Raw genomic sequence first — 55454 nt, 5'->3', positions numbered from 1 at the left:
CCGCCAGAAGACCGGCCGTGCAGGCCGCGCTGATCAGCGTCCAGCGCCTGGCGTCGCCATGCAGATTGTCCTTGGTCTTCAGCATCAGCCAGGTCGCACCCAAGAGCGCATAACCGGCCACGATCCCGGCCGAGACCAGCAGCGTATAGGGGGTGAACCAGTCGAACGGCCCGCCGGCGAACTGTTCGTTCTCCACGGTGACGCCCTGGATGAAGCCGCCCAGAATCAGCCCTTGCGCCGCCGCCGTCAGGATCGAGCCGCCCGCGAACATCTGGGTCCAGAATTTGCGACCGCGCTTTCTGGCCCGGAACCGGAACTCGAAAGCCACGCCGCGCAGGATCAGGCCCGCCAGCATCAGCAGCACCGGCAGATACAGCGCCGGCATCAGGATGGAATAGGCCAGCGGAAACGCCGCCAGCAGCCCCCCGCCCCCCAGCACCAGCCAGGTTTCGTTCCCGTCCCACACGGGCGCGATGGTATTCATCATCACATCCCGCTCGCCCGGCGACCGGGCGAAGGGAAACAGGATGCCGACCCCCAGGTCGAACCCGTCCAGCATGACGTACAAAAGCACGGCAGTGGCGATCACCCCGGCCCAGATCAGTGGCAGGTCCATCAGTCCTCGTCTCCCGGAATCCCACCCTCTGCATCGGCGGGTGCCCTGGCCAAGGGCGACCCCGGGGCCCGGTCCTGACGCGGATCGGGCTCGGCCAGCGCCGCCTTGGGGCCCTCGGCCATCAGCCGCAGGATGAACAGGGCGCCGGCTGTGAACACCAGGGCATAGACCAGCACATAGACCGTCAGGCTGGTCGCCACCTCGGCGGCCGTGACGGGCGAGACGGCGTCGCGCGTCTTCAACACGCCATAGACGACCCAGGGCTGGCGTCCGACCTCCGTGACCATCCAGCCGGCCAGCACTGCAATGAACCCGCTCGGCCCCATGGCCACGCAGAACTTCAGGAACCACCGGCTCTCGAACAGCCGCTTGCGCCAGATCAGAATGGCTCCGACCCCGCCCAGGGCGATCATCAGCAGGCCCAGGCCCACCATGATGCGAAAGCCGAAGAACGGAATGAAGGGCGGCGGCTGATCCTCGCGCGGCCAGGCATCCAAACCCTGTATGACCTCATCCTTGGGCACATTCTGGATCATGTTGCCGATGCCCGGGATCGAGACCTCGAAATGGTTTTTCTGCGCCTCGCGGTCCGGAATGCCGAACAGGTGCAGCGGCTGGTTGGAACGTGTTTCCCAATAGCCCTCGATGGCCGCGGTCTTGGACGGCTGATACTTGTGCGCCACTTCACCCGACCAGTGGCCGACGACCAGTTGCAACGGCGCGACCACGGCCACCAGACCGATGGCCATGACCAAGGCGATCCGGCTTTCGGTCCAGGTCGTGCTGCCGCGCTTTTCCTTCAGAATCCGCCAGGCCGAGGCTGCGCCCACGACCAGCGCCGTGGTCATGAAAGCCGCCAGCAGCATGTGCACCAGCCGCGACGGAAAGCTGGGGTTGAACACCACCTGCCAGAAGTCCGTAGCCTGAAACCGGCCGTCCGCCATGATCTCGAAGCCTTGCGGCGTCTGCATCCAGCTGTTGGCCGACAAAATCCAGAAGGCGGAGATGGTCGTCCCGATCGCCACCAGCACGGTCGCTGTAAAGTGCAGCCTGGGTCCGACCTTCTTCCAGCCGAACAGCATGACGCCCAGGAAGGACGCCTCCAGGAAGAAGGCCGTCAGCACCTCGAACGCCAGCAGAGGCCCGATCACTCCGCCGGTCAGGCGGATGAACTCCGACCAGTTGGTACCGAACTGATAGCTCAGCACCACGCCCGACACCACGCCCATGCCAAAGCTGAGAGCGAAGATCTTCACCCAGAACAGATACAGGGTCTTGAAAGCCTCGCGCTTGGTCCAGAGCCACAGCCCTTCCAGCACCGCCAGGAAGGCCGCCAGCCCGATCGTGAAGGCGGGAAACAGGATGTGGAACGCGATGGTGAAGGCGAACTGCATCCGCGACAGCAGAAGCGCGTCGAATTCCACGGCAATCGCCTTTCGAATAACCCTACGACAAGTGCGGCTTTAAACCTGTCGAGCCGCAAAGTCCATGAGCGTTCGGTCGCGCGGCGGAAGGTCGCAAAGCTTGGCTGTTAATTATCAGGCGGCGGGCAATTCGATCCAGAAGGTCGCGCCCTCACCCGGCTGCGACACCACGCCGATACTGCCGCCCTGCAGCTCGACCAGCCGCTTGGCCAGAGCCAGGCCGATGCCATGCCCCTCGATGGTCGACCGGTCGAGGCCCAGGCGATTGAAGGGCTCGAACAGCTGAGCCTGTTTTTCCGGCGACAAGCCCGGTCCCTGATCGATCACCTCGATCCGAACCGCGTCGTGCACCCGGCTGGCGCGGAAGGTGACGATGCCACCGCTGGCTCCATACTTCACGGCATTGCTGGCCAGGTTGGTGACCACCTGATTGAGCCGCTGCGAATCCGCCAGGGCCACTAGGCCGTCGCCCTCGGTGACGACTTCCAGTTTCAAGGCACCCGCTTCGGGCCGCAGCGCGGTCGCACGGCGCACATCCTCCAGCACGCCGGGCACATCGGTGGGTCGCAGCTCCACGCTGACCTCACCGGATTCTGCGCGGGCCACGTCCAGCAGGTCGTGGGCCAGACTTTCCACCTGCCGTGCCGTCTTCACCAGCATGGCGGCCATCTCGGTCTGGGTCTCGTTGACCGGTCCCAGCTGCCCGCCCTGCCACAGGTCGCCGATGCCGATGATGCCCCCCACCGGGCTCTTGATCTCGTGCGCCACATTGGCGAGCAGGCGCGACTTGGCGGCCGAGGCCTTCTCGGCCCGCACCTGCCCCAGTTTTGCACGGTCCGACAGACGGTCCCGCTCTTCCAGCAAGGCGGCGACCAGCATGACCGGCAGATACCCCAGCATGACCAGCAACTGCCCCATCAGGGCCTGGTCTGCGCGGCTGAAGTCACCAGTAAAGGGGCCATGACCGGTCATGCTGCCGCCGACCGCCAGAATGGTCACAATCAACAGCGCCGCCGTCACGCCCAGCATGCGCAGCCGCACGGCGATCAGCAGCAGGATCGGCAGGATCAGGAACGACAGCTGGACATCCAGATGCACGAACACGACCCAGCCCCCGACTGTCAGCAGGGCCATCAGCACTGCGGCCTCCAGCGCAACGGCCGGCGCACGCAGTCGGGCCAGCTCCCGCTTCGTCAGCGACAGGCCGAAGCTGCCGATGATGGCGATGCTCAGCGCATGGCCGAACCACCAGGTCTGGGCGCTCAGCAAGGGGTTGGTGCCATCCATCCAGTACAGCATGGCACTGGCAAACATGGCCGAAGGGATTGGCGCGATGAGGGCCGCACCCAGCAGGAAGCGCGTGGCTCCCGTGACAGTCGCCAGATTCAATGTCGGCGCGAAGCGACGTGCCATCAGCACAGCCACGACGATGTCCAGCATATTGGCCAGGGTGAACATCAGCGTGTGCAGCGTATCGTTGCCCACCAGGAAGTTCCCGGCGGCCAGACCCACGGCGATCATGGCCCCGAAGCTGTAATCGTACATCCGGCCCGATGACGTCCTGAGCCAGACGACTACGGCCAGACCGGCGGCACCCCACAGCGGCGCGACAAGTCCGACAGAACGGGCGAAACTTATGGAAATGACGACCATCACGGTCACGGCCAAGGCCGTAAAGACCGGGGTCAGGGCCTGCCTCCGCCGACGCAGGTTCGCCGCCTGACGCGCCTTGGCCGTCGCCGCCGCCGGTCCGGGCACATCGACGGGCAGGCTGTCGGTCGAAGAGAGCGCGCGGCTCTGGGGCATGAACGCGGGTCCGGCAAGCGACTAAGAACTGCCTTGCTTACCGCGCACCCCCTAACATCCCCTGAAGGTCAGGCTTCGGCGAGCAGCGCCGCATTGAAATCGCGCACGGCCTCCGCCGCACCGTCGGCGTGGTCCCATACCGCCCCGCTGACCGCGACAAAGTCCGCACCCGCTCGCGCCAGCGCTCCTGCCGTCTCAATGGTGATGCCACCTATGGCGACGCATGGTACCTCCACCGTCTCCTGCCAGATCGTCAGGATTTCGGGATCGGGGCGGTGCGTCGTCGCCTTAGTCGTCGTGGGATAGAAGGCCCCGAAGGCGACGTAGTCGGCCCCCGCCTCAGCCGCATCCATGGCTAGTTCGCGGCTGTCGTGGCATGTGACGCCGATCATCGCATCAGGGCCCATGATGCGCCGGGCCTCGGCCAGCGGCATGTCGGACTGTCCCAGATGCACACCGTCGCAGCCCGACCGCTTCGCCAGGTCGGGCCGGTCGTTCAGCATTACCGCAACCCCGCGCGCCTGCGCCACGGGCCGGACCGCCTCCACCGCCGCCAGCACACCGGCGTCGTCCAGATCCTTCAGCCTGATCTGCAGCGCTGCGACGTCTCCGGCGTCCAAGGCCTCGGTCAGTGTCGCAACAAACGCCGCCATGTCCGGGATCGCCGGCGGCGTGATCAGATACAGCCGACAGGGCGGGCGTTCGAGGATCAGGGATTGCTTGGCCATGCCCGGCAAGTGCGTCGCCCTCCGGTCCGCGTCAAGCCGCCACTCCTGCGAACGCCTTGCATTCGCCTTAACGAGCCTGCTATAGCGAACCATTCGCATTACCAGCCGGATCGAGCCTGCCGTGTACGTCTGCAACTGCAATGGTCTTCGCAAGCGTGACGTGGCCCTCGCCATCGAGGCGGGTGCGTGCCGGCCGCGCGACATCTTCACCCGTAACCAGTGCCAGGCCCAGTGCGCCAAATGCGTCTGCGAGATGCGCGAGATGATCCAGGAAACCCGTCAGGCCTTCGCTATGGCGGCAGAATAGCCGACGCGATGCGGCTTCGCTTTGCGCGGAAAAATCATTCGCAATATCAATGTACTGATAAGTGATCGCAAAAGATCACAGCCTTCTTTCCTGTGATACAAAACGGGCCAGGACGGGGTGTGTCCGGGGCCGTCGGTCCCTCACCCGCCATTGAAAGAGACCAGGCCATGAAGGGCGATCCCGCGATCATCCGCACCCTCAATGCGGTGCTGACCAATGAACTCACTGCGGTGAACCAGTATTTCCTGCATGCCCGCATGTTCGAAAGCTGGGGCCTGAAACACCTCGGCAACATCATCTACGAGGAATCGATCGGCGAGATGAAGCATGCCGACATGCTCATCAAACGCATCCTCTTCCTGGACGGCCTGCCCAATCTGCAGGACCTGCACAAGCTGAAGATCGGCGAGGAAGCGGTCGAATGCCTGGGGGCCGACCTCCAGCTGGAGATTGACAGCCGCGCCACGACCGCCGCCGCCGTCGCACAGTGCGAGGCCGCCGGCGACTTTGTCAGCCGCGACCTTCTGATGCGGATCCTTAGCGACACTGAAGAGCACATCGACTTCCTGGAAAACCAGCACCACCTGATCCGCCAGCTGGGCGTACAGAACTATTTGCAGTCCGCCATGACCGAGATTAGCCCCGACAAATCCGCCACCGGCAACTGATCGGCGGAACCGCCAAGCCGTCCCGCCCATTGTTCGCGCGAGAACATTGGAGAGGCCAAACATGACCGACATCGGCGATTTCGTGGAAGACGCACGCGACGCGGCGCTCGATCTCGTCAATGCGGACAAGGACGATATGGGCCATGTCCTGCTGGGCGTCGCGGTCACCGCCGGGTTTGCTCTGGCGGCGACCTTCCTGGCCAACAAGGCACTTCAGCCACGCCTGTCGGCCGCCGATATCCGCAGCGGTGCCCGGCCCGTCACTGAGCGTCCACGCGGCGCGATGAGCATGATCGTTCCGGCGGTGTTTTCCGCCACCAGCCTGTCCGCCGTCCGCGTCTGGAATGGCCCCAAGAGCCGACATCGGGCCGGCACCCTGGCCCTGTGGGCCGCGACCCAGGTGGTCAACGCCATCTGGCTGGCGGCACGTCCGGCGGGTCGAGGTTTCCAGATCGCTGCAGCCATGGCCTCGGCCGGCATGGCCGCCGCCTTCGCGCATGAGGCCCGCAAGCTGGATCCGGCGGCCGGAAAGCTGGCCTCCCCCATTGGCGGCGCGACCCGGCTAATGAACAAGGTCGAGGACAAGCTTTCAGACGACCCTCGCACCGTCCACTGACGGACAGCGCCTTGCCGTAACGCCCGGCATCCTTTACGGACTGCGCCCGCTCGTGCGCGCCACAAGGGCTGCGCCAAACCTTTCGAGACACCGATGAAGATCAACGGCAACACCATCAAGCCCGGCATGGTTCTGCAGCACAACGGCGGCCTGTGGGTCGTGACCAAGGCCAGCCACGTTAAGCCCGGCAAGGGCGGTGCCTTCGCCAACGTCGAGGCCAAGAACCTGGAAACCGGCAACAAGCTGAACGAGCGGTTCCGCTCCGAAGACAAGGTCGAGCGCGTCACGCTGGAGCAGAAGGACTATTCCTATCTGTTCGACAACGGCGACAGCCTGGTGTTCATGAACGACGAGAATTACGAGCAGATCGAACTGCAGAAGGACTGGGTCGGCGAAGAGCGAATCCCCTATCTGCAGGAAGGCATGAAGGTCGTCATCGAGAGCCATGAGGACCGGCCCATCGGTCTGGAACTGCCCGATCAGGTCACCCTGGAAGTGGCCGAGACCGAGCCGACGGTGAAGGGACAGACGGCGTCCTCGTCCTACAAGCCCGCCATCGCCTCGAACGGCGTGCGCATTATGATCCCGCCCTATATGTCGGCGGGCGAGCGGATCGTCGTAGACACGACGACCGGCGAATACGTCCGCCGCGCGGACTGACACAACTGACCCTGCGGCTCCATCCGGAGCCGTTGAACTTCTCCGCATCTCCGGGCCCCATCTCAGTCAAGAATGGGCCTTTTCAGGACATGCGGACCAGGAGATCTCGACCATGGCCCTCGCCTCCGCCCTGCTTCAAGTGATGATGGACGCCGTTCGCAAGACGGCACGCCCCATGCTGCGCGACTTCGGTGAGGTCGCCCAGTTGCAGGTCTCTCGCAAGGGGCCCGGCGACTTCGTCACCGCCGCCGACATCAAGGCGGAAGACACGCTTTATGAGCTGCTGATGAAGGCCCGCCCCGGCTATGGCTTTCTGGGCGAGGAACGGGGTCTGATCGAGGGGACGGACAAGTCCCACACCTGGATCGTCGATCCGATCGACGGCACCACCAACTTCATGCACGCCATGCCTCACTTCGCCATCACCGTGGGGCTGGAGCGGCGCAGCCCCGACGGCGCGACCGAGATCGTGGCCGGCGTCACCTACAATCCGGTGATGAACGAGCTGTTCTGGGCCGAAAGGGGCAAGGGCTGCTATCTGAACGACCAGCGTATCCGCGTGGCGGCCCGCAAGGATCTGTCCGAAAGCCTGATCGCGACGGGCCTGCCCTTCATCGGCAAGACCGGCCATGCCCAGTCGATCAAGGACATCCACGCGGTCGGCCAGCGCGTCGCGGGCATCCGCCGCCTGGGCAGCGCTGCGCTGGACTTCGCCTGGGTCGCCGCAGGCCGATACGACGCCTACTATGAGCGCAATCTGAAGCCCTGGGACGTGGCGGCGGGCATCCTGTTCGTCACCGAGGCCGGCGGCATCGTCACCACCATCGACGGCGAAGGCCGGCCGGAGACTGGGGCCCAGATCCTGGCCACCAACACCGACCTGCATCCGCAGCTGCAGAAGGTGCTGCGGGGCTAGCGTCACCCGTCTGCCTGCAGCCCGCGCGTCTGCAGGGTCACGGCGATGCGGCGGTTGGCGATCAGGGCGGCGAGTCCGGTCAGGACCGTGGCGATCGGTACGATCAGCAGGCCGAGGCCCAGCGTATTACTCAAATCACTGGCGGCTGCCGCGTCACTGACTGCGCCGACGATCACGGGGCCAAGCGCCGGTCCTACCAGGCCGGAGCCGATCAGCATCAGGCTGGTGGCCATGGCCTGTTTGCCGGGGCCCGCGACCAGATGCGCTGCGCCGAACGCCCAGGGCAGCAGCAGGGCAAACGAGAACATGGTCGGCACGAACAGGGCGATCGACATCCAGCCGGTCGGCGCGAAGAGGGCTGCTGTGGTCGAGACGGCCGAGATCAGGAACAGCCAGCCCGGCAAGCCGATGATGCGGCCCCGACCCGAGCGAACCGCCCGGTCGAAACCTCGCCCGCCCAGCAAGGCCCCGATCACACCCAGCCCGCCCTGCAGCAGGCCGAAGGACAGGCCGACCTCGCCCGCCGTGAAGCCGTGCGTGCGGATCAGGAACGGGGACGCGAAGACATAGAAGGGCACGGAGGCGAAACCAATCATGACCGCCGCCACGAACAGCCAGCGAAAGCCTGGTGCCGAAAGCAGACGCAGGGACCCGCGGACGAAGGGCGTACGATTGGCTGCCGTGTCAGGCCGGGGCGGCGTCGGACGGATGACCAGCAAGGCCATCATGAAGGCCAGGCCGCCCAGTGCGCCCGCCCCCACCAAGGCTGTGCGCCAGCCCACGGTGTCGGCCATGGCTCCGCCGGTGGCAAAGCCGACCATGGTGCCAAGCGGAATGCCCATGGAAAACAGGCCGAGCGCCAGGCCGCGCCGCTCGGGCCGCACCTGCCGCGAGATCAGGGCATGCCCCGCCGGCATGCCGCCCGCCTCGCCGAAGGCGACGCCGAAGCGGGTCAGTGCCAGGACGACGAAGCTGGCGGCCAGCCCACCAAGCGCGGTCATGACGCTCCAGACCAGCAGACAGCCCAGCAGCACCAGCCGGGGCGAGCCGCGATCGGCCATTCGCGCCAGCGGAAGCGACAGCAGGGTGTAGCAGACCGCAAAGGCCGCGCCGGTCAGCAGGCCAAGCTCGGTATCACTGAGCCCCAGGTCAGTCTTGATCGCCTCGGCCAGGATGAAGGGCAGGATACGGTCGATCTGGCTGATGGCGCTGATCGACAGCAGGGCCGCCAGCAGGGCCCAGAGCCGCCACCCGCTGGCATAGGCGGGGGCGTGGTTGTCGACGGCGGTCATCGGCCGGCCTCGAAACGCACGCCCGTGAGGGCCTCGGATATTTCCCACAGGCGGCGGCAGGCAGCCTCGTCCAGCGCCGGTTCCGGAATGCGGGCCTCGGCCGGAAAGCCGCTCAGCTCGGCCCGGCCGTCGGGGCCATAGTAGACCCCGCCCTGCGCCTGCGGGGCGGTCGCGGCGAACAGGCTGGGCAAAGCCCCTTGCGGCACAGGCTGAAACAGGAACCACAGCATGCCGCGCATCATGCGTCGCACACCGCTGGCACCGCCCGGCGTGTTGTAGAGCAGGCCCGTGCGGGAAATACCGGGATGGACCGGGATACTGGTCAGTCCCCAGCCCTCGGCCTGGCTGCGTCGCTGCAGCTCCAGCCCGAACATCAGGCACGCAAGCTTGGACTGTGAATAGGCGGCCATGGGTCGATAGGCGGTCTGTTGCAGGTCGGCGAAATCGATCTCGCCGCCCCGCGCCGCGATGCTGGACAGTGTCACCACCCGCGCCTGCTCCGCGTTGATCAACAGCGGCAGCAGCAGGCCGGTCAGGGCGAAATGGGCCAGATGGTTGGTGCCGAACTGAAGTTCGAAGCCGTCGGCCGTCTCCATCCGGCGCGGCGGCGTCATGACGCCTGCATTGTTGACCAGCAGGTCAAGCACGTCTGTCTGGGCCCGCAGTCGCGCGGCCAGGGCGGAGACCGAAGCCATACTGCTCAGGTCCACCGGCTCAAAGCGCAGCGCCGCGTTCGGTATCTCCGCCTTGATCCGGGCGATGGCCTCGGCCCCCGTCTCTGGATTGCGGCTGGCGACAATCACCTGGGCTCCGGCGCGGGCCAGTTCGCGGACCGTCTCGAAACCCAGGCCGGCCGATCCGGTCACGAGGGCGGTCTTGCCGGTTTGGGGCGGGATGTCTGCGGCGGTCCATCGGGTCATGGCGGGGCTCCGGGTCTGGGGTGTCGAAGCCATCAGGGTGAGCGATGCATCGGAAAAGCGAATGTCGGATGCACCGCCTTACTTGCCTAAAACTCCAGACCGCCTTGTGGGGTGACCCTCAAGGGCGTAGCCCTTGTCGCCATGGAATGGAGGTTTCGATGACCAGCCGACTGACCGACGCCATCGCCGGGATTCTGGACAGGCACGGGATCGAGAACGGCGGGTTCGAAACTCCGGTGCCCGGCTTGCGGCTGATCCGGACCTATGGCTGCGTGCCGCCCCGGCACATGACCTATCGCCCGTCATTATGCCTGATCGCCCAGGCGGCCAAGCGGGTCATGGTCGGCGACAGCACCCTGACCTACGGTCACATGCAGTCGCTAGTGATCACGGTGGAGGTGCCTGTGCTCAGCGAGATCATCGAGGCCACGCCGGACAAGCCCTTCATCGGCGCGACCCTGGCGCTCGATCCCGACATCATCCTCGATGTGGTCACACGCATGGACAAGGCGGCGCGACCCGGCGGCCCGGCAGGTCTGGGCCTGGTGGTCGAGCAGGTGGATGAGCGGATCGCCACCGCCATGATCCGGCTGATCGAACTGGTCGATCAACCCGAAGCGATCGAGATTCTTTATCCAGGCGTAATGCGTGAGATTGCCTATTGGCTGATGACCGGCCGGGCCGCGGCCAATGTCGCGCGCATGGTCCTGCCCGAAGGGCCGCCGCAGCGTATCGCTGTCGCTATCCATCATCTTCGTGACCATTTCGATCAACCGCTCAGCGTCGGTGACTTGGCCAGGCTGGCAGGCATGAGCCCCTCTGCCTTTCACCAGCATTTCAAGGCCCTAACCTCCATGTCTCCGCTTCAGTACCAGAAGCATCTGCGCCTGCTGGATGCCCGCCGGCGCATGCTGACCGAGGGCGAACGCGCGGGCGCGGCCGCCTTCTCGGTCGGTTATGAAAGCGTCTCCCAGTTCAGCCGCGAATATGCCCGCATGTTCGGCGATCCCCCGCATCGCGAAACGAAGCGAGCCAGATTGAGTTTGACCGGGTCCACGACCCTGGCCGGGGCCGTCTAGGAGGCTTGGTCGGGCGCTAGATCAACGTCTGCTGGTTCGACCGCGCCGGTGCGGCGAGCGGCTGGCCCCCGCGCCGTACCACCTCGGTCTCGGCACTGAAGCGTACATCGATGTCGCGGTCGCGGGCCAGGGTGGCGAGCGCGGCGTCGGAGAGGGCGGACCACGGCCTGCCACGATCGGGACCGGCGGGAACGCGCGGCAGCAGACCGGGCTGGCGGCTCCATTCGATCAGCTGCGACAGCGGCACGGTATTGAGCATGTCGCGCAGATGGTGTGCGGTCACATAGGCATCGGGCAGAGCCCGGTGGGCAGGCAGGCCCCGCTCGTGGACCAGGCCCTCGGGCCTACGCTGATAGCGCAGCATCTGGTTGGAGAACCTCAGTAGTTCCGGCCAGAGCCGCAGGGCGCATTTCCAGGTACAGATCCAGTTCGCGCCCCCACTGAGGCGGGGCGTGCAGTAGCGCTGTTCGAAGGCGGCCCGGTGCGCTGCGAGCGCCACGACGGGGGTGTCGGGCCGCAGCACGGATGGGGCGACGTCCTTCCAGAAGGGCGCATCCGCGACCCATTCGTCGAGAATGTGATGGACGGCCATGGTGTCCGGCGAGATCGGGCGTCCCGGATTGACGAAACGGGCCCCTCTGGAGGTCTCGCTGACCGACCACAGGCCTCCGGCGTCCTGCACGACGTCCTGCCAGCCGATCTCGCAGACATCGCCCGCGCCATTGCCGGCGGTTTCAAGGTCGATGACGCGAACGCACAAGGGCCGGGCGGGGTCGTCCGTCACGATTTGGAGCGCGCGCCCTTCTTGCCGAGGATCGCCTGGGCCTTCGACGACTTGCGCGGATTGCTCTCGCCGTCCTTCGCCGCCGCGGCATTGGCGCGCCTGGCTGTGTGACTACCCTTGCCCTTGGTCTCTGACATTGTCGTTCTCCGCGTGGATCAATGATGTCACAGCGAAACCACGGGGCTGATTGTTCCCTGCGGGATCGGCTCGCCACGCTCCAGCCAGGTGGGTGGCATAGTCCGCTTGCAGCTCCTGAGATGATGCCGCGTCAGGCCCATTGCCGCCCGCCCGGACAAGAGCGATGTTGAGCCATGAAACCTTGGGCTCTTTGCGCCGCGTTGGCTACCGGTTGCGCAGGGCAGCCCGCCGTCAACGCTCTGGAACTCCGACAGGCAGCGACGCGCATCGAGCAAGGTTGTGGCGTCCCGGTCGGGTCTCTTCTTCATCTGACACGCGGCGGCGATATTCTTGTGCAGCCATCGGCATCGGCTATCCCAAGCTACCCCGCGTACGTCTGCGTGATGACCGGCTTTGAAGATGAAAAGCTCGCTGAACGAGGAGTGCGCATCATCTTGGTGGGAGAGGACGCCCCCGACTAGCAATGTCTGCTTCCGACCCGTTGCGGACATTTCATGCACGTGGCACCAATCTAAAATCGCACGGACGAAGCCACGACGGCAGCCTCCCATTTCTCGCCCTCGGACAATGAAGCATGAAAAGACCAAGCTTTATCGACGACATTCAGGATGTACGATTAAACTGGCGAGATGCTGATTACAGGGCAGGATTTATAAGGGGTTTTGCTTCAACATTTATCCCTCGATTTTTTGTGAGCTTCTTTGTGGGGTTTCTGGTCATGACAGCAATACTTATCGCGACCTAGCAGAAACCCTCCTTACTGAGGACGAGGTTGCAGAACTGGAAGTCAGTGGCTGCTTCCGACCCATAGCAGACCTTCAGCTTGTTCGCTCGTGGCGACGCGTTGCGCCTCCCCTCACCCGATCAGCGTCCGCGCCGCCGCCCTCGCCTCGTCGGTGATCACCGCCCCCGACAGCATGCGCGCGATCTCTTCCTGACGGGCCACTTCGTCCAGCGCATCGACGGTGGTCGTGGTCAGGCCGGCGGTGTCGGACTTGCGGACCTTCCAGTGGGCGTGGCCGCGGGCGGCGACCTGGGGGCTGTGGGTGACGACCAGGACCTGGGCGCCGGTGGAGAGGCGTTGCAGGCGTTCGCCGACGGCCTGGGCCACGGCACCGCCGACGCCTTGATCGACCTCGTCGAAGATCATGACCGGCTGGCGCTGGTCCTCGCGTCCGGCCAGGGCCGCCTTCATGGCCAGGGCGAAGCGGGCCAGTTCGCCGCCCGAGGCGATGGCGTCCAGGGGGCCGAAATCGGTTCCGGCATTGGTGGCGATCTCGAACCGCGTCGTCTCGACGCCCAGCGGGCCGCGCCGCCCGTCGGCCACCGGCTCGAACGCCACGCGGAAGCGGGCGCGGTCCAGTTTCAGCGGGCCCAGTTCCTGCATCACCGCCGCCGTCAGCCGCTGGGCCGCCGCCTCTCGTGCCGAGGTCAGGAAGGTCGCGGCCAGGTCATAGTGTTCGCGCGCGGCGCTGGCCTGGCGCTCGGCCGCGACGATGGCGTCGGCACCGTCCTCGATCAGGCGCAGCTGCTCGCGAAAGCGCACCCGCAGCACGGGCAGGTTCTCGACCGAAGTGTTCAGCTTTCGCGCGGCGGCGCGCAGGGCGAACAGCCGCTCCTCGGCCTTGTCGAGCCGCCCTGGCTCGAAGTCGAAGGCATTGGCGGCGGCGTCGACGGTGGCGATGGCCTCGGTCGCCTCCACCAGGGTGCGGTCGATCGCCTCGGCCGCCGCGCCCAGTTGCACGATGACCGGATGATCGGCGGCGGCCCCCGCCTGCCCCGCCCGCTGGCGCGCATGTTCGACCGCGCGCAGGGCCGAGGCCAGCTTTTGCGACAGCTTGTCCCCGCCCAGAAGGGTGCGGGCGTCGGCCAGATCGGCCAGGGCCTTTTCCGCCGCCCCCAGGATGGCGCGCTCGCCCGCCAGTTCGGTCTCTTCCTCGGCGCGGGGATCCAGCGCATCCAGATCGGCCAGGGCCAGGGTCAGTTCCTCGGCGCGCGAGGCGGCGTCGGCGGCGGCGGCCTTCAGCTCCGCGACGGCGCGATCGGCGGCCTTTAAGGTTTCGGAGGCGGCGGCCACGGCGCTCAACTGAGGCTGGACCCCGCCATAGGTGTCCAAGAGGGCGCGGTGGGTCTTCCAGTCCAGAAGGCCGACGGTCTCGTGCTGGCCATGCACCTCGACGAGGGCCTGGCCGATCTCGCGCAGGGCCGTGACCCCGGCGGGCTGATCATTGACGAAGGCGCGGCTGCGGCCATCGGCGGTAACGACGCGGCGCAGGATCAGGTCCTCGCCCGACGCCACCTCGAACCCCCGCTCGGCCAGCAGGTCGATCAGTGCGGGATCGTCGGGCGCGGTGAAGACCGCCGTAGCCGTGGCCTGTTTCGCGCCATGACGGACCAGACCCGCATCGCCGCGCGCACCCAGCGCCAGTCCCAGGGCATCCAGAATGATCGACTTGCCCGCCCCCGTCTCGCCGGTCAGCACGGTCAGCCCGTCCCGAACCTCCAGGTCGAGCACGTCCACCAGCACGATGTCGCGGATGGAAAGGGCGGTCAGCATGAGGGCACGCGATTCGGCATGGGCACCAGTCTAGACCGGAACGGGGCAAGAACAGGCGATCCTTGACGCGAGACCGCATTCCGAGCCCTCTGGCTCAGCCCGGAATGATCCGGCGCAGCCAGCTTTCGCGCTGACCCGTCGGGGCGGTCTCGGGCCGCGCGCCTTCTTCGGTCAGCAGGGCATAGGCCTCGGCGTACCAGGGGCTGCCCGGATAGTTGAAGCCCAGGACCGCGCCATTGCGCATGGCCTCGTCCTTCAGACCCAGGGTCAGATTGACCTCGACCAGGCGATACAGGGCCTCGGGCGTATGCGAGGTGCGCTGGAAGGCTTCGTTGTCGATCACAGCCTTGTAGCGGTTCAGGGCCGCGAGCGGCTGGCCCGCGCGCTGATAATAGCGGCCGATGGACATTTCCTTGCCCGCCAGCTGGTCGTTGACCATGTCGATCTTGACCGTGGCGTCGATGGCATAGCTGGTGCCCGGATAGCGGCGGGCCACGTCGCGCAGGCCCTGCAGGGCTCCCTCGGCGTAGCCCTGGTCACGACCGACGTCGGTGATCCGTTCGAAGTTGCACAGCGCCTTCATGTAATAGGCATAGGCCGCGCCCGAGTTGCCGGGAAACAGCTGGATGAAGCGATCCGCCGCAGCTTGGGCCTCCGGGTAGTTGTTGTTCTGATAGTAGGCGTAGATCTGCATCAGGATCGCGCGACGCGACCACTCCGAATACGGGTGCTGACGCTCCACTTCCTGGAAATAGTCGACGGCGTCGGCCCAGCGCTTGCTCTCCAGCCGCTGATAGCCGGTGTTGTACAGCGCCTCCACCGGACGTTCTTCATAGACCAGACGCGGGCGGCGCTGACCGGAACAGCCGGCCACCACGGTCGAGCCGATCACCAGAGCCAGGATCAGGCCGGTACGAAACTTGGGAGCAGGCAAGGACGACCTCAATCACTTTGGCCCGGAGGCCGTGCGGCCCGGCGGGCCTTCGACTGGACGGCACGGGTCACGACCCGCGACATCCGAAAACAGGACGCGATCTCTACACCAGGCCACAACCTATCGCCAATGCACGATGCACATGGCGTTTGGCCTTGTCGCCGGGCTGTCCCCTGATAAGAAGCGCGCCAGCGCGACCACCCCAATCTCAGCCCGCCGATGACGGCGAAAGGATGACCGGACATGAAGCTGCTGGCAGGCAATTCGAACCGGACCCTGGCCCAGGCCATCGCGGACCATCTGGACATGCCCCTGACCCGGGCCCAGGTGAAGCGATTCGCCGACAACGAGGTCTTTGCCGTCATCGAGGAGAATGTCCGCGGCGAGGATGTCTTCATCATCCAGTCGACCAGCTATCCGGCCAACGACAATCTGATGGAGCTGCTGATCATGACCGATGCGCTGGTGCGCGCTTCGGCCAGGCGGATCACGGCCGTCATGCCCTATTTCGGCTATGCACGTCAGGACCGGAAGACCGGGGGGCGCACCCCCATCTCGGCCAAACTGGTGGCCAATCTGATCACGCGCGCCGGGGCCGACCGCGTGCTGACCATGGATCTGCATGCAGGTCAGATTCAGGGCTTCTTCGACATTCCGACCGACAATCTGGTGGCCACGCCGGTCCTGACCGACGACATCCGCCGCCATTATGCCAATCCCGAAGAACTGATGATCGTCTCGCCCGACGTCGGCGGCGTCGTCCGCGCCCGTGCCCTGGCCAGCCGACTGAACGCCGACCTGGCCATCGTGGACAAGCGCAGGCCCAAGGCTGGCGAGAGCGAGGTCATGAACATCATCGGCGACGTCGAGGGCCGCCGCTGCATCCTGTTCGACGACATTGTCGATTCGGGCGGCACCCTGGTGAACGCGGCCAAGGCCCTGATCGATCAGGGCGCGACCGAGGTGTCGGCCTATATCAGCCACGGCGTCCTGTCGGGCCCGGCGGTCCAGCGGATCACCGACGGCCCCTTGAAGACCCTGGTCATCACCGACTCGATCGAACAGCCTGACGAAGTTTTGAACTGCGCCAAAATCCGCGCCGTTTCGGCTGCACCATTGATCGGAGAGGCTATCCGCCGGATTGCCAACGAAGAATCGGTCTCGAAACTTTTTGATTAACCATCGGAAAACACTTCGGCCCGCGTTATAAGGACTTCACACAGTATCGGCGCTGTTCGCGCCGCGCGTCCACGTGGGGATGTCTGAATGTTTCGGGTTACACTGCGCAGGGGTCTGACGATCTCCGCCCTCGCCGCCGCCGCTCTCATCGCCAGCTGCTCGACGCCGGAACCGGCCCCGCCACCCGCGCCGCCACCGCCTCCGCCCGTCCCCGCCGTCAGCCTGAACGAAGGCGTGGCCCAGGCCGCCTCCATCTACGTCACCTTCATGCGCGACGTCGGCTCGATCCAGGCGGGCTTCCAGGATGCCGAGTCCATCCAGGCCGCCATCCGCAAGGGTGCCTCCTATGAACCGGCCCAGCTGTCGCGGGGCATGATCGCCTATGGTTCGATCCTGGCGCTGCAGTCACCGGAGTTCGTGCAGGGTGTCCGCACCTATGCCGCCGACCCGACGACGCGCCAAACCGTCATTAACAGCATCCTGGCCGACCCGGCCTATGCCGCCACCCTGCCCGGCGCGGACGCCGCCGCGGGCCTGATCGTCGATACCATCGGGCGCGATTCCGCCGCCATGATGGTGATCGCCAATGCGGTGGAAGAGGACGCCTACACGATCCAGGGCCGCAACGACCCGCGCCGCCGCTGGGCTACGGTCCACATCCAGAATCGCGAAGTCCGGCTGGAAGGGGCCAAGGCTCTGTCCGCCGTTCAGATGCTGCCCTCGGCCGAGGAATCCGCCCGCCTGTTCGCGGCCGCGAACTCCGGCACCGGCCTGTCGGTCAGCCCGACCCGCTCCGGCCCGCCCTATACGCCCGCCGTCGTCCGCTCGCTGGCCCTGGCCGCCCTGGCCGCTCTGGGGGCCGGTGGCGAAGACGCCCGCGCCAGCACCGAGGCCCTGACGGTCGACCAGAACAGCGAGTTCTGCCTCAACATGTCCAAGCTGATGCTGTTCCAGTGCCTGGCGGCCTCGCGCCCCAGCTATGAGGACATCTTCTGCGTCGGTCGCCACGTCGCCCGCGATCTGGCCACCTGCACGGCCCAGACCCTGAACCCCGTCGGCATCACCGTGCCCGCCAGCAGCGTGGCGGACACAGCGGCCGGCCCCGTCCAGACCCCGATCGCAGCGGAAGCGGCGGCCGCGTCCACCTCGGCCACGGCGGCGCTGAACAGCGGTCGATAAGCCCTGCGGGTCAGGGGGCGGAAAGTCCGCGCCGCTACTGTTGCGTCTCCGGACGCTTGCGTGTAATGACCCGCGCTCTTGAATTCAGGGTCTACCGACCCCGGCGCGCGGCCGAGAAACAGCCACGCGCCGCTTTTCGTTGTTGAGGCGAGGCGATGGCCGACATCATTCTGAACGTAGACGTCCGTGAAGGCGTCGGCACCGGTGGCGCCCGCGCCGCGCGTCGCGCCGGCCTGGTCCCCGGCGTGCTGTACGGTGGCGACAAGGCCCCCGTCGCTATCTCGGTGAACGAGCGTGACTTCCGCAAGTCGCTCTACACCGGCAAGCTGCTGGGCCATCTCGTCAAGCTGAAGTACGGCAAGGAGACCCAGTCGGTCATCGCCCGCGAGGTCCAGTTCGACCCGGTAACCGACCGTCCCCTGCACTTCGACCTGATGCGTGTCGACGAGAAGCAGACCATCACGATCGAAGTCCCCGTCCACTTCATCAACGAAGACCAGTGCGGTGCCTTCCGTCAGGGCGGCTCGCTGGAAGTCGTCCGTCACTCGGTCGAGGTCAAGGTTCGCGCCGACCACATCCCCGAAGACCTGATCGTCGACCTGGCCGGTCACAAGCTGGGTGACACCATCCGCTGGTCCGACCTGAAGAACACCGGCGACGTCGAGCCGACCATCACTGACCGCGACTTCGTGATCGCCTCCATCAAGACCTCTTCGGCCGCCAAGGCCGCCGACGAGATCGAGGAAGCCATCGCCGAGGAGCAGGCCGAGGCCGAAGCCGCCGCCGTCGAGGCCGGCGAAGTGCCCGCCACCGAACAGGGCGACGAAGAGAACCCCGAAGACAAGACCGAAGACTGAACCCTTCGAGACGACAGTTGCGGCAACGGCCCATTCCGGTGACGGAGTGGGCCGTTTCCTTATCCGGAGCGCGCCATGATCATCATCGCCGGCCTGGGTAACCCCGGCCCGAAATACGAGAAGAACCGCCACAACATCGGCTTCATGGCCGTGGACGAGATCGCGCGGCGCTGGCGCTTCGGACCCGAGCGCGCCAAGTTCCAGTCGGTGGTGCGCGACGGGGAGGTCGAGGGCACCAAGGTTCTGCTGATGAAACCCCAGACCTTCATGAACGAGAGCGGTCGTGCGGTCGGCGAGGCCGCGCGCTTCTACAAGATCAAGCCGTCCGACGTGATCGTCTTCCACGACGAGATCGACCTGGCCCCCGGCCGCTTCCGCATGAAGACCGGCGGCGGCGCGGCCGGTCAGAACGGCATCCGCTCCCTGATCAGCCACCTGGGTGCCGACTTTCGGCGCGGGCGCATGGGCGTGGGCCATCCGGGTGAGAGCCATCTGGTCATGCCCCATGTGCTGGGCGACTTTCACAAGGCCGAAATGGCCTGGCTCGATCCCATGCTGACGGCGATCGCCGACGCTCTGCCCTTTGCCGTGGCCGGTGAGGACGAACGCTTTCAGGGCGAGGTCATGCGCCTGGCCCCCGCCCCCAAGTTCAGCCCACGCCAGGCGGCGGAAAAGGCCGCTCGGGGTGAAAGCTAGTCGTCGTACTCGATGGTATAGGTCAGGGTGGTCGTGCCGCCCGCCGGTATCCGCAGACGCCAGGCCGGAAAGCCACCTTCGTTGATCACATGGCGGGCGCTGGAGCGGACGATGCGAAAGCCCTGATAGGCGGCCTCGCCCGGCCTGACCTCCACCTCGATCAACTCAGGCTTGTCGTTGCGGATCGTCACAGTCAAAGGGACGCGCTTGAGGCCTCGGGATCGCACCGCTTCGCCTGTTTCCTGCTCGAGAGTGACATCCATCGCCTCTCCGAAATACAGGTCCACAGGCAGGCCGACGCCCTTGTCCTCGAACCTGGCCTGTCCGGTGAACAGGGTCTGGCCGGCCTGGCTTTCGAACAGGCTGACGCCGCCGCCCGGTAGCGGCAGGCCGAGGCCGGTCGCCGCTTCGTTGCGGAGACGCAGCATAAGCACGGGCTGTTTCGGCTCTTCACCATTGTCTTCCAGGACATCGACTGCGTAGGTACGAGTGAAGCCGACGTCGGCTTGCTCGAGAAACTGCACCTGTTTGGTCTGTCGCGCATTGACGTCCGTCGGTTCGGGCAAGGTGTAGATCTTGTAGTCGCCCAGTTCGCCGAGCCGCACGATCCGGCTGCCCGTGACGACGATCTCGTCGACATCCGAGTTCGATAGGACCGGCGCGTTGGCGAGATACTCAACGACCTTTGATCTGCTGCCCGTGACAAGAATGTCATTCGGCTCCCCGATACCTTGTGTCGTCGTGTCCAATGGCCAGCATCCTGGCGCGCGGGCGACGACCGCCGGCTCCACCGGCACGGTGTCCTCGTCGCGGTTCAGATTGCCGGCCACGACCTGCACCGGGGCGTCAGCGAAACCCGTGCCGCCAAAGTTGGCCAGCGTGATCCATCCCCTCAGCGACAAGGACTGGCCGTCAGGATTCAACCGCGCAACATAATCCGCCGACCACTGGAGGCCTGTTGCCAGATAGGCCAGTGTCACCGTATGCCGCCCCGCTGTCTGGGCCCGGGTGCGGATCGACAGCACCGGCTGGTCGCTCAGCCCCTCGGGCACCCGGTCGAACAGTATGCGTTCGGTCAGGCCGGAGCAGCTCAGCGCCTCCAGCCGGCCGTCGATCTCCAGCACCGTGCCGTTCGGGCCCGAGCGGACGATGGCGGCCTTTTCCACCTGTTCGCCGGTCGCCGGATTGGTTCGCACCACCCGCACCATCTCGCCGACCGACCGCTGCAGCAGCGAACCGGGGCTAAGCAGGTCGAAGTCGGTGTTGCGCTCGATCACCTGCGCGGGCAGGCCGTCCAGCGTCGCGGTCTGGGGCACAATACCGGTGGCCACGCCGCGCAACCGGATCACCGCCTCGCCTGCCGGAAGATCGATGGTGCGCGTTTCGACGATCAGGGCCAGGCCTTCGCGCGCCAGGTCGGGGTCACCCTCGGACGATCGTTCCAGCAGCCAGGAGGTGTCGACCGGCCGGTCGCGATAGATCACCACCGCGGTTCGCTCGGCACGCGGCGAGACGACCTCCACCTGGGCCCAGGCCGACCCGGCCAGTGCGGCCCAGGTCGAAACCAGAGCGACGGCTATCGACAGGGGCCGCACGACGTTCAGCCGCCGGTGACGACAGTGGCAGTCAGCACGGTCTCGCCGTTGGCCGGTACCGGAACACTCCAGACGATGGCGTTGGCATCCTGCACCACGCCCTCGATGGACTGGCCCTGCAGTTGGGTGTCGCGGCCCAGACCATGCTGGCGCACCTCGACGACCACGGCCTCCGGGCGGGCGTTGCGGACCGTGTATTCCATCTCGAAGCGCGTCCTCCACCGATAGTAGGCGGGCTTGGAGGCTGCCTCGCTGGAGACCACACGCGGCTGTACGGTGACGTCGAACGCCTGGCCGGTGGTGATGACGATGTCGGACCAGGCGGGCGTGTGGGCCACGCGATCTTCGCCGATGAAACGTGCCTCGCCCGCCTCGTCATTGACATAGACCCGGGCCACCCCAGCCGGCAGCTGGGTCGCGACGCCCGAGGCGCGGTCATTGGCGAAGATCACCGCCACCTCGGCGGCACGCGCTTCTGCTTCGGTGGTGAAGCTGTCGGCTTCATACAGATATCGCTTCGATGCCGGCACATTGGCCACATCGATCAGGCCGACCTGTTTGGTCTGATTGTTGGCCACAGTGACCGGCTCGGGCAGCGGATAGATGTAGACGTCCGCAAGACCCTGCGCCCCGCCCTGCTCGGTCCCATTCCCCCGGGTTCCCGGTCGCACCGGCTGGGGATAGCCGCGGCCATAGGCGTTATTGCTGCTGTCGTTGAGCAGGCTGACGTCGCCCGCCACGACGCGCGTATCGGCATTGGTGAAGGTGACACCCGACTGGTTGGTCAGGGTGATCCAGCCGGTCAGGTCCAGTCGCCCGGCGCGTTCGTCGAACCGGGCCACATAGTCCGCCTTCCACTGCAGACCCGTGGTCAGATAGGTCAGGGTCACATCGCGCTGTCCCGCACCCTCAGCATCGAGAGTGACGCTCAGCGTCGGGCGTGGTCGCAGGTTCGCAGGAACCTCGTCGAAGATGACCCGGGTCGGCACCCCATCGTCGCGCAGCACCTCGATACGGCCATCAACCTCAAGCACGACGCCCTGATTGGCAGCCAGAACCCTGGCCCGCTGCGTCTCCTGGGCCCCGCTGCCCGGATTTGTGCGTACGATGCCGATCTCGTCGCCGACCGCCGCCTGCATCAGCTTGTCGGGCGTCAGCAGGTCATAGTCGAAGTTCTGTTCCACCACCGACAGGTCACGCCCCGACAGGCCGACCGTTTCGGGCCGTATGCTGGCCGACACACCCGGGAACTCCCTGCGGGTACGCCCTGCGGGCAGCGTCAACTCGCGCACATCCTCCACCAGGGCGACATTCTGATTGTAGATGGTCAGGGACACACGGTTCGGGCCCTGCGATCCGTCCTGCGCCTGCTGGGCCACCGCTGGCATCGCCAGCAGGCTCAGCGCCGTGCCTGTCATGAAAACCCAACGGATCATGCGAACCTCCCTCGTTGAGAGACCGTTTCATGCGGTCGGCAGACTGTCGACCCCACCGAACCTGACAGCGGCCCTTCGCCACGGTATGCAAATGGCCACGGCACCGCTAAAGCCCCGTCCGTGAACCGTTCCCGCGTCGAAACCTGGTCGATCGCCCGATCGCTGGCCTTCCTGGCCGCGGTCTTTGCGATCACGCTCGGCACCCTGTTGCCGTTCGGGGCCATGGCAGCGGCAACGCCGGGTCAGCCCATCGTCATCTGCTCGGCCGAAGGGCCCATGACCATCCAGGTCGGCGGCGACATGGACGGCCCCGGCGGCAAGACCCATCCGGCCAAATGCGCCGCCTGCGTCATGCCCCTGCCGGCGGTGCTGCCCGAACCGCCGATACCGGAGCCCTCGCCCCCGCTGCGGCTCACTGAGACTGTCGTCTACGCCCCGGCCTCCGGCAGCCCGCCGCCCCCCGCGCGCGCGCCGCCGCGCCCGCCTTCGACCGCCCCACCCCTCGCCTGAATCAGACCCGCTGACGCCACCGCGTCAGACCCCGCGCCGCCGCCCGGCCGCGCGGTTTTTCTCTGTATTCAGGACCTACCGATGTCTCTCAAGACCACCGCTGCGCCCTGCGCGCTGCTGCTCGCCGCCTTTGCCGCCCCCGCATTTGCCCAGGAAGCCCCGACCGAACTCGATAGCGTCATCGTCACGGGCCAGCGCAACCCGGATGATCCCGCCGTCGTCGCGGAAGCCCGCGATCGTCTGTCCCGCACGCCGGGGGCCGTCGCTGTTGTCGCCTCGGAAAGCTATGAAGATCGCTACGCTCTTGGATTCGCCGACACCCTCCGTTCCGTCCCGGGAGTCTTTGCCCAGCGCCGCTGGGGCGAAGAGGTCCGTCTGTCGATCCGAGGATCCGGTATCGGCCAGAGCCTGCATCTGAGGGGCGTTTTGCTGGCACAGGATGGCGTGCCCTTCAGTCAGCCAGACGGGTTTGGCGACTTTCAGGAATTGGACCCATTGGTGGCCCGATACTTCGAAGTCTACAAAGGCGGCAACGCTCTGCGTTTCGGTGGTGCCGCATTGGGCGGAGCCATCAACGTCCTCACGCCGACAGGCCGCAATGCGCCGTTCTCGAATCTGCTGCGCCTGGAGGGCGGCTCCTTCGAAACCCGACGTGCCCACGGTGCCATCGCGCGCGAGTTCGGGCCGTGGGACATCTATGCCGCTGCGACCTGGTCAGGCAGCGATGGATTTCTTGACCATCAGGATTCAGACAGCAAGCGATTGACGCTTAACGTCGGACGTCAGTTTGGCGAAGACCGCGAGTTGCGTCTGATCGTCCAGGCCAACGATCTGGACCTGGACATCTCCGGCACCCAGACGCTGGACAAGGCGCTGAACAATCCTCGCGATCCTGACCTCTTCGTCAGAAACCTGGACTTTGGCCGAGACATCAAATCCGTGCGTGTGACGGCGCAGACTCGCTGGCGACTGACCGATGAGCTCGTGTTCGAAGCCGGTGCCTATGCTGTCGACAAACAGCTGTTCCACCCGGTTCCGGTCGTGCTGGACAACGACTATCAGTTTTGGGGCGGCTTTGCACGTCTGGACTGGGCTGGGCAGTTGGGCGGGCTGCGGGCCGATGCGTTTGCCGGTGCCTATTTCCGTACGGGCGACAACGACAGTGCGGTCTTCGTCAACACGGGCGGCGACCCCGGTTTTCAGATCGGCAGCACGCTTCAGAATGCGACGGGGATGGATGTCTTCGCCGAGGGGCGGTTGTTCGTGACCGACCAGTTGGCCCTGATCGCGGGCGGCACCTGGGGCCGGGCCGAGCGGGACGTCGAAAACCGTCTGGCCCCCGCCAACAGTGCCCAGCGAGATTACGACTGGTTTGCCCCGCGGGTCGGCCTGCTTTGGGAACAACCCGATGGATCGCAAATCTATGCGAACCTGACCAAGTCTGTGGAGGCCCCGACGTTCTTGGAGCTCGTTCAGACGCCAGTGCCCCAGTTTGTCGATTTGGAGCAGCAGGAAGCCTGGACCGCGGAGATCGGTGCGCGAGGCCAGCGCGGCGCGTTTCGCTACGACATCGCCTTGTATCGCTCACATCTGGAAGGCGAACTGCTGAACTATATCGTCATTCCCAACAATCCGGCCCTCAGCTTCAACGCCGAGGATACGGTTCACCAGGGAGTTGAAGCCGGGCTCGACTGGCGATTGATCGACAATGGCCGCGAACGCCTGACGCTGCGCCAGACCTACACCTGGTCGGATTTCTTCTTCGATGACGACGCCACCTATGGCGATGGCCGATTGCCCATTATCCCCGAGCATGCCTATCGCGCGGAGTTGAAATACGAGCATCCTGCTGGCTGGTTCGTCGCGCCGTCGGTGGAATGGGTGCCTCAGGACATCTTTGTCGATTATGCCAACCAGCTGAAGTATCCCGGTTACACAACGCTGTCGGTCAATGCGGGCGTGGATCTTCCGGGTGGCGTCTCGCTGTTTGCAGACCTTCGCAACCTGACCGACGAAAAATACGTGTCCAATGCCAATGCGATTACTGATGCCCGCACGGCAGCGGCCAATGTCTTCACACCGGGCGAAGGTCGATCCGCCTACGTCGGCGTTCGTTACAGCTTCTGATGAGACAGGGGGCGGCCAGCGATGCGCCGCCCCCGCTTTCGAAAGAAATCGCCATGAGCGACCCTGAAAATTCTTCTTCAAACACGGCCCTGTCAGGCAGTTACCGCGCGGTCTGGCGCTGGCATTTCTATGCCGGATTTCTGGTCCTGCCGTTCCTGATGCTGATGGCCCTGACCGGGGGGCTTTATCTGTTCAAGACCGAGATCGACGATGCCGTCTATCGGCCGATGGCCACGGTTGAGGCGCGGGGCACCCCCGCGTCTCCGGACCGCTGGGTCGCCGCCGCCCGCGTCGGCACAGGCGGCGAGGTGACCAATGTGCTGGTGCCCGACAGGCCGGATCGCGCCGTCCAGATGGTCGTGCGCCTGCCAGACGACAGCCGCCGCATCGCCTTCGTCGACCCCTACAGCGCAGAGCTGAAGGGCGTCACGGCCTATGTCGGCCTGACCGAGACCATCAAGCGGATCCACAGCCTGGAACAGTTCGGGCCGGTCATGAACCTGGTGGTCGAGATCGTGGCGGGCTGGGCCATCATCCTGTTCGCCACGGGCCTGTTCCTGTGGTGGCCACGCAAACGGAACGTGGCCGTGACCACGCTGAAGGCCACCGATCCGAAGCGGCGGCCGTTCTGGCGCGACCTGCACGCCCTGACGGGTCTCTATGCGGGGGGCATCATCCTGTTCCTGGCGGTGACCGGCATGCCGTGGTCGTCCGTCTGGGGCGGTCAGGTGCTCAAGGCCATGAACGAGGCGGGTCTGGGGCGGCCGAAGGCTCCGTCCGCCGCCTCGTCCTGGACCCATGCCGAGCATGACGACAAGCCCAAGGGGGCGGGCTGGGCGCTGGAGCATTCCGGCGTCACCACCGACCACCAGATGGCCCCGCCGCGCCTGTCGCTGGTGATCGACCGCGCCGAGGCCATGCGACTGCCGCGACCCTATACGGTCTCCATCCCGGCCTCGGCGGACCGGGCCTATGCCGTGGCGCGCCAGAACGAGCGGGTCCAGGACAGCCGCACCCTCTATGTCGACGGCACGACCGGCGCACTGAGAGCCGACATCCGCTACGAACAGTATGGCTGGGGGGCCAGGGCCTTCGAATGGGGCATCTTCACCCATCAGGGCACCCAGTACGGTCAGATCAATCGCATCGTCATGCTGCTGGGTTGTATCGCGGTCTGGGCGCTGGCGATCAGCGGCCTGATGATGTGGTGGAAGCGGCGTCCCGCCAGGCGCGGCCTGTCGCTGGGGGCCCCGCCCGCCCCCACCGGCCTGCGGGCCCGTGCCGCAGTTCTCGGCATCGTCATTCCCTTGAGTATTTTCTATCCACTCACCGGGCTCAGTCTTCTGGCTGCACTGGCCATCGATCGCCTCGTCTCGCGGTTGGTGCGGCCCCGTCCGGTCGCGTCCTGAAAGGACACTCATAATGAAGTACATCCTGATCGCCGCCGCCTCGGCCACCCTCGCCGCCTGTTCGGCCCAGCCTGAAAACGCGACCCTGGCTGTGGTCGAAGCCACCGACGCCGTTTGCCGCCCGACGCCCAACGGCCGGGACATCACCGGCTGCTATGTCACCCTGACCGCCAGCCAGGCCGACCGGCTGGTCACCGTCGCCTCGCCGTCGGCCGGCACCGCCGAAATCCACGAGATGAAGACCGAAGGCGGCATCATGAAGATGGCGGAACTGCCCAACGGCCTGGCCCTGCCTGCAGGCGAGGCGGTCAGTCTGAAGCCGGGCGGCAACCACATCATGCTGATGCAGGTGAAGAGCCCGCTGGCGGCGGGCGACACCGTCTCCCTGACGCTGACGTTCGAGAAGGCGTCTCCGCTGGGCGTACGCGCCGCGGTCGGCCAGCCCGCGCCCGCCGGAGGGCACACCGGCCACTGACACCGCAATCACGCGCGAGCCTGACAAACGGGATCGAACCGTCTAAAGGCTCGCGCTCATTGCAAACCATCGGAACGTCATGGCCCTGAAAGTCGCGATCGTCGGCCTGCCCAACGTCGGCAAGTCCACCCTATTCAATGCCCTGACGAAGACGGCGGCTGCCCAGGCCGCCAACTATCCGTTCTGCACGATCGAGCCGAATACGGGCGACGTCGCTGTGCCCGAGCCGCGCCTGAACGTTCTGGCGGAAATCGCGGGGTCCAAGGAAATCATCCCGTCGCGGATCACCTTCGTGGACATCGCCGGCCTGGTGCGCGGCGCGTCCAAGGGCGAAGGTCTGGGCAACCAGTTTCTGGCCAATATCCGCGACTGCGACGCCGTGGCCTTCGTCGCCCGCTGCTTCGTCGATGACGACATCACCCATGTCGAGAACCGCATCGATCCGGTGTCCGACCTGGACATCATCGAGACCGAACTGATGCTGGCCGATCTGGAAAGCCTGGAGCGTCGCCGCGTCCAGATGGAAAAGCGCGCCAAGGGTGGCGACAAGGAAAGCCAGCAGAGCCTGAAACTGGTCGATTTGGCCCTGTCGAAACTGAATGCCGGCAAGCCCGCGCGGACCGCTTTGCCCGAAGTGTCCAAGGAAGACCGCAAGGCCTGGGACATGCTGCAACTGCTGACGGCGCTTCCCGCCCTGTATGTCGCCAATGTGGACGAAGGCTCGGCCGACAAGGGCAATGAGCTGTCCGAGCGCGTTGCCGAGCGGGCCAGGGCTGACGGCGCCAATACTGTGGTCATCTCCGCCAAGATCGATTCCGAACTCGCCGTCCTGGACGAGGCCGAGCAGCTGGAGTTCCTGGAAAGCCTGGGACTGGCCGAGCCGGGCCTGAACCGCCTGATCCGCGAGGCCTATGCCCTGCTGGGCCTGCAGTCCTATTTCACGGTGGGGCCCAAGGAGGCCCGCGCCTGGACCATCCCTGTCGGGGCCACGGCACCCCAGGCCGCGGGCGTCATCCATACCGACTTCGAGAAGGGCTTCATCCGCGCCGAAACGATCGCCTACGAAGACTTCGTCGCCCTGCGCGGCGAGGCCAGGGCCCGCGAAGCCGGCAAGCTGCGGGCCGAGGGCAAGTCCTATGTTGTCAAGGACGGCGACGTGATGAACTTCCTGTTCAACTGACGCCGTTCTTCGAAGAGGTGCCGTTTACCGAGATCGACAACTTCCTGATCACAATTCGCCGGTAACGCTTGCATCTGTCGCGCGTATTTGCGACCCGTTCGTGCAGTGTCGAGAACAGGGGGCGCCCGAATGACTCAGAACACCAATCCGTGGGCGACCCAGGTCGATCCTCTGGCCCAGGACATCGCGGCCGTGCTCAAACGCATGGGCGGCTCAGCGCACCAGCGCGATGTGGTTCAGTGCGTCGCGGCCATCAAACGCCAGCGTGGCGAAACGGTTGCCCAGGATCTGGCCAACAAGATCGTCGAAGTGTTCGAGCGTTACCGCGACCTGTTCTTCCGCCCCTATGGCGAAGGCTCCATGCGCTGGGCCCTGCAACCCGGCGTCGCCTGACTTTCTGATCCTGCCGACCACGACAAAGGCCCGCGATCGAAATCGCGGGCCTCGTCAATTCCAGCCTGAGTTGGCTTAGAAGCGGCGGATGTAGCTGACGCCGTAGGTATCGACCTCGCCGCCGTCATCGCGGAAGTCGCGACGGGTCCAGTCGCCGCGGACGCCGTTCTGGCCGTCGAAGAAGTAGTTGGCACCGGCCCCATAGTTGACGCTCTCGCCGTCATTGGTGGCGCTGACGCCCGGGATTTCGGCCTTGATCTTGGTCGTGCCATAGCCGACGCGACCGAACAGTTCGAAGTTGTCGTTGATGGGCAGGGTGCCGACGCCATAGATGGCGGCATCGTACTCGTGCTTCAGCTTGCCCTCGACGCCGGCGACGGTGAAGTCGTCGTCGCGGACGCCGAACGAGGCCTCGCCCTCGGCACCGATGTAGCGGTTGAACTTGGCTCCGATCCGGCCAGTGACGCCCCCCAGGTCACCGTCGCTGCCGTCCAGTTGCGTGTAGCCGATCGAGCCCTGCCATTGCGGGTTCGGAATGCTCTGCGCCATGGCGGGCGCGGCGATCACAGTAAGAGCAGCGGTGGCGAGAAGAATGTTACGCATTGTTTCTTGTATCCTCTAGATGTGGTCACCGATCGGCGACCAGCCCCATCCAGCGAAGACACAAATGGGCGACCGAAAGCGGCGTTCCAGAGGCGGACGAATACATAACGACGACTGTGTGTCGCAAAACACAGACCGCGTTACTTCAACCATGACACTTTCGTGGCAGATGCTTCAGCCCGTCAGCGATCCTTTTCGCGCTCCGTCCCGGCCCGCGCATGCAGCGCCGCCTGGGCCGCCGCCAACCGGGCGATGGGCACACGATAGGGCGAGCAACTGACATAGTTCAGGCCCACCTCTTCACAAAAGGCGATCGACGACGGGTCGCCGCCGTGTTCGCCACAGATGCCCATCTTGATGTCCGGGCGTGCGGCCCCGCCCCGCTCGGCAGCGATGCGGATCAGATCACCGACCCCGTCCTGGTCCAGGCGCACGAAGGGATCGGTCTCGAAGATGCCCTTGTCCATATAGGCCTGAAGGAAACGGCCGGAATCATCTCTGGAGATGCCGAACGTCGTCTGGGTCAGGTCGTTGGTGCCGAAGCTGAAGAACTCCGCATGCTCAGCCAGGTCTCCGGCGCGCAGGGCCGCACGCGGCAGCTCGATCATGGTTCCGACCAGATAGGCGATGGACTGGCCGGTCTCGGCGAAGACCGCCTGGGCCGTACGGTCCGTGAGCTCGCGCAGGTACTTCATCTCCAGGCCCAGGCCGACCAGCGGGTGCATGATCTCCGGCAGGGGGGCCTGGCCGGACGTGGCCTGCACCTCCAGCGCCGCCTCGATGATGGCCCGGACCTGCATCTCGTAGATCTCGGGATAGGCGACGCCCAGGCGGCAACCGCGGTGGCCCAGCATGGGGTTGGTCTCGTGCAGCTCCTTCGCGCGGCGCTTCAGCTTGGCGGCGTCCAGGCCGGAACTGGCGGCCAGGGCGTCGATGTCTGCCTCAGTGTGCGGAATGAACTCATGCAGCGGCGGATCGAGCAGGCGCACCGTCACCGGCAGGCCCGCCATGATGGTGAACAGCTCGACGAAGTCCGACTTCTGGAACGGCGCGATCTTGGCCAGGGCCGCGCGGCGACCCTTCTCGTCATCGGCCAGGATCATCTCGCGCACGGCGGCGATGCGGGTGTCGTCAAAGAACATGTGCTCGGTGCGGCACAGGCCGATGCCCTCGGCTCCAAACCCGCGCGCGGTTCGGGCATCCAGCGGCGTCTCGGCATTGGCGCGGACCTTCAGGCGACGCACGCCGTCGGCCCAGCCCATCAGGGTCTGGAAGTCGCCGGTCAGCTCCGGCTCGATCATCGCGACAGCCCCCTCCAGGACCTCGCCCTTGGAGCCGTCGATGGTGATGATTTCGCCCGCCTTGAAGGTCCGGCCGTGAGCGGTGAAGGTCCCGGCCTTCTCGTCGATCGACAGCGCGTTGATGCCGCAGACGCACGGGCGCCCCATGCCGCGAGCGACGACCGCCGCATGGCTGGTCATGCCGCCCCGGGCCGTGACGATGCCGCGCGCGGCGTGCATGCCGTGGATGTCCTCAGGGCTGGTTTCCTCACGCACCAGGATGACGGCGTCGCCCAGCTGGGCCAGGCGCTCGGCCTCATCGGCGTCGAAGACGATCTTGCCGGTCGCGGCACCGGGAGAGGCCGGCAGGCCCGAGGCCAACACATTGCGGGCTGCGTTCGGATCCAGCGTGGGATGCAGCAGCTGGTCCAGGGCGGCGGGCTCGACGCGGCTGACCGCCTCTTCCTCGGAGATCACCCCCTCGGCGGCCAGATCGACCGCGATCTTTAGCGCCGACTTGGCCGTGCGCTTGCCGTTGCGGGTCTGCAGCATCCACAGACGGCCCTGTTCGACCGTGAACTCGATGTCCTGCATATCGCGGTAGTGGCTTTCCAGCCGCCCGACCACGTCCACGAACTGGCCGAAGACCTCGGGCATGGCCTCTTCCATCGACGGGGCCGTCTCGCCCATCTCCTCGCGGCCCGCCTTTGTCAGGGACTGGGGCGTGCGGATGCCCGCCACCACGTCCTCACCCTGGGCGTTGATCAGGAACTCGCCGTACAGGCGTGCCTCGCCGGTCGAAGGATTGCGGGTAAAGGCCACGCCCGTGGCCGAGGTCTGGCCCATGTTTCCGAAGACCATCGACTGGATGTTGACGGCCGTACCCCAGCTTTCGGGAATGTCGTGCATGCGGCGATAGAATTTCGCCCGGTCGTTCATCCAGCTGTCGAAGACGGCGCCGATCGCGCCCCAAAGCTGGTCGTGCGGATCCTGCGGGAAGGGGCGGCCCAGGTGACGCTCGACCACGTCCTTGTAGTCGGCCACGACCTTTTCCCAGTCCTGGGCACGCAGGTCGGTGTCGATGGTGACGCCCAGCCGATCCTTGTGATGGTCCAGCACCTCTTCGAAATCGTCGTGGTCGAGGCCCAGCACCACATTGGAATACATGGTGATGAAGCGGCGATAGCTGTCGAGCGCAAAGCGCCGGTCGCCGGACAGGGCGGCCAGTCCCTCCACCGTCTCGTCGTTCAGGCCCAGGTTCAGGACGGTGTCCATCATGCCGGGCATGGAGGCGCGGGCCCCCGAGCGGACCGAGACCAGCAAGGGGTTGGTCGCATCGCCGAACGTCTTGCCGACGATGCCCTCGACCGTCTTCAGGCCGGCGGCGACCTGTTCTGTCAGCTCGACGGGATAGGCCTGGCCATTGGAAAAGTAATGGACGCAGGCCTCGGTCGTGACGGTGAAGCCGGGCGGCACGGGCAGACCCAGGGACGACATCTCGGCCAGATTGGCCCCCTTGCCGCCCAGAAGGTTCTTCATCGACGCATCGCCGTCGGCAGATCCGCCACCGAAGCCGTACACCCATTGAGTCATCAGTCAGTCCCTGAAGCCGTGGTCGCGCAGGATGGACTCAGCCATCAGCGTCCGTGCCGCCCCGATTACCGCGCACCGCCCGCGAAGGCGAGGGCCGGACTGTAACAAAGCGTGAGAAGAGGTTTCGGTGCCGCCGCGAGCTGGTCAAATGCCCAGCGACAAGGCAGATCGGGACATGCGCCAGCCCGACCTGATCATCTTCGACTATGACGGCGTGGTCGCCGACAGTGAGTTGCTGAACAGCACCGCCCTGGCCGAGGTGCTGACAGCAATCGGTCTGCCCACCACCACCGACGACGCCATCGCGCGCTATATGGGGCGACGCTGGCTGGATTTCCTACCCTTAATCGAGGCGGAGTTGGGACGAGCCTGCCCTAACGAGGTCGTCGTGGACTGGACGCGGCTCTGCCATGAGCGGGCCTCGACCCGGCTGAGCCCGGTCAACGGGTTGATGACGTTTATGGAAGGACGCCAGCAGGCGCGCTGCATCGCCTCGTCCAGCCCGCCGGACTGGATCGCCCTGGGGCTGGCCCGTTTCGGGCTGGCCGACCGGATGGGTCCGATATTCAGCGCCGCTGTGCATGTTTCTCGCGGCAAGCCGCATCCGGACATCTTCCTGCATGCGGCCGAGGCGATGAGAGCTCGCACAGAGAGGACCGTGGTGATCGAGGACAGTCCCTCGGGCGTGCAGGCCGGCGTGGCGGCGGGAATGCATGTGATCGGTCTGTGCGCCGGGGGCCATGTGCGGGACGGTCATGCCGAAGCGCTGACAAAGGCTGGCGCGCATCGGATCGCCTGGTCCTATGACGATGTGGCTGTTCTGATCGACTAAAACGCGGGGCAGTTACGCCGCCTTAACCGTAAGGATTCACCATCAAGGCTCTGATTATCCGGGGCCGCGTTTCCATGTCCGAACTGAAGACCGACATCGTCCATCGTGGGGACTGTATCGAGGTGTTGCGGTCGCTGCCCACGGCGTCGGTCGACATGGTGTTCGCCGACCCGCCCTATAATCTGCAGCTGGGCGGAGACCTGCTGAGGCCCGACAACAGCGTGGTCGATGCGGTCGATGACGACTGGGACAAGTTCGACAGTTTCGCCGCCTATGACGCCTTCACACGCGACTGGCTGAAGGAATGCCGCCGGGTGCTAAAGCCCGAGGGGTCGATATGGGTGATCGGCAGCTATCACAACGTCTTCCGCCTGGGCACGGCGATCCAGGACCTGGGGTTCTGGGTGCTGAACGACATTATCTGGCGCAAGTCCAACCCGATGCCGAACTTCAAGGGCACGCGCTTCACCAATGCGCACGAGACGCTGATCTGGGCCGCGCGCAGCCGCGAGCAGAAGCGCTACACCTTCAACTATGATGCGCTGAAGGCCTTCAACGAGGACACCCAGATGCGGTCCGACTGGACCCTGGCGCTGTGCACGGGCGAGGAGCGGATCAAGGATGCCGACGGCAAGAAGGCTCATCCGACCCAGAAGCCCGAGGGGCTGCTGCACCGCGTGCTGCTGGCGGCGACCCGTCCGGGTGATGTGGTGCTGGATCCCTTCTTCGGAACCGGAACGACCGGCGCGGCGGCCAGGCGGCTGGGGCGGCATTTCATCGGCATCGAGCGCGACGCCACCTATGCCGACCTGGCCGAAAAGCGGATCGCCGCCGTCATTCCGGCAAGCCCTGAGGACCTGATCGTCACCGGATCCAAGCGCAACGAGCCCAAGGTGCCGTTCGGGGCGCTGGTCGAGGCAGGCCTGCTTCAACCGGGCGACCGGCTGTATTGCCCCAAGGGCGACCGCGAGGCGCGGGTGCGGGCCGACGGTTCGCTGGTGGCCGGCGACCTGTCGGGCTCGATCCACAAGTTGGGGGCCCTCTTCGAAAACGCCCCGGCCTGCAACGGCTGGACCTACTGGCGTTTCAAGACGGATCAGGGGCTCCGGTCGATCGACACCTTGAGGGCCGAGGTCCGCGCCGGAATGCAATGACGGATTCCCGACATAGGGATACGGCTAAGTTGCCGGGATAAAACAATAAAATGCGACGTTCGCGGAACTTCACACCCGCCTGATGGTTTGGCAGACCGGTGTCCCGGTGATGGACGCCCGGAGCCCCCTTGCCATGAAGATCGCCCAGGTTACGCCCCTCTATGAAGCCGTGCCGCCAAGACTGTATGGCGGGACCGAACGGGTGGTGGCGCACCTGACCGACGCCCTGGTCGATCTGGGCCACGACGTCACCCTGTTCGCCAGTGCCGATGCCGAGACGCGCGCGCGTCTGGTGCCCGTCCGCGATCAGGCGATCCGTCTGGACCCCGCCCCGCTGAAGTCCGACCTGGCCTCGCATCTGGTCATGCTGCACGAGGTGTTGAAGCGCGCGGACGAGTTCGACGTTATCCACTTCCACACCGACATGATCCAGTTCCCGATGTTCGAGGCGGTGGCGGATAAGACCCTGACCACCCTGCACGGGCGGCTGGACATGAAGGATATCGGCGGCGTCTACGAACGCTGGTCGCAGTTCGGCCTGGTGTCGATTTCCGACGACCAGCGGCGTCCCCTGCCCTTCGCCAACTGGAAGGCGACGGTGCATCACGGCATGCCCGGTGACATCTATCAGGCGTCCTCGCAGTCGCAGGGCTATCTGGCCTTCCTGGGCCGCATTTCGCCCGAAAAGCGCCCCGACCGCGCCATCCAGATCGCCACCGCCCTGAACAAGCCGCTGAAGATGGCGGCCAAGGTCGATGCGGCGGACAAGGTCTATTGGGAAACGGTCATCAAGCCGATGGTCGAAGGCAATCCCCTGATCGAGTTCGTCGGCGAAATCGGCGACCATCAGAAGTCGGCCTTCCTGGGCGGGGCCGAGGCCTTGCTGTTCCCCATCGACTGGCCCGAGCCCTTCGGCCTAGTGATGATCGAGGCGATGGCGTGCGGCACACCGGTCGTCGCCTTCCGTTGCGGTTCGACCACCGAGGTCATCGAGGACGGTGAGACGGGCTTCCTGGTCGACACGCTGGAGCAGGCCGTGGCGGCCGCGGGCCGGGCGCAACTGCTGGACAGGGACGCGATCCGGGCGCGCTTCGACCTGCGGTTCTCGTCGACGGCGATGGCGCGGCGGTATCTGGATGTCTATGGCGACCTGCTGGCGCGTCGACCCTATGCGCCGATGTCGATGAGGGATTCGATCATGGCGGTGCATCCCCTGATCGAGCCGCGCAGCTTTGTGGCTAATCAGGCCTGAGCGGACGGATCAATTCCGCACCGGGGCCATTTTCCTCGCGCATTCCGGCCTATGATGGCCCGGACCCGAGACGACACGCGAGAAAGCCTTCATGGACGACGCCTATTCGACCCAACTGGCCGCCGCAGACAGTGGCACCGGCGAGGCCGACAGCCTTGAGCGGCTGATGGCGCTGAAGGATGCCGACACCTTCCTTGTGGCCGACGGCTGGGGCGACATGGCGGGCGGGGCCGACGGCCTGTTCGATCACGATACCCGCCTTCTTTCGCGGCTGGTCATGACAGTCGGCGGGGCGCGGCCGTCGCGGCTGAGTTCGGGCGTCAGTCAGGACAATGTCTTCTTCACCTGCCATTCGACCAACCGGCCGCTGCCCCCGATGGGCGGCCGCTCGGCTCCGGCGGGCGTGCTGCATATTGAGCGACGGCGCTTCGTCTGGGACCGGCGGCTGTTCGAGCGGGTACGGGTCTCCAATCATGGCATGGAGGATGTGCTCCTGCCGCTGACCTATGAGTTCGGGGCCGATTTCGCGGACATCTTTCAGGTGCGCGGCACGCCCCGGCTGAAGACCGGCAAACTGTCGCCGCCGACGCACGACGGGCGGCGCGTGACCTTCCGCTATCGCGGTCTGGACGACGTCGAGCGGATGAGCTGCCTGGCCTTCTCCGAGCCACCCGCGCGGTTGAGCGGCGGACGCGCCGAGTTCATGTTCAGCCTGCCCAAGGGCCGGGTTCAGGACCTCTATATCGAATGCGGCCCGGATGCCTGCGAGGCGCCCGACGAAGTGCGCTTCCGGCTAAGCGCGGTGCAGGCCCGGCTGGCGATGCGCAGGCGGCGCAGGCGCGGCGCGTCCGTTCGAGGACCGCGTAGCCCGCGCTTCAACGACTGGCTGGACCAGTCCAGAGCGGACGTAGCGCTGCTGACCACCGACCTGCCGACCGGACCCTACCCTTACGCCGGCGTGCCGTGGTTTTCGACGCCGTTCGGGCGCGACGGCATCATCACGGCCTGGCAGATGCTGTGGCTGGACCCGTCGCTGGCCAAGGGCGTCCTGACCTATCTGGCCAGCCGTCAGGCGACGGAAACCTCCGCGTTTCAGGACTCGGCGCCCGGCAAGATCATGCATGAGACGCGCGGCGGCGAGATGAGCGCCCTGGGTGAGGTGCCGTTCGGCCTCTATTACGGCGGGGTCGACACCACCTGCCTGTTCGTCGCCCTGGCCGGAGCCTATGCGAAGCGGACCGGTGATTTCGAGACGATCCGCGCCCTGTGGCCCCATCTGATCGCGGCCACCGGCTGGATGACCAAGGAAGGCGACGTACGCGGCGACGGCCTGATCAGCTATCAGCGCGGGGCCGACACCGGCCTGTCCAACCAGGGCTGGAAGGACTCGGAGGATTCCATCTTCCACACCGACGGGCGGTTCCCCAAGGGGCCGATCGCCCTGCTGGAGGTCCAGGGCTATGCCTTCGCCGCCTGGCAGGCGATGGCCGAACTGGCCCAGGCCCTGGGTGAGCCGGACCCGCAGCAATGGTCCAACCGGGCCGAGCGGGTCCGCAACATGGTCGAAGAGAAGTTCTGGATGGAGGATCAGGGCTTCTATGCCATCGCTCTGGACGGCGACGGCGAGGCTGTGCGGTCCATCGGCTCCAACGCCGGGCATCTGCTGTTTACCGGCCTGCCCTCGCGCGAGCGGGCGCTGAAAGTGGCCCGGCGCATGTTGGGGGCGGACTTCCGGTCCGGCTGGGGCGTGCGGACCCTGGCGCGGGGACAGGCGCGGTTCAATCCGCTGAGCTATCACAACGGCTCGGTCTGGCCGCACGACACGGCGATGGCGGCGGCGGGCATGGCCCGATATGGCGAGCGACGGGCGGTGGCCCTGCTCCTCAGCGAAATCTACGAGGCCGCCGCCAGCTTCAACCTGCGCCTGCCCGAGCTGTTCTGCGGATTCGAGCGCACGGCGGGCGAGGCCCCCATCGCCTATCCCGTCGCCTGCCTGCCCCAGGCCTGGGCCGCCGGTTCAGTCTTTCTGATGCTGCAGTCGGCGCTGGGCGTGCGGATCGATGCGGTGGCGGGATCGGTCGAGATTGACAACCCCGTCCTGCCCGTGGGGATCGAGCGACTGAACGTCACGGACCTGAAGGTGGGCGACGCCACCGTGGACCTGTCGTTCCAGCAGGTGGGTCTGCACACGGTGGTGGTGCCCCGGCACAAGGCGGGTCAGTTGGCGGTGCGCACGATCTCCTGACCGGCCTCAAATCTAAGCGTCTGGCTCACGTTCAGGCTTGTGCACGATCGAGACCAGAACGATGGAGATGATCATCAGCAGGAACCAGCTGCCCAGCTTCTCCAGCCCCACCATTTCCCATCCCGCCTCCTGCCCCGGATAGGCCCAGGCGCGACCGAAGGTGGCCAGGTTCTCGGCGAACCAGATGAACAGGGCGACCAGGAAATAGCCCAGCAGAAGCGGCATGCCCCGCCGCGCCCGATCCGCTGTGAAGTAGAACCAGCCGGGCCCAAACAGCAGGGCCGTCGCGACAAACAGGGCGATCCGCACGTCCGGCAGCCAGTGATGGGAAAAGAAGTTGACGTAGATCGCCGCCGCCAGCAGCCAGGTTGTCCACATCGGCGGATAGCGCCGCACCCGGATGTGAAAGATGCGCTGGACCCGCGCGATATAGCTGCCGACCGCCGCATACATGAAGCCCGAGAACAGCGGCACCATCCCGATGCGCAGGACGCTGTCCTCCGGATAGACCCAGGAGCCGTGATACGTCTTGAACAGTTCCATGATCGTGCCGGCGATGTGGAACAGGAAGATGACCCGCGCCTCCTCCCAGCTTTCCAGTTTGAAGATGAGCATGCCCGCCTGGATGGCCAGCGCCCCGACGACCAGAAAATCATAGCGGCTGACTGCGGCTTCATCCGGCCACAGCAGAAAGGTGCCGACGATCATGACCAGCATCAGCCCGCCGAACAGACAGGCCCACGCCTGTTTGAAGCCAAACATCAGGAACTCGAAGCCATAGCGGCTCCAGGCGGCGCGGTCGGCCTGCGCCTTGACCCGCTCCAGCCAGTGGCGACCCCAGGTTTCCAGCGGAAGGCGGCGCGATGTGGTCATCAGCCGAAGCTAAGCCGATGACCGGATGCTCCGATAGCCGGGCGGGCAAAAAACATGGGCAGTTCGCCCGGTCTAGGCCAAGATGCGTGAGGAGCGAGCCATCGGGCACCGCAACAGCGCAGCCGGAAAGACCATGTCACGTCGTGAAGACCCAGACCCCGCCGCCCTGCCTCGCCTGGCCTTCGGTCTTGGCTACGCCGGTCTGATGCCGCAGATCGCTGCCCTGGGTCTGATCTTGGCCGGCGGGCCGGAGTGGCGGTTCATGGCGTTTAGCGCGGCCTTTGCCTATGCCGCGCTGATCTACAGCTTTCTGGGCGGAGTGTGGTGGGGGCTATCCGCGCGCTCGCCCGCTGATGCACCCCGCTGGATATGGATTGTCAGCGTGCTGCCGTCCTTGATCGCCTTGGCCTGCGCGTGGCCTTGGGCGGTCGGAGGCGACTGGCCGGGGCCGTCGCTCGTGGTTCTCGGGATTGCGATCATGTCGAGCATTCTCGTCGATCTCGCTCTTTCCCGCGCAGGGATGACACCCGCACGTTGGCTGTCGCTCAGGTTGCCGCTTTCCCTGGGGCTGGGTGGGCTGACTTTGGCCGCTGGCTTTGCAACCACCTTGGCTGGCTGACGCGCGTTGGTTGCTATCCCCGCCCGCGGTATGTGGGCACGCCCTGGTCGGGCAGCCACAGGCCATCGGGCGCGGGTCCGGTCTGCCAGAACACGTCGATCGGGATGCCGCCACGCGGGTACCAGTAGCCGCCGATGCGCAGCCATTTCGGCTGCAACAGGTCGGCCAGCCGCTTGCCGATGGCGACGGTGCAGTCCTCGTGGAAGGCCCCGTGGTTGCGGAAGCTGGTCAGGTAGAGCTTCAGGCTCTTCGACTCGACCAGCCAGTCGCCGGGCGCATAGTCGATGACGATATGGGCAAAGTCCGGCTGGGACGTAACCGGACACAGACTGGTGAACTCCGGTGCCGTAAACCGCGCCAGATAGAGCGTGTCCGGATGCGGATTGGGCACCCGCTCCAGCACCGCAGTCTCAGGGCTGGCCGGGGCGGCGATCATCTGGCCGAGTTGCGACAAGGAGGAGGTGTCTGTAGTCATGGCCCGTCCTACCGCCTTCGTGTCCGCCCGTCACGCCTGCAGTCATCGGCAATACGTCCGCGATTGACGCAAGCATGCGTTAGAAATCTCCTTGCCGACGTCGAGGATGGCACAAGTGGACTGAGTGGACCGAGTGGACTCTCTTTTTCGCATTTGCCTTCCCCCGCGACAGCCCGCTATCCGTCGTCAAAGACAACCGAGGGGAAACGTCATGGCCATTCCGGCGTCGCTGCAAAAGGGTCTGAAGCTGCCGGTGATCGCGGCGCCCATGTTCCTGGTTTCCGGGCCGGATCTGGTGGTCGAGACCTGCAATGCCGGGGCGATCGGCACCTTTCCCTCGCTGAACCAGCGCACAACCGAGGGCTATCGGGAGTGGCTGCAGGACATCAAGAGCCGGCTGAAGCCTGACGCCGCCGCCTTCGGCGTCAACCACATCGTGCATCCGACCAATCCGCGCCTGATGGCCGACATGATGGTGTCGGTCGAGGAGAAGGTGCCGCTGATCATCACCTCGCTGGGGGCCGTGCGCGACGTGGTCGAGGCGGTGCACGGCTATGGCGGGGTAGTGTTCCATGACATCGCCAATGTGCGTCATGCGCGAAAGGCCGCCGAGGCCGGGGTCGATGGCCTCATTCTGGTGGCCAATGGCGCGGGCGGGCATGCCGGGGTGGTCAATCCGTTCGCCCTGATCAACGAGGTGCGCGAGTTCTTTGACGGCACGATCCTGCTGTCCGGCTGTCTGTCGACGGGTCAGGACGTGGCGGGCGCGCTGATGCTGGGGGCTGACTTCGCCTATATGGGCACCCGCTTCATCTCCACGACCGAGTCCTCTGCCCAGGCCGAGTACAAGCAGATGGTGATCGACAGCGGCGCGACCGACATCACCTATACACCTGCGGTCTCGGGCATTCCGGCCAACTTCATGACCAAATCGCTGCTGGACAACGGCATCGATCCCAAGACCCTGCCCGAGCACAAGCTGGACATGGGCGAGGAGGCCCGTGCCTGGAAGACCGTCTGGTCGGCGGGCCAAGGCTCCGGCTCGGTTCATGACGTCGTTCCAGCGGGGGAGCTGGTCGCTCGCCTAACGTCGGAATTCCATCAGGCCACGGCACAATTCGCCAAGGCGACCGCTTTCATCTAGGAACCCGACGCCTCTTATCGCGTCTGGTGCCTCATGATCCGTTCCGTCTTCGCCGCTGCCCTCCTGACAGCCGTCGCCGTCCCTGCCCTGGCTCAGGAGGCCGCGCCGGACGACATCCTCGCCAATACCGGTTCGAATCCCTGGAGCTTCGCTTTCGGCGCGGCGACAGACAACCGATCCAAGGAAGCCTCCAAGTCGGACGGCAATCCCTTCGTCTGGGGCGAGGCTGTCTGGGAGAGCGCCGACGGCTTCTTCTACGCGGGCCCGGCTTTCGAGACGATCGACAGCTCGACCGGCTCCAACCTGGAAACCGAGGTCGGTGTCGGCATCCGGCCTCAGTTTGCCGGCTTCGACCTGGATCTGAATGCCACCCACAAATGGCAGATCGACGCCGATCCGGATGCTGACGATGACGCCTGGGAGTTCACCGCCGATGTATCGCGCTCCATCGGTCCGGCGGGTGCTCGCGTGCGCCTGCAGCATTCGCCGGACGGCACGGGCTCGACCGAGGCCTGGACCTGGTATGAGGCGCGCCTCAGCTGGGATTTCACCGACAAACTGTCCGGATCGACCGCCATCGGTCGACGCGAACAGGACAACAACATCGACTACACCGGCTGGAACGCAGGCTTTACCTATGCCCTGACCCGCAACCTCGAGGCAGACCTGCGCTGGCACGCGACCGACGCCGATGTGCCGGGTGAACAGTACAAGGACGGCCTGGTCTTCGGCATCTCCGCCGCCTTCTGATCTCGCTTTCTGGCACGGCGGGCCTATATTGGGGGATGAGCAATCTGCGCCCCACCACACTCGAACGTGCCTATACCCTAGCCCGCAGCGGCAGCTGCCGCACCGTCAGCGAGATCAAACAGGCCCTGTCGGCCGAAGGATACGAGCGTATCCAGGACTCGCTTTACGGCCCGACCCTGACCTCGGCCCTGCGCAAGCTGTGCCAGGAAAACTACATCGCGACACCGCAGGACGAGACCCCGGACGAAGCCCCGGCTTGATTTCACGGGGCCGACCCGTCATGATCGTAGCCGTCGATCTTACTGCGTAACGCCACCCTCTGCTTTCGCACCGAGGTCCAGCCGCTCCCATACAGACCCGACAGGCCTTCAGGGATGTTCCCTGCGGCCAACGCCAGAAGGAGGTCTATTATGGCTACCGGCACCGTGAAATGGTTCAACTCCACCAAGGGCTACGGCTTCATCCAGCCCGACGACGGCGGCAAGGACGTGTTCGTGCACATCTCGGCCGTCGAACAGGCCGGTCTGCGTGGTCTCGATGAGAACCAGAAAATTTCCTACGAAATCGAGCGCGACAAGCGTTCGGGCAAGGAATCGGCTGGTCAACTCAAGACCGAGGGCTGAACCCTTCGCGTTGATCTGATCGACGCGCGATTTCGAGCGGCGGCGAGGGCAAAGGCCTTCGCCGCCGTTTCGTAGGTGGCCTGAAACACCAATCTGTCGATCAGGTTCCATCCTGTGGCCAGTGGTCGCGATCTGCCGGTTTGTTGCATCTCGATGGTACGCTGGCGCGTCTCTTCACTCGCAGCCGCAACGACGGCTGGTTCAGGAGAGACTTCGATGACCTTCAAGATCACCCGTACCGCCCTCATCGCCGCCTTCGCCGCAGGATCGCTGGCTACGGCCGCACATGCCTCCGGCGATATCGTCAGCGCCTCGTCCGTTGCTCAGGACCCCGTCACCGTCGGCGGCGCGCCCATGTATGCCAACAAGACGATTGTCGAAAACGCCGCCAATTCCGCCGATCACACCACCTTGGTCGCCGCCGTGACGGCAGCAGGTCTGGCCGAGACCCTGTCGGGACCGGGTCCGTTCACGGTGTTCGCCCCTACCAATGCCGCCTTCGCCAAACTGCCGGCAGGCACGGTGGACACCCTGGTTCTGCCGGAAAACCGTGAGACCCTGACCAAGATCCTGACCTATCATGTCGTGCCCGGTCGACTGGCAGCGGCTGACGTTCTTGCCGCCATTCAAGCCGGTGGAGGCAGTGCAGCCCTGACGACCGTCTCGGGCGATACACTGACTGCCTCCTTGCGCGGCGATCAGGTCATCCTGACCGACGAAAAGGGTGGCGTGGCGACCGTGACCCAGGCCGACGTGTTCCAGTCGAATGGCGTGATCCACGTCACTGACACCGTCTCGATGCCCAACTGACGCGTTGTGCGAGGGGCTGCAAAGCCCCTCGCCTTCAGCCGAGCGCCTGATCCAGATCGGCGATCAGGTCCTCAACCTCTTCCACACCAACCGACAGGCGGATCAGATTGTCGGTGACCCCGCCGGCCTCTCGCACCTCCCTAGGCACAGAGGCATGGGTCATGATGGCCGGGTGATTGACCAGGCTTTCGACGCCGCCCAGCGACTCGGCCAAGGTGAAGACCTGCACCCGCTCCAGCACCTGGCGCGTCCGCGCCAGGTCGCCGTCGAGGATCACCGTCACCATGCCGCCGAACCGCCCGTTCATCTGACGCGCGGCCAGCTCGTGCTGAGGATGGGTGATCAGGCCGGGATAGATGACCTGGGCCACGCCAGATTTGCGATCTTCCAGCCAGCGGGCGACGGCCAGAGCATTGTCGTTGTGGGCCTTCATGCGCAGACCCAAAGTCTTGAGCCCACGATTGGCCAGAAAGGCGTCAAACGGCCCCATCACGCCGCCGATGGAGTTCTGCAGGAACTTGATCTCTTTCGCCAACTCCGCATTCGCCGTGACCAGCGCCCCGCCGATGATGTCCGAGTGGCCGTTCAGATACTTGGTCGCCGAATGCATGACGACGTCGGCCCCGAGAGCCAGCGGCTGCTGGCTGAAAGGCGTGGCGAAGGTGTTGTCGACGACCAGCAGAATGTCCCGCGACTTGGCGATCGCCGACAGGGCGGCGATATCGGCCAGCTTCATCATCGGATTGGTGGGGGTCTCGACCCACAGCATCTTGGTCTTCGGCGTGATGGCGGCCTCGACGGCGTCCAGGTCGCTCAGATCGACATAGGCAAAATCCAGTCCCATCGAACGGCGGCGAACACGCTCGAACAGACGCCATGACCCGCCGTACAAATCGTCGCCCGTGACGACGTGCGACCCGGCATCCAGCAGTTCCAGTGCCGTCGAGGTCGCCGCCATTCCGCTGGCAAAGCCGAAGCCGTGGGTTCCGCCTTCCAGGTCGGCCAGGCACGCCTCGAAGGCTTCGCGCGTCGGGTTCTTGCCCCGCGCATACTCATAACCCTTGTTCACGCCCGGGCTTTCCTGGGCGTAGGTCGAGGTGGCGTAGATCGGGGTCATGACCGCGCCTGTGGTCGGGTCCGGACGCTGACCGGCGTGGATGGCGCGGGTGGAGAAGCCCTGGGCGTTCTTGAGCGTAGTCACTGGATATCCTCGTTTTCGTCTGGACTGGAGACATCCTGCTCCAAGAAGGTGCGCGTCCGGCTCATGACTGAGCACCAGGTCGGCAAGTCATACTGATGACCGTCGAAGTCCAGAGCCTGAACCTCGACCTCGACCCCTCGCTGCCGTAGGCCGTCGGCCATGGCCAGGCTGGCGCGTACCGGAACGGCTTCATCGCTCCGGGCATGCAGCACCAGAGCCGCGACGTCACGGCCCTCGAACGAGACGTCCGCCGAGCCGCCCCCCGCTGCCAGGATCATGCGCCGAACGGGACTGTCCGGAACCGCCGCCGCGCTGACGGCCACCCCGGCACCGCGCGAATATCCCCAAAGCGCCACACGGCCGCGATCCACGCCGGGGCGCGTCTGAAGCTCGCTGAGTGCATCAAGCGCCACCTGTCGCCACGCCCGTGCCGTGACAGTGCGGCGCGTGGGGTCCGGTGCGGCCGCGTCGAAATAGGCCGGCAGAAGGACGTGATAGCCCCGCGACGCCAGCTGGATGGCGTGCGCGTCGAACAGGATGGAGTTCATTTCGAACCCTGTACCGCCGTGCAGCAAGACCATGCCCAGACCATTGGGCGTGCCGCGCGGCGCATACAGATAGGCACGGATCGCACGCCCCCGGCTGTTGAAAGTGATCGACTGACGCGAGGCCAGGACCTGCACATCGTCCGCACAGCCGGGGATGCCGACCTGTGGCGGGATCTGGCTCGGCTGCGCATGGCCGGGCGATGCGCCTGCAGACGCCACCGCCAGGACCGCCGCGATCGGCGCCGCCCGCACGACTACCGGTTCAGGCTGAGGTGATTGATCAGGTCGACCCGCGCGATCAGGCCGACGAACTGCTCGCCGTCCAGAACCAGCGCTACTCGATCGCGGTCAAACAGGGGGATTAGCGCTTCAAGCGGCTCGCCCACCTGCACCGTGTCCAGATCGCGTGTCATGACTTCGCCGACCGGCTTGGCGAAACGGGCCTGGCGGGTAATCTCGTCGGTATTCATGACTTGGACGATGTCGCTCTCGTCCAGAATGCCGATCAGGCGGCCGTCCTGAATGATCGGCAGTTGCGAGACGTCGGCCCCGCGCATCCGCTTGAAGGCTGTATCAAGGGTGTCGTTCGGCCCGGCCACGACAACATCGCCTTTCGCGTACTTGCGCGTGATCAGGTCCGACAGGTCGCCATTTAGCTCGCGTTCGCCCAACCCCTGATCTGCCAGCCAGGCATCGTTATAGACCTTGGACAGATACTTCGCCCCGGTATCGCAGACGAAGGTCACGACGCGTTTGGGCTCGGTCTGTTCGCGGCACCAGCGCAGGGCGGCGGCGATCAGTGTGCCGGATGACGATCCGGCCAGGATGCCTTCCTTCAGCAGCAGCTCGCGCACTGTCGCGATCGCCTCTGCGTCCGGGATGGAATAGGCCTTGTCAATCAGGCTCATGTCGGCCGTGTCGGGCACGAAATTCTGGCCGATACCCTCAACAGTATAGCTGCCGTCCGGTCCGGGCACGCCATCGTTGACGATGCCGGCCAGGACCGAGCCGACCGGGTCGGCCAGGATGATCTGGGCATTGGAGCCCTGGCTTTTCAGATACTGGGCCACGCCGGTGATCGTGCCGCCCGAGCCTATGCCGGCGACATAGGCGTCGATGTCGTGCCCCATCTGCTCCCAGATTTCCGGACCGGTCGTGCGGACATGGGCTTCGGAGTTGGCCTTGTTGGCGAACTGGTTGACGAAAAAGCCGCCCGGGATCTGCTGGGCCAGACGCTCCGCCATGTCCGTATAATATTCCGGGTGGCCATGATCGACGTCGGACCGCGTCAGCCGCACATCGGCCCCCATGGCGCGCAGATGCTGGATTTTTTCCTTGGACATCTTGTCCGGAATGACCAGAAGCACCTTATAGCCCTTGGCCTGCCCGACCAAGGTCAGCGCCAGACCCGTGTTGCCGGCCGTTGCCTCGACGATAGTGCCACCGGGCTTCAGATAGCCCTCCCGCTCCGCCGCATCGATCATCGACAGGGCAATACGGTCCTTGATCGAACCGCCGGGGTTCTGGGCCTCCAGCTTCAGGAACAGGCGGCAGGGGCCGGTGTCGATCTTGGTCACCTCCACCATCGGCGTCTTGCCGATCAGGTCCAGCAAGGAACCGGTCGGGCCGGACAGGACGGGCGTAGGGGCCAAAGACATTCAAAACTCCGAGGGACGTTCGCGCCGGAAGCTAGGCGCGCCCCCTCTTCACCACAACACGCCGCGCAAGATTTTGACCTCTCGAAGAGCGCCAAAGCGCGGTATCAAGGATTCCAAATGACAAAATCATTCAGCCGGCCCCCTGCCGGCCTCCCCGATCCGGACACCCTGCTGGCATTCCTGCGCGAAGCGGGCACGGCCGAGAAAACCGATATCGCCCGACACTTCGGCCTGAAGGGCCATGAGCGGCGCATGCTGCGCGAGATGATCCGCGAGCTGGAAGCCGCCGGCAGACTGGGCAAGCGCGGCCGCAAGGGCTTTGCCGAAGTCGGGGCCCTGCCCCCGGTCGGTGTGGCCGACGTCAGTGAGCGCGACAGTGACGGCGATCTGTATGTGCGGCTGGTCGAAGCGTCGGAGGATGCCCCCCACGCCGTCCTGGTGCCGGACAAGACGGGCAAGACGGGTCCCGCCGTTGGGCTGGGCGCGCGCGTCCTGGCCAAGTTCGAACGCGGGCCCGATGGCTGGGAAGCCCGGATCATCAAGGTGCTGGACACCGACACCAACCGCGTCCTGGGCGTCATCCGCAAATCGAACCGCGAGGTGCGGGTCGAGCCGGTCGACCGCCGATCCAAGGACGTGCTGTTCGTGCCGCCCGCCCAGGCCGGGAGCCTGAAGGATGGCGATCTGGTCTTCGCCTCCATTGAGAAAGGCGACCATCGCTATGGGCCCAAGCGCGGCAAGATTCTGGAGATCATCGGCCGCGAGGACGATCCCCGCGCCGCCTCCCTGATCGCCATCGCCGCCAACAAAGTGCCGATGGGCTTCTCCGAGGCGGTGGAGAAGGAGGCCGAGGATCAGGAACTGCCGTCGCTGAAGGGACGCGAGGATCTGCGCGACCTGCCGCTGATCACCATCGACCCGGCCGATGCGCGCGACCACGACGATGCCGTCTATGCGATGCGGGACGACGATCCGAAGAACCCCGACGGCTGGGTGGTGTGGGTCGCCATCGCCGACGTGGCCGCCTACGTCCGCCCCGGCACCAATCTGGACCGCGAGGCGCGCGACAAGGGCAACTCCACCTACTTTCCGGACCGCGTCGAGCCCATGCTGCCCGAACGGCTGTCGAACGGCCTGTGCAGCTTGAAGGAGGGCGAAAACCGCGCCTGCATGGCCGTGAGGATGATCTTCGACAAGGATGGGCGTAAGACCGGGCACAGGTTCGTGCGCGGCCTGATGCGCAGCCACGCCAAACTGTCCTACGAGCAGGCGCAAGGCGCCATCGACGGCCAACCTGACGACACGACCGGTCCCATCATGGACGCGATCCTGACACCGCTGTGGGCCGCCTATCACACCATGCTGAAGGGTCGTCTGAAACGCAGCCCGCTGGCCATCGAGAGCCCGGAGCGGCGCATCCGCATGACGCCGGACGGCCAGATCGCCTCCATCGAGCCGCGCGTCAGTCTGGAGGCTCACAGGCTGATCGAGGAGATGATGATCCAGGCCAATGTCTGTGCCGCCCAGACGCTGGAGCAGAAGCGCACGCCTCTGATCTATCGGGTCCACGAGACGCCCAGCCAGGAGAAGACTTTCAACCTGGCCGACTTCCTGCAGACCATCGGCAAGCCGTGGGACAAGGGACAAGCCCCGACCACGAAGCGACTGAACGCCCTGCTGGACGAGACCCGCGACGGGCCCCATGCCGAGGTCGTCAATGAAGTGGTCCTGCGGTCTCAGATGCAGGCTATCTATTCGCCCGACAACATCGGCCACTTCGGTCTGAACCTGGACAAGTATGCCCACTTCACCTCGCCGATCCGGCGCTACTCCGACCTGATCGTGCATCGGGGCCTGATCCGGGCGCTGAACCTGGGCAAGGACGGACTGACCGATCGCGAGATCGCCGAACTACCCGCCATCGCAGAACAGGTGACCCAGACCGAGCGGCGGTCGATGGCTGCCGAACGCGCCGCCATGGACCGCTACATGGCCGCCTTCCTGTCCGAGCGGGTCGGCGCAACCTTCACCGGACGGATCACCGGCGTGACGCGGTTCGGCCTGTTCATCCGTCTGGACGAAACGGGGGCCGACGGACTGGTGCCCGTATCGTCGCTGGGTGGCGAATATTTTCATCACGACGACAAGGCCCATGCCCTGGTCGGCGAACACAGCGGCCAGCGCTGGACACTGGGCCGCAATGTGGAGGTCAAGCTGCAGGAGGCCACGCCGATCACCGGTGGTCTGATGTTCGAAATGCTGTCCGACCCAGCTCCACGCGATCCCAGTGCGCCCGCTCCCCGGCTGGGCGTCCGGGCGCGCAGCCCGGGCGGCAACGGCTTTCCCAAGCGCGGTGCCAACCGACCCGGCGGACCAAAGCCACCCAAGGGCGGCCGCGGCGGCAAACCCTCCGGTGGTCTGAAAGGCGTGCGCAAGGGCAAGCGGAAATAGGCTAAGGGCGCTTTCGACTCATCATGCGATCCAGCACCAGCAGGACGGTCGTCCAGCACGCGAAAAGCAGTGTGATCTGCCCTACGACCAGGGCGATTTCGGTCGCGGTGCTCTTCGTGGGGTCAAGGAAAGGATAGGCATACTCCCCAGTGAGCGCTCCACGCGCGAGAGCGTAGGAGAAGTAGCCCAGAGGCCATGCTAGCCAGGCTGCCGCAAGGCGCCATCGCAACTCCCCCTTGGGAACGAACACAATCCAGAACAGCAATCCGCCCAGAGGTGTCACGCCGTGCAGCAGGATGTCCTCCACGGTCGATTGGCCCGGGATAAGCCTGCCGCCGATAAGCCAGAACCCGACGCCTACCGTCGCAATGGCTGCAATAGCCCAGCCAACGATGTGCGGGCGCGACAGGGTTGGCACCTGCAGCGCCACGCCCGTCATGACAACGGCGAGCAGCAGGTTGGATAGGTCCGTCAGGAAGCCCGCATTGATCCACAGCGCCTCAAGAACGTTGCCGTCCTGTCTTGCGGTCTCGGCAGCCAGGTAAATCCCGAGACCGATCCATGCGCTTAAGGCCAGCACACCAGCCGCGAGCCGCGCCGAGCTCGATAATCTCGTCATCGCCTTTCCCCAATCAACGGTATCCAATCGGCTTTCATCAAGCTTGGCAACTGGGCGGATCAAGACTGGGTCTGTCTTCTTTTCGGCAGCGCCTCGTGGCACGAAAGGTTTATGTCAACGGCTCAACCCTTCGATGCGCGACAAGACCTGGATGACGCGCCGCGCACTGGCGAACGCCAGCGCCCCAAAGATGCGGCGACCCTAATCCTTACCCGGGGCACATCCGGATCGACCGAGGTCCTGCTGGGGCGTCGCGCGCCGGGGCATGTGTTCATGGCGTCGAAATGGGTGTTTCCCGGCGGGCGTATCGAGCGGGCAGACTTCACCGCAGCATCGGCCACCGATCTGCCGCATCAGGACGCCGCCCGCCTGGCCCACGAAGGCAACGCGCGCCGCGCCCGCGCCCTGGCCCTGGCGGCGGTGCGGGAGACGTTCGAGGAGACGGGTCTGATGCTGGCAGAGCCTGCACCGGCAGCTTCCGTCGCCGGGCCATGGCGGGAGTTTCGCGCGGTCGGGGCCCTGCCCGATCTGGCGGCCCTGTCCTATGTCGCACGCGCGATCACGCCGCCGGGACGGACACGGCGGTTCGATGCCCGCTTCTTCATGGCGGATGCCGACGCTTTGCTGCATCCCGAGCCGACGGCCGGGTCGGGCGAACTGGACGAGATCGCTTGGCTACCTTTGGCAGAAGCCCGAGCCCTGGACCTGCCCGCGATCACCCGCTTTGTTCTTGGCGAGGTGGCAGAACGGCTGATCCAGCCCGGACGTCCCCTGCCCTTCGTGCGGATGGTTCGCGGCACCCACCATGTCGAGCATCAGGATTAAGCGCGTGGCCGATACGCCGATCACTCTGCGCCTGACCATCGCCGATCCAGTCGCGGGCCTGCACTACAGCCTGCAGGACAACAAGAATGCGCCAGTCGATGGGGTGATCGCAGGCGAAGGCCCCCTCTCCTTCGATGTGCCCGTCCGGTTGTCAGACGACGGACGGATGCTGGGGCCGTTCGTACGCACCGAGGGGCCGACGCGGCGGTTCGTCTACATCGCTATCGGCGGACAGGCAGGTGGCGAAGGGCTGGTTTTCAACCGCAGGGCCAAGATCGATGTGCACGACATTCCGAGTGACCTGCTGGCCCTGGCGAGGCAGGGCCAGGTCCTGGAGGCGGTGCTGCCCGGACGCGGCAGGGATGGTACCCCAACCTGCGCAACGGTGCGATCCGTCGAAGGCTGGCGTCAGGTCTGAACAGGTTGGTGCCGATAGACGCCGCCTGAGCCTCGGCGTAAGCCTGTTGCCATGACGCCGATGAACATCGTGGGTTACGGGGTCTATGCCCCGCGCGAGCGACGCCCTTCCGAAGCGCTGGATATCGTGTTCGGGCAACCCGCCGGCTGGACGCAGGACCAATTCGGGATCGCGGCGCGTGGCGTGGCAGCGGCTGACGAAACCACGTCAATGATGGGCACCGAAGCCGCCCGACGTGCCCTGGCCGATGCGGGCTGGGGCGAGGGCGAGTTCGACGTGCTGATTGGGGCCTGCGCGGTCATGGAGCAGCCTATTCCAGGCACCTCCATTCTGATCCAGCAGGCGCTCGGTCTGGGCAAGTCCGGCATCTGGGCCTTCGATGTGAACCAGACCTGCCTGTCCTTCGTGACGGCGCTGGACATCGCCGCCATGGGGTTCGCCACCGGCCGGTTCCGCCGCGCCCTGATCGTGGCCAGCGACATCGCCTCGGCCGGGCTGGACTGGGACACACCCGCGTCGGCGGCCATCTTCGGGGACGGCGCGGCGGCGATCTGCGTCGAGGCGACGGACGATCAGTCCGGCCCTTCCCTGCTGGCGCGCGCCTTCGAAACCTATGGAGAGGGCAAGGACCTGGCCACGCTCAGGTCCGGCGGCACCCGCATCCGTATCGATCACGGGCTGGAAGCCCTGAGCGATGGAGCCAAGTTCCACATGGACGCCTTCGGCATCTTCAAGGCCGCCGCGCGCTCCCTGCCCCACCTGATCGACCAAGTGCTGGGCGAAGCCGGGCTGACGCGCGAAACCGTCGATCTGGTCATCTGCCATCAGGCCAGCGCCCCGGGTGTCGAGCATGTGCGGCGGTTGATGGGCGGCGATCCCGCGCGGGTCGTCGACATCTTCGCCACCCACGGCAACCAGATCGCGGCCTCCCTGCCGACCGCTCTGGTCGAGGCCAAGCATCACGACCTGATCAAGCCTGGCGGCACCATTCTGATGCTGGGTACAGCCGCGGGGATCAGCGCGGCGGCCATGGTCCTGCGAACGTGAGACGGGCACTCGTCACCGGTGCGACGGGCGGGCTGGGCATCGCGCTGGTGCGCAACCTGCTGGACGCGGGCTATGCAGTCAGGGCGACCGGCCGCCAGCCTGCGGCCCTGGAGCGACTGGTGGATATGGGGGCCGAAACGGTCGCGGCTGATCTGCTGGACACCGATCTGGCTGCCCTTTGTGTCGAGCGCGACGTCGTCTTCCACGTGGCCGGCCTGTCCAGTCCCTGGGGCCCGGATCAGGCGTTCGACCTGGCCAATGTCGAGGCGACACGGCGGCTGCTTGCGGCGGCGCAGGTCGCAGGCGTCGGCAGTTTCGTCTTCGTCTCCTCGCCGTCCGTCTACGCCCGGTGGCGCGACCAGACCGGGCTGACCGAGGCCACGCCTTGGCCGGATCGGTCGCTGAATGCCTATGCCCGCACCAAGGGCGAAGGAGAGAAGCTCGTTCTGGCCGCCGACCGACCAGCTTTCCGCACCGTCGCCGTCCGCCCGCGCGCCCTGATCGGACCGGACGATACGGTTCTGCTGCCGCGCATCCTGCGGCTGGTGCGCAAGGGGCGTTTCCCGCTGTTTCGCAGGGGCGAGGCCCTAGTCGAACTGACCGACGTCCGCGATGGTGCTCGCGCCCTGATGCTGGCGGACCGGCACAGGGAGGTGGCGGGCGGTCAGGCGATAAACATCTCCGGCAGACAAGCCCTGCCCATCGCGACGCTGGTGAAGCGACTGGGCGACAGGCTGGATGTGCCGGTCCGGATCGTGCCCCTGCCGCTCTGGCTGGGACAGGCCGTGTCTGTCGTCTCCGACGCCGTCTGCCGCATCCTGCCGGGCCGTCCAGAGCCGATCCTGACGCCCTATACCCTGTCGACCCTGGCCTGGTCCCAAACGTTCGATCTGACCAAGGCGCGCAACTTGCTGGGCTATGAGCCGGAGTATGATGCGGTCGAGACGGCCCTGGCCATCGCGCCGGATATAGCCTCGCGGTGAAAGCCTGTCGCGTCCACATCCTGAGGGCCGGAGCGTGTCGGCACCCGGAGGCCATGACCCGCGAAGGCGCATCCTGGCGCAGTGTGGAGTTTCCGGCCCTGGTTGCCCTGATCCTGCACCCAGATGCCGGGCCGATCCTGTTCGACACCGGCTATGACCCCGCCTTCTTTTCGGCGACCCAGCCCTTTCCCGAGCGGTTCTATCGCTGGACGACGCCTGTCGATTTCCGACCGGAGGAAGCGGTCGCCGAACAGCTTCCTCGTTTCGGCGTCAGGCCCGAAGACGTCACCGCCATCGTCATTTCCCACTTCCACGGCGACCACGTCGCTGGACTGCATCGCTTCCCTAAGGCCGCCGTCCACTGCGCCCGGGCGGGAGCGGAACTTCTGGTGCGGGGCAACCGGCTGTCCCGTGTTCGCAAGGGTGTGCTCAGGGCCCTAGTCCCTGCCGATCTGGCCGACCGCGCCGTCTGGTTCGAGGACAGACCCCGCATCGCCCTTTCCGCTGATCTGGACCCTTTCGAGACGGGGGCGGACCTGCTGGGCGACGGCTCGCTGATCGCGGTTCCCCTGCCCGGTCACTGTCCCGGCCACTGGGGCCTGCTGGTGCGACAGGACGACGGTCGGATGCGGTTCCTGATCGGAGATGCGGCCTGGTCCAGCGGGGCTGTACGGGACGATGCGCCGCCGCCCAGATTGACCACCGGCCTGCTGGGCGACACCGAGGCCTGTCGCCGGACGCTGCACGACCTGCATCGGTTGTGGCATCGCAATCCCGACATCGCTGTCACCCCCTCGCACTGCAGCGAGGTCGCCCACGAGAGCGGTGGCCATGGATCAGCCTGACCGCAAGGCCATCGCCGCCGCCTGGCTGGACGCACGTTGGTCGGCGCTGACCCTGCGCCAACGCCGCGACGTGGAAGCCCGCCAGGCGCGGCTGTGGCGGCGCATGCAGCCCGTCGTCGCCGCAACGCCAGCCATCGCCCATCTGGCGGGTCAGCCGCTGAACCGGTTTCCGATCATGAGGCCACGAGACCTAAGGGCCAGATTCGCCGACTGGAATACGCTCGGGCTGACGCACGATCAGGCCGAGGCAGCGGCCCGTGACGCCGAGGCAGGGGGCGAAGTCGAGGTCGCCCCGGGTGTGGTAGCGGGATTTTCCACCGGCTCATCGGGGACGCCGGGCCTGTTCCTGAACAGCGGCACCGAGCGTGCCGCCTATCTCGGCCATCTGTTGGCGCGGCTGCTCCCGATGAGCGATCTGTTCAGGCCGCTGCGCATCGCCCTGTGCTTGCGGGCCGACAATCGGCTGTATCAGGATGTGGGCCGGACTGGCCGTATCCGCTTTCTGTTTGTAGGTCTGGGCGACGATCCGACCGCGCGGTTCGATCGCCTGAACGCCTTTCGCCCCGAAATCCTGATCGCCCCGCCCCATGTGTTGGCGGATCTGGCTCGGCGGACGCAGTCCCATGATCAGCCCTGGTCGCTGCGACGCCTGTTCTATGGAGCGGAGCCCATGGGCAAGGCCGAACGCGCCTGGATCGGGTCGGTGCTCGGGACCAGACCGGACCCGCTCTATCAGGCCACCGAGGGCTTTATTGCCGCGCCCTGTCGTCACGGCACACTGCACCTGAACGAGGATGTGCTGATCGTCGAGCGCGAGCCCGTGCCGGGCACGGACCGCTTCGTGCCTGTCGTGACCGATCTGCGCCGCACCAGCCAGCCCATGATCCGGGTTCGGCTGGGCGACCTGCTGCAGCCGATGGAGGGGCGCTGCGCCTGCGGGTCGGCGTTGACGGCCATCCATCCGGTCGAGGGCCGACTGGAAGATCTTTGGCGCTGGCCCGGCGTCACACTTCCACCGCGTGTCGTCGAGACTGCGGTCAGCATGGCGGTCGCGCCGGACATCGACTGGCGAGCCACGGCAAGTCGCGAAGGTGTATTGGTCGAAGCCGAGGGTGCGCAAATCGACACGGCAGCCGAAGCGCTCTCCCGACTGCTCACTGCGCACAACATCGACCGACCCGTCACTCCCCTGCCCCAAGCGCCTGTTCACGGCATCAAGCGCCGCCGCGTCCGGTGGTCCGATGCCTGAGCGGATTCTTGTCACCGGGGCTCGCGCCCCCGCCGCCCTCGACATCGCCCGCAGCCTCAAGGCCGCAGGGTTCGAGGTGCACATGGCCGACTGCGTGCCAGCCCGGATGGCGCGGTGGTCGAGTGCGGCGACAGCGGTCCATCGTCATGCCTCGCCGGTGCACCGACCTGCCAAGTTCGCCCAGGACATCCGCAGGCTCATCGACCGGATCGACCCGATCGCCGTCATCCCGACCTGCGAGGAGGTGTTCCACCTCGCGGCTGTCGCCAAGACCGACGGCTGGTCCGAAAAGCTGATCGCCCCGCCGTTCGAGACCCTGGCCACCCTGCATCACAAGGGCCGGTTCGCCGTGCTGTGCGATGAACTGGGTCTGCCCGTGCCAGACACGAACGTCGTCACCGATAGCGTCGGCCTGATGCGCGAGGCCTTGGGCGCAGATGTTGTCGTCAAACCCGCCTGGTCCCGATTTGGTAGCCAAGCCCTGATAAAGCCCGACGCGGCGGCGCTGGAGAGACTGCGACCCTCGCCGGAAGCCCCTTGGGTCGTGCAGTCTCGGGTGGAGGGCGAAGAAGTCAGCTTCTACGCCATCGCTCATGACGGCATACTGACAGCTTTCTCGGCCTATCGATCCGACTGGCGCACGCACGGCGGTGCAGCATACGTCTTCATACCGCTGGCCGAGCCGGTGTTCGAAAGACTGCGCGCAATGGCCCAGACCCTCGCCCGTTTTGTCCGCAAGGGCCAGTTCGCCTGCGACGCGATCGTCGATGAAGCGTGTCGGCCATGGTTGATCGAATGCAATCCGCGGGCGACCAGCGGGGTGCATTTGTTCGGGCGAAGCGCCGCATTAGGTCGGGCGCTGCTGGGCCGCGACAT

The 55454-nt window shown here is 65.8% G+C and carries 54 protein-coding genes (2 of these 54 cut by a window edge); 34 read left to right on the top strand and 20 right to left on the bottom strand.

Features of this window, described 5'->3' with window-relative positions; translation table 11 throughout:
* From cydB to thiE, 4 genes are all read right to left on the bottom strand, one after another.
* Positions 1-616: the 5' portion of a cytochrome d ubiquinol oxidase subunit II gene (gene cydB / locus ACE3TH_RS04740; protein WP_374597838.1), read on the bottom strand. The gene continues 416 nt to the left of window position 1, outside the view; only the first 616 of its 1032 coding nucleotides appear in the window; the start codon lies at positions 614-616; its stop codon lies beyond the left edge, outside the window.
* Positions 616-2040, bottom strand: coding sequence for a cytochrome ubiquinol oxidase subunit I (locus ACE3TH_RS04735; protein WP_374597836.1), 1425 nt, complete (start codon positions 2038-2040; stop codon positions 616-618). Before ACE3TH_RS04735 ends, cydB begins: the two co-directional genes overlap by 1 nt.
* 114 nt (positions 2041-2154) lie before the next feature.
* Positions 2155-3846 carry an ATP-binding protein gene (locus tag ACE3TH_RS04730; protein ID WP_374597834.1) on the bottom strand — a complete coding sequence of 564 codons (1692 nt, stop codon included), beginning with the start codon at positions 3844-3846 and terminating at the stop codon, positions 2155-2157.
* Positions 3847-3914: 68 nt separating this feature from the next.
* Positions 3915-4574, bottom strand: coding sequence for a thiamine phosphate synthase (gene thiE, locus ACE3TH_RS04725; RefSeq protein WP_374597832.1), 660 nt, complete (start codon positions 4572-4574; stop codon positions 3915-3917).
* 121 nt (positions 4575-4695) lie between these two features.
* Here thiE and ACE3TH_RS04720 point away from each other — a divergent pair, with 121 nt between their 5' ends.
* The 5 genes from ACE3TH_RS04720 to ACE3TH_RS04700 all read left to right on the top strand — a co-directional run bounded on the left by ACE3TH_RS04720 (position 4696) and on the right by ACE3TH_RS04700 (position 7741).
* Entirely contained in the window at positions 4696-4881 is a 186-nt protein-coding gene (locus ACE3TH_RS04720; protein WP_292173444.1) for a bacterioferritin-associated ferredoxin, read from the top strand.
* 167 nt (positions 4882-5048) lie between these two features.
* On the top strand, positions 5049-5549 hold the full coding sequence (bfr, locus tag ACE3TH_RS04715; RefSeq protein ID WP_374597830.1) for a bacterioferritin: 501 nt from the start codon (positions 5049-5051) through the stop codon (positions 5547-5549).
* 61 nt (positions 5550-5610) lie between these two features.
* Positions 5611-6165: a tryptophan-rich sensory protein gene (locus ACE3TH_RS04710; protein ID WP_374597828.1), complete on the top strand. Its 555-nt coding sequence runs from the start codon at positions 5611-5613 to the stop codon at positions 6163-6165.
* Between the two features lie 93 nt (positions 6166-6258).
* The gene (gene efp / locus ACE3TH_RS04705) at positions 6259-6825 is read left to right on the top strand and encodes an elongation factor P (RefSeq protein WP_296166612.1); all 567 of its coding nucleotides are present in this window, start codon (positions 6259-6261) and stop codon (positions 6823-6825) included.
* A 112-nt stretch (positions 6826-6937) separates the two neighbouring features.
* Positions 6938-7741, top strand: coding sequence for an inositol monophosphatase (locus ACE3TH_RS04700; RefSeq protein WP_374597826.1), 804 nt, complete (start codon positions 6938-6940; stop codon positions 7739-7741).
* A gap of 2 nt (positions 7742-7743) precedes the next feature.
* On the opposite strand, the gene ACE3TH_RS04695 is transcribed toward ACE3TH_RS04700, so the two are convergent.
* The gene (locus ACE3TH_RS04695; protein WP_374597824.1) at positions 7744-9033 is read right to left on the bottom strand and encodes an MFS transporter; all 1290 of its coding nucleotides are present in this window, start codon (positions 9031-9033) and stop codon (positions 7744-7746) included.
* Positions 9030-9953, bottom strand: a complete 924-nt coding sequence (locus tag ACE3TH_RS04690; RefSeq protein WP_374597822.1) for an SDR family oxidoreductase — start codon at positions 9951-9953, stop codon at positions 9030-9032. The genes ACE3TH_RS04695 and ACE3TH_RS04690 overlap by 4 nt, the downstream gene beginning before the upstream one ends.
* Positions 9954-10111: 158 nt before the next feature.
* Here ACE3TH_RS04690 and ACE3TH_RS04685 point away from each other — a divergent pair, with 158 nt between their 5' ends.
* Positions 10112-11032: an AraC family transcriptional regulator N-terminal domain-containing protein gene (locus ACE3TH_RS04685; RefSeq protein ID WP_374597820.1), complete on the top strand. Its 921-nt coding sequence runs from the start codon at positions 10112-10114 to the stop codon at positions 11030-11032.
* Positions 11033-11048: 16 nt separating this feature from the next.
* On the opposite strand, the gene ACE3TH_RS04680 is transcribed toward ACE3TH_RS04685, so the two are convergent.
* The 4 genes from ACE3TH_RS04680 to ACE3TH_RS04665 form a co-directional block, all read right to left on the bottom strand.
* Entirely contained in the window at positions 11049-11816 is a 768-nt protein-coding gene (locus ACE3TH_RS04680) for a DNA polymerase III subunit epsilon (RefSeq protein ID WP_374597819.1), read from the bottom strand.
* On the bottom strand, positions 11813-11953 hold the full coding sequence (locus tag ACE3TH_RS04675) for a hypothetical protein (RefSeq protein WP_374597817.1): 141 nt from the start codon (positions 11951-11953) through the stop codon (positions 11813-11815). Before ACE3TH_RS04675 ends, ACE3TH_RS04680 begins: the two co-directional genes overlap by 4 nt.
* An 857-nt stretch (positions 11954-12810) precedes the next feature.
* Positions 12811-14511 (bottom strand): DNA repair protein RecN, encoded by a 1701-nt coding sequence (gene recN, locus ACE3TH_RS04670; RefSeq protein ID WP_374597815.1) that lies wholly within the window; start codon positions 14509-14511, stop codon positions 12811-12813.
* A gap of 94 nt (positions 14512-14605) precedes the next feature.
* Positions 14606-15457: an outer membrane protein assembly factor BamD gene (locus ACE3TH_RS04665; RefSeq protein ID WP_374597813.1), complete on the bottom strand. Its 852-nt coding sequence runs from the start codon at positions 15455-15457 to the stop codon at positions 14606-14608.
* A gap of 231 nt (positions 15458-15688) precedes the next feature.
* Between ACE3TH_RS04665 and ACE3TH_RS04660 the strand changes: the two genes are divergently transcribed.
* From ACE3TH_RS04660 to pth, 4 genes are all read left to right on the top strand, one after another.
* Positions 15689-16624 (top strand): ribose-phosphate pyrophosphokinase, encoded by a 936-nt coding sequence (locus ACE3TH_RS04660; RefSeq protein ID WP_374597811.1) that lies wholly within the window; start codon positions 15689-15691, stop codon positions 16622-16624.
* A gap of 87 nt (positions 16625-16711) precedes the next feature.
* Complete coding sequence (locus ACE3TH_RS04655; RefSeq protein ID WP_374597809.1) at positions 16712-17803, top strand: hypothetical protein; 1092 nt, start codon at positions 16712-16714, stop codon at positions 17801-17803.
* Between the two features lie 155 nt (positions 17804-17958).
* On the top strand, positions 17959-18660 hold the full coding sequence (locus tag ACE3TH_RS04650; RefSeq protein ID WP_374597807.1) for a 50S ribosomal protein L25/general stress protein Ctc: 702 nt from the start codon (positions 17959-17961) through the stop codon (positions 18658-18660).
* A gap of 75 nt (positions 18661-18735) precedes the next feature.
* On the top strand, positions 18736-19356 hold the full coding sequence (pth, locus tag ACE3TH_RS04645; protein WP_374597805.1) for an aminoacyl-tRNA hydrolase: 621 nt from the start codon (positions 18736-18738) through the stop codon (positions 19354-19356).
* On the opposite strand, the gene ACE3TH_RS04640 is transcribed toward pth, so the two are convergent.
* A complete protein-coding gene (locus ACE3TH_RS04640) occupies positions 19353-20951 on the bottom strand; it encodes a DUF4139 domain-containing protein (RefSeq protein ID WP_374597803.1) in 1599 nt (532 codons plus the stop codon). The genes pth and ACE3TH_RS04640 overlap by 4 nt on opposite strands.
* A 5-nt stretch (positions 20952-20956) precedes the next feature.
* Positions 20957-22387, bottom strand: a complete 1431-nt coding sequence (locus ACE3TH_RS04635; protein ID WP_374597801.1) for a DUF4139 domain-containing protein — start codon at positions 22385-22387, stop codon at positions 20957-20959.
* 120 nt (positions 22388-22507) lie between these two features.
* On the opposite strand from ACE3TH_RS04635, the gene ACE3TH_RS04630 reads away from it, so the two are divergent.
* From ACE3TH_RS04630 to ACE3TH_RS04605, 6 genes are all read left to right on the top strand, one after another.
* Positions 22508-22897 carry a DUF2946 family protein gene (locus ACE3TH_RS04630; protein ID WP_374597800.1) on the top strand — a complete coding sequence of 130 codons (390 nt, stop codon included), beginning with the start codon at positions 22508-22510 and terminating at the stop codon, positions 22895-22897.
* A gap of 81 nt (positions 22898-22978) precedes the next feature.
* A complete protein-coding gene (locus tag ACE3TH_RS04625; protein ID WP_374597798.1) occupies positions 22979-25024 on the top strand; it encodes a TonB-dependent receptor family protein in 2046 nt (681 codons plus the stop codon).
* Positions 25025-25077: 53 nt separating this feature from the next.
* The gene (locus ACE3TH_RS04620) at positions 25078-26433 is read left to right on the top strand and encodes a PepSY-associated TM helix domain-containing protein (protein ID WP_374597796.1); all 1356 of its coding nucleotides are present in this window, start codon (positions 25078-25080) and stop codon (positions 26431-26433) included.
* 13 nt (positions 26434-26446) lie between these two features.
* Positions 26447-26908, top strand: coding sequence for a copper chaperone PCu(A)C (locus ACE3TH_RS04615; protein WP_374597794.1), 462 nt, complete (start codon positions 26447-26449; stop codon positions 26906-26908).
* A 79-nt stretch (positions 26909-26987) separates the two neighbouring features.
* Positions 26988-28088 carry a redox-regulated ATPase YchF gene (gene ychF, locus ACE3TH_RS04610; protein WP_374597792.1) on the top strand — a complete coding sequence of 367 codons (1101 nt, stop codon included), beginning with the start codon at positions 26988-26990 and terminating at the stop codon, positions 28086-28088.
* A 129-nt stretch (positions 28089-28217) separates the two neighbouring features.
* Positions 28218-28481 carry a hypothetical protein gene (locus tag ACE3TH_RS04605; RefSeq protein WP_292173794.1) on the top strand — a complete coding sequence of 88 codons (264 nt, stop codon included), beginning with the start codon at positions 28218-28220 and terminating at the stop codon, positions 28479-28481.
* 75 nt (positions 28482-28556) lie between these two features.
* Here the strand turns inward: ACE3TH_RS04605 and ACE3TH_RS04600 are convergent, their stop codons facing one another.
* Both ACE3TH_RS04600 and ppdK read right to left on the bottom strand, forming a co-directional pair.
* Positions 28557-29084 carry a porin family protein gene (locus ACE3TH_RS04600; RefSeq protein ID WP_374597789.1) on the bottom strand — a complete coding sequence of 176 codons (528 nt, stop codon included), beginning with the start codon at positions 29082-29084 and terminating at the stop codon, positions 28557-28559.
* A gap of 182 nt (positions 29085-29266) precedes the next feature.
* Positions 29267-31957: a pyruvate, phosphate dikinase gene (ppdK, locus tag ACE3TH_RS04595; protein WP_374597787.1), complete on the bottom strand. Its 2691-nt coding sequence runs from the start codon at positions 31955-31957 to the stop codon at positions 29267-29269.
* Positions 31958-32132: 175 nt separating this feature from the next.
* On the opposite strand from ppdK, the gene ACE3TH_RS04590 reads away from it, so the two are divergent.
* From ACE3TH_RS04590 to ACE3TH_RS04575, 4 genes are all read left to right on the top strand, one after another.
* Positions 32133-32789, top strand: coding sequence for an HAD family hydrolase (locus ACE3TH_RS04590; RefSeq protein ID WP_374597785.1), 657 nt, complete (start codon positions 32133-32135; stop codon positions 32787-32789).
* Positions 32790-32863: 74 nt separating this feature from the next.
* Positions 32864-33943 (top strand): site-specific DNA-methyltransferase, encoded by a 1080-nt coding sequence (locus ACE3TH_RS04585; protein WP_374597783.1) that lies wholly within the window; start codon positions 32864-32866, stop codon positions 33941-33943.
* A gap of 133 nt (positions 33944-34076) precedes the next feature.
* The gene (locus ACE3TH_RS04580; RefSeq protein WP_374597781.1) at positions 34077-35195 is read left to right on the top strand and encodes a glycosyltransferase family 4 protein; all 1119 of its coding nucleotides are present in this window, start codon (positions 34077-34079) and stop codon (positions 35193-35195) included.
* Between the two features lie 91 nt (positions 35196-35286).
* Positions 35287-37440 (top strand): glycogen debranching N-terminal domain-containing protein, encoded by a 2154-nt coding sequence (locus ACE3TH_RS04575; RefSeq protein ID WP_374597779.1) that lies wholly within the window; start codon positions 35287-35289, stop codon positions 37438-37440.
* Positions 37441-37452: 12 nt separating this feature from the next.
* Here ACE3TH_RS04575 and ACE3TH_RS04570 read toward each other — a convergent pair whose 3' ends face one another.
* Complete coding sequence (locus tag ACE3TH_RS04570) at positions 37453-38313, bottom strand: DUF817 domain-containing protein (protein WP_374597777.1); 861 nt, start codon at positions 38311-38313, stop codon at positions 37453-37455.
* Between the two features lie 133 nt (positions 38314-38446).
* Between ACE3TH_RS04570 and ACE3TH_RS04565 the strand changes: the two genes are divergently transcribed.
* Positions 38447-38932, top strand: a complete 486-nt coding sequence (locus ACE3TH_RS04565; RefSeq protein WP_374597775.1) for a DUF3429 domain-containing protein — start codon at positions 38447-38449, stop codon at positions 38930-38932.
* 13 nt (positions 38933-38945) lie between these two features.
* Here ACE3TH_RS04565 and queF read toward each other — a convergent pair whose 3' ends face one another.
* A complete protein-coding gene (queF, locus tag ACE3TH_RS04560; RefSeq protein ID WP_374597773.1) occupies positions 38946-39407 on the bottom strand; it encodes a preQ(1) synthase in 462 nt (153 codons plus the stop codon).
* A gap of 211 nt (positions 39408-39618) precedes the next feature.
* Here queF and ACE3TH_RS04555 point away from each other — a divergent pair, with 211 nt between their 5' ends.
* From ACE3TH_RS04555 to ACE3TH_RS04535, 5 genes are all read left to right on the top strand, one after another.
* Positions 39619-40551: an NAD(P)H-dependent flavin oxidoreductase gene (locus tag ACE3TH_RS04555; protein ID WP_374597771.1), complete on the top strand. Its 933-nt coding sequence runs from the start codon at positions 39619-39621 to the stop codon at positions 40549-40551.
* 33 nt (positions 40552-40584) lie between these two features.
* Entirely contained in the window at positions 40585-41301 is a 717-nt protein-coding gene (locus ACE3TH_RS04550; RefSeq protein ID WP_374597769.1) for a porin, read from the top strand.
* Between the two features lie 35 nt (positions 41302-41336).
* On the top strand, positions 41337-41561 hold the full coding sequence (locus tag ACE3TH_RS04545; protein WP_296167906.1) for a hypothetical protein: 225 nt from the start codon (positions 41337-41339) through the stop codon (positions 41559-41561).
* Between the two features lie 150 nt (positions 41562-41711).
* The gene (locus tag ACE3TH_RS04540) at positions 41712-41924 is read left to right on the top strand and encodes a cold-shock protein (protein ID WP_292174519.1); all 213 of its coding nucleotides are present in this window, start codon (positions 41712-41714) and stop codon (positions 41922-41924) included.
* 216 nt (positions 41925-42140) lie between these two features.
* Positions 42141-42734: a fasciclin domain-containing protein gene (locus ACE3TH_RS04535; RefSeq protein ID WP_374597767.1), complete on the top strand. Its 594-nt coding sequence runs from the start codon at positions 42141-42143 to the stop codon at positions 42732-42734.
* 34 nt (positions 42735-42768) lie between these two features.
* Here the strand turns inward: ACE3TH_RS04535 and ACE3TH_RS04530 are convergent, their stop codons facing one another.
* Genes ACE3TH_RS04530 through ACE3TH_RS04520 form a run of 3 tightly spaced genes read right to left on the bottom strand, consistent with a single transcriptional unit; the run spans position 42769 to position 46141 of the window.
* The gene (locus tag ACE3TH_RS04530) at positions 42769-43935 is read right to left on the bottom strand and encodes a cystathionine gamma-synthase (protein WP_374597765.1); all 1167 of its coding nucleotides are present in this window, start codon (positions 43933-43935) and stop codon (positions 42769-42771) included.
* On the bottom strand, positions 43932-44735 hold the full coding sequence (locus tag ACE3TH_RS04525; protein WP_374597763.1) for an alpha/beta hydrolase family protein: 804 nt from the start codon (positions 44733-44735) through the stop codon (positions 43932-43934). The genes ACE3TH_RS04530 and ACE3TH_RS04525 overlap by 4 nt, the downstream gene beginning before the upstream one ends.
* Before the next feature lie 2 nt (positions 44736-44737).
* On the bottom strand, positions 44738-46141 hold the full coding sequence (locus tag ACE3TH_RS04520; RefSeq protein WP_374597761.1) for a pyridoxal-phosphate dependent enzyme: 1404 nt from the start codon (positions 46139-46141) through the stop codon (positions 44738-44740).
* A gap of 117 nt (positions 46142-46258) precedes the next feature.
* On the opposite strand from ACE3TH_RS04520, the gene rnr reads away from it, so the two are divergent.
* Positions 46259-48592: a ribonuclease R gene (gene rnr, locus ACE3TH_RS04515; protein WP_374597759.1), complete on the top strand. Its 2334-nt coding sequence runs from the start codon at positions 46259-46261 to the stop codon at positions 48590-48592.
* Between the two features lies 1 nt (position 48593).
* Here rnr and ACE3TH_RS04510 read toward each other — a convergent pair whose 3' ends face one another.
* Positions 48594-49274, bottom strand: coding sequence for a Pr6Pr family membrane protein (locus tag ACE3TH_RS04510; RefSeq protein ID WP_374597757.1), 681 nt, complete (start codon positions 49272-49274; stop codon positions 48594-48596).
* 48 nt (positions 49275-49322) lie between these two features.
* On the opposite strand from ACE3TH_RS04510, the gene ACE3TH_RS04505 reads away from it, so the two are divergent.
* The 7 genes in view from ACE3TH_RS04505 to ACE3TH_RS04475 are tightly spaced (at most 53 nt apart) and all read left to right on the top strand, a layout consistent with a single transcriptional unit that may run on beyond the window.
* Positions 49323-50036, top strand: a complete 714-nt coding sequence (locus tag ACE3TH_RS04505; protein WP_374597755.1) for an NUDIX domain-containing protein — start codon at positions 49323-49325, stop codon at positions 50034-50036.
* A gap of 4 nt (positions 50037-50040) precedes the next feature.
* Positions 50041-50454, top strand: coding sequence for a DUF5990 family protein (locus tag ACE3TH_RS04500; RefSeq protein ID WP_374597753.1), 414 nt, complete (start codon positions 50041-50043; stop codon positions 50452-50454).
* 51 nt (positions 50455-50505) lie between these two features.
* On the top strand, positions 50506-51501 hold the full coding sequence (locus ACE3TH_RS04495; protein WP_374597751.1) for a 3-oxoacyl-[acyl-carrier-protein] synthase III C-terminal domain-containing protein: 996 nt from the start codon (positions 50506-50508) through the stop codon (positions 51499-51501).
* The gene (locus tag ACE3TH_RS04490) at positions 51498-52484 is read left to right on the top strand and encodes an NAD-dependent epimerase/dehydratase family protein (protein ID WP_374597749.1); all 987 of its coding nucleotides are present in this window, start codon (positions 51498-51500) and stop codon (positions 52482-52484) included. The genes ACE3TH_RS04495 and ACE3TH_RS04490 overlap by 4 nt, the downstream gene beginning before the upstream one ends.
* 53 nt (positions 52485-52537) lie before the next feature.
* Complete coding sequence (locus ACE3TH_RS04485) at positions 52538-53329, top strand: MBL fold metallo-hydrolase (RefSeq protein WP_374597748.1); 792 nt, start codon at positions 52538-52540, stop codon at positions 53327-53329.
* Positions 53316-54578, top strand: a complete 1263-nt coding sequence (locus ACE3TH_RS04480) for a cell division protein FtsA (protein ID WP_374597746.1) — start codon at positions 53316-53318, stop codon at positions 54576-54578. Before ACE3TH_RS04485 ends, ACE3TH_RS04480 begins: the two co-directional genes overlap by 14 nt.
* Positions 54571-55454, top strand: partial view of an ATP-dependent carboxylate-amine ligase gene (locus tag ACE3TH_RS04475; protein WP_374597744.1) — the 5' portion only. The gene runs 289 nt beyond the window's last position; the window shows 884 of its 1173 coding nt (coding positions 1-884); the start codon lies at positions 54571-54573; its stop codon lies beyond the right edge, outside the window. The genes ACE3TH_RS04480 and ACE3TH_RS04475 overlap by 8 nt, the downstream gene beginning before the upstream one ends.

Source organism: Brevundimonas sp., from assembly GCF_041919755.1.
In the GTDB taxonomy this organism is placed as follows: domain Bacteria; phylum Pseudomonadota; class Alphaproteobacteria; order Caulobacterales; family Caulobacteraceae; genus Brevundimonas.
This window is presented reverse-complemented; position numbering and strand designations above follow the sequence as displayed.

Excerpts from the sequence above, each read along its gene's own strand:
- ACE3TH_RS04730 (WP_374597834.1), bottom strand. The coding sequence starts at position 3,846 with ATGCCCCAGAGCCGCGCGCTCTCTTCGACCGACAGCCTGCCCGTCGAT.
- thiE (WP_374597832.1), bottom strand. The coding sequence starts at position 4,574 with ATGGCCAAGCAATCCCTGATCCTCGAACGCCCGCCCTGTCGGCTGTAT.
- bfr (WP_374597830.1), top strand. The coding sequence starts at position 5,049 with ATGAAGGGCGATCCCGCGATCATCCGCACCCTCAATGCGGTGCTGACC.
- ACE3TH_RS04710 (WP_374597828.1), top strand. The coding sequence starts at position 5,611 with ATGACCGACATCGGCGATTTCGTGGAAGACGCACGCGACGCGGCGCTC.
- efp (WP_296166612.1), top strand. The coding sequence starts at position 6,259 with ATGAAGATCAACGGCAACACCATCAAGCCCGGCATGGTTCTGCAGCAC.
- ACE3TH_RS04700 (WP_374597826.1), top strand. The coding sequence starts at position 6,938 with ATGGCCCTCGCCTCCGCCCTGCTTCAAGTGATGATGGACGCCGTTCGC.
- ACE3TH_RS04695 (WP_374597824.1), bottom strand. The coding sequence starts at position 9,033 with ATGACCGCCGTCGACAACCACGCCCCCGCCTATGCCAGCGGGTGGCGG.
- ACE3TH_RS04690 (WP_374597822.1), bottom strand. The coding sequence starts at position 9,953 with ATGACCCGATGGACCGCCGCAGACATCCCGCCCCAAACCGGCAAGACC.
- ACE3TH_RS04685 (WP_374597820.1), top strand. The coding sequence starts at position 10,112 with ATGACCAGCCGACTGACCGACGCCATCGCCGGGATTCTGGACAGGCAC.
- ACE3TH_RS04675 (WP_374597817.1), bottom strand. The coding sequence starts at position 11,953 with ATGTCAGAGACCAAGGGCAAGGGTAGTCACACAGCCAGGCGCGCCAAT.
- recN (WP_374597815.1), bottom strand. The coding sequence starts at position 14,511 with ATGCTGACCGCCCTTTCCATCCGCGACATCGTGCTGGTGGACGTGCTC.
- ACE3TH_RS04660 (WP_374597811.1), top strand. The coding sequence starts at position 15,689 with ATGAAGCTGCTGGCAGGCAATTCGAACCGGACCCTGGCCCAGGCCATC.
- ACE3TH_RS04655 (WP_374597809.1), top strand. The coding sequence starts at position 16,712 with ATGTTTCGGGTTACACTGCGCAGGGGTCTGACGATCTCCGCCCTCGCC.
- ACE3TH_RS04650 (WP_374597807.1), top strand. The coding sequence starts at position 17,959 with ATGGCCGACATCATTCTGAACGTAGACGTCCGTGAAGGCGTCGGCACC.
- pth (WP_374597805.1), top strand. The coding sequence starts at position 18,736 with ATGATCATCATCGCCGGCCTGGGTAACCCCGGCCCGAAATACGAGAAG.
- ACE3TH_RS04635 (WP_374597801.1), bottom strand. The coding sequence starts at position 22,387 with ATGATCCGTTGGGTTTTCATGACAGGCACGGCGCTGAGCCTGCTGGCG.
- ACE3TH_RS04625 (WP_374597798.1), top strand. The coding sequence starts at position 22,979 with ATGTCTCTCAAGACCACCGCTGCGCCCTGCGCGCTGCTGCTCGCCGCC.
- ACE3TH_RS04620 (WP_374597796.1), top strand. The coding sequence starts at position 25,078 with ATGAGCGACCCTGAAAATTCTTCTTCAAACACGGCCCTGTCAGGCAGT.
- ACE3TH_RS04615 (WP_374597794.1), top strand. The coding sequence starts at position 26,447 with ATGAAGTACATCCTGATCGCCGCCGCCTCGGCCACCCTCGCCGCCTGT.
- ychF (WP_374597792.1), top strand. The coding sequence starts at position 26,988 with ATGGCCCTGAAAGTCGCGATCGTCGGCCTGCCCAACGTCGGCAAGTCC.
- ACE3TH_RS04605 (WP_292173794.1), top strand. The coding sequence starts at position 28,218 with ATGACTCAGAACACCAATCCGTGGGCGACCCAGGTCGATCCTCTGGCC.
- ACE3TH_RS04600 (WP_374597789.1), bottom strand. The coding sequence starts at position 29,084 with ATGCGTAACATTCTTCTCGCCACCGCTGCTCTTACTGTGATCGCCGCG.
- ppdK (WP_374597787.1), bottom strand. The coding sequence starts at position 31,957 with ATGACTCAATGGGTGTACGGCTTCGGTGGCGGATCTGCCGACGGCGAT.
- ACE3TH_RS04590 (WP_374597785.1), top strand. The coding sequence starts at position 32,133 with ATGCGCCAGCCCGACCTGATCATCTTCGACTATGACGGCGTGGTCGCC.
- ACE3TH_RS04585 (WP_374597783.1), top strand. The coding sequence starts at position 32,864 with ATGTCCGAACTGAAGACCGACATCGTCCATCGTGGGGACTGTATCGAG.
- ACE3TH_RS04580 (WP_374597781.1), top strand. The coding sequence starts at position 34,077 with ATGAAGATCGCCCAGGTTACGCCCCTCTATGAAGCCGTGCCGCCAAGA.
- ACE3TH_RS04575 (WP_374597779.1), top strand. The coding sequence starts at position 35,287 with ATGGACGACGCCTATTCGACCCAACTGGCCGCCGCAGACAGTGGCACC.
- ACE3TH_RS04570 (WP_374597777.1), bottom strand. The coding sequence starts at position 38,313 with ATGACCACATCGCGCCGCCTTCCGCTGGAAACCTGGGGTCGCCACTGG.
- ACE3TH_RS04565 (WP_374597775.1), top strand. The coding sequence starts at position 38,447 with ATGTCACGTCGTGAAGACCCAGACCCCGCCGCCCTGCCTCGCCTGGCC.
- queF (WP_374597773.1), bottom strand. The coding sequence starts at position 39,407 with ATGACTACAGACACCTCCTCCTTGTCGCAACTCGGCCAGATGATCGCC.
- ACE3TH_RS04555 (WP_374597771.1), top strand. The coding sequence starts at position 39,619 with ATGGCCATTCCGGCGTCGCTGCAAAAGGGTCTGAAGCTGCCGGTGATC.
- ACE3TH_RS04550 (WP_374597769.1), top strand. The coding sequence starts at position 40,585 with ATGATCCGTTCCGTCTTCGCCGCTGCCCTCCTGACAGCCGTCGCCGTC.
- ACE3TH_RS04545 (WP_296167906.1), top strand. The coding sequence starts at position 41,337 with ATGAGCAATCTGCGCCCCACCACACTCGAACGTGCCTATACCCTAGCC.
- ACE3TH_RS04540 (WP_292174519.1), top strand. The coding sequence starts at position 41,712 with ATGGCTACCGGCACCGTGAAATGGTTCAACTCCACCAAGGGCTACGGC.
- ACE3TH_RS04535 (WP_374597767.1), top strand. The coding sequence starts at position 42,141 with ATGACCTTCAAGATCACCCGTACCGCCCTCATCGCCGCCTTCGCCGCA.
- ACE3TH_RS04520 (WP_374597761.1), bottom strand. The coding sequence starts at position 46,141 with ATGTCTTTGGCCCCTACGCCCGTCCTGTCCGGCCCGACCGGTTCCTTG.
- rnr (WP_374597759.1), top strand. The coding sequence starts at position 46,259 with ATGACAAAATCATTCAGCCGGCCCCCTGCCGGCCTCCCCGATCCGGAC.
- ACE3TH_RS04505 (WP_374597755.1), top strand. The coding sequence starts at position 49,323 with ATGTCAACGGCTCAACCCTTCGATGCGCGACAAGACCTGGATGACGCG.
- ACE3TH_RS04495 (WP_374597751.1), top strand. The coding sequence starts at position 50,506 with ATGACGCCGATGAACATCGTGGGTTACGGGGTCTATGCCCCGCGCGAG.
- ACE3TH_RS04485 (WP_374597748.1), top strand. The coding sequence starts at position 52,538 with ATGACCCGCGAAGGCGCATCCTGGCGCAGTGTGGAGTTTCCGGCCCTG.
- ACE3TH_RS04480 (WP_374597746.1), top strand. The coding sequence starts at position 53,316 with ATGGATCAGCCTGACCGCAAGGCCATCGCCGCCGCCTGGCTGGACGCA.